Consider the following 55,300-nt stretch of genomic DNA (forward strand, 5'->3'; position numbering starts at 1 on the left):
ACCGATTCTCCTGAGCGTGCGGGATCCCACGTGCGGGGCCGTGGCGGGCGACCGGCCCCGCACGGCCCGGTCGCACAGCCGGCTCACGTGCCGCGAGCGACCACGGCGAGGCGGGCCCGGCCCCGCGGAGAGTGCGTCGGGCTCCGGGCCCCGGAGTGTCGACCAGGCCCCGGACACGCGGGATGTCCGGGCCTGGTCAACGGGCCGTGCACGGCGTCCGTCAGAGCCCGGCGCACGAGGAGCGTCCGTCGGGCCCCGACCCGTGCGGCGCGTCCGTCGGCCCTGGGCGCCCCCCTCGCCCTGGGACCGGCCCGCCGCCGGGCGGCCTCGGGTGCGGCACGTCTCCCGAAACACCGGGTCGCCGAGGCGGCCGCGGTACCGGTGTCACGTCCGTGGCGGCAACCGTCCCCGTGCTCCCGCGCCCGCCACCCCGTGCCGGTCACGCCCCGGGGACCCCCGGACCGACCCGTCGCACCCCCTCGGGCGACAATGGCCCCGTGAGCAGCACCGATGACCCCGGGACGAGTGGTGGCGGCGGTGACGCGCTCGGCGCGTTGCGGCCGCGACTGCCCTCGCCGGTGCGCGAGGTCGTGGACGGGCGGATGGAGCGGCACGGCGTCCGGCTGGTGCTGAAGCGGGACGACCTGATCCACCCGGAGCTGATCGGGAACAAGTGGCGGAAGCTGGCGCCGAATCTCACGGCGGCGGCCGGGCGGACCGTCGTGACCTTCGGCGGTGCGTACTCCAACCACCTGCGGGCCACGGCCGCCGCCGGCCGGCTGCTCGGCCTGCGCACGGTCGGTGTGGTGCGCGGTCAGGAACTCGCCGACCGGCCGCTCAACCCCTCGCTGGCCCGGTGCGTCGCCGACGGCATGCGCCTGTACTTCGTCGACCGGTCGACGTACCGCCGCAAGGCCGAGCCGGAGACCCTGGCCGCCGTTCTCCGCGCGGCGGGCGCCGAGGACGCGTACGTCGTTCCCGAGGGCGGCAGCAACGCGCTCGCCGTGCGCGGCTGCCTGATGCTCGGCGAGGAACTGGCCGACGTGGCCGATGTGGCTGCCGTGGCCTGCGGTACCGGCGGGACGCTCGCCGGGACCGCCGCGGGACTGGGATCCCGGGCGCGTGCGCTGGGCGTTCCGGTGCTCAGGGGCGGCTTCCTGGGCGAGCGGATACGGACCCTCCAGACCGAGGCGTTCGGCGGCCGGCGCGGCGACTGGAGCCTCGACGAGCGCTTCCACTTCGGCGGCTTCGCCCGTACCACCCCGGAGCTCGACGTGTTCGCCAAGGAGTTCGAGCAGCGGCACGGCCTGCCCGTGGAACGTCTGTATGTGGCCAAATTGCTGTACGCCCTCGTCACCCTCGCGGACGAGGGCGCCTTCCCCCGCGGCAGCACGGTCGCGGCCGTCGTCACCGGCCGCCCGTTCCCGTGACCGCCCGGCCCCCCTGCCTCGCTTCCCGGTTCCGTGGCTGACCTGCCCGCTCACCTGCGTCGGCTCCCGGTCCCCTACGTGATCTCCCGGTAGGCGGCCGCCTCCTCCAGGTCCAGCCGGCGCAGCAGCGTCCGCAGCATCTCGTCGTCGATGTGGCGCCCGTCGCGCAGCCGGACGAACACCTCCCGCTCGGCACTGATCATCTCCCGCGACAGCCGCCGGTAGGTGTCGTCCACGCTCTCCCCGGTGACCGGGTTGACCTGCCCCAGCCGCTCCCAGACCGCGTTGCGGCGGCGTTCCAGGACCGCGCGCAGGCGGTCGGCGAGCGGCGCCGGAAGGGCGTTGCGTTCGTCGGCCAGCAGCTCCTCCAGGCGCTGTTCGGCTGCCCGGGACGCCTGTGCCTGGGCGTTGGCCTCCGCGAGGGTCTCGGCCTGGACGTCGTGCCCGGGGAACCTCAGCAGCCGGATCAGCGGGGGCAGGGTCACGCCCTGCACGACCAGCGTTCCGATGACGGTGGTGAAGGTCAGGAACAGCAGGAGGTTGCGCTGCGGGAAGTCCTCGCCGTCCGCGGTGAGCGGGATGGAGAAGGCGATGGCCAGCGAGACGACGCCCCTCATACCGGCCCAGGAGATGACGAACGGCGTCCTCCAGTCCGTCTCCCCCTCGCGCTCGCGGACCCGTGACGACAGCAGGGGCGGCAGATAGGTCGCCGGGTACACCCACACGAACCGCGCCACGACGACGACCGCGAACACGGCGAGCGCGTACCAGGTGGCGTCGAGACCCTCGTACTCTCCGAGGCCCCTGAGCACGACCGGCAGTTGCAGCCCGATGAGCAGGAACACCGCGGACTCCAGGACGAACGCCACCATCTTCCACACCGCCCCCTCCTGGAGGCGGGTGGCGAAGTCGACCTCCCACGCGCGGTGTCCGAGGTACAGAGCGACGACCACGACGGCGATGACCCCGGATGCGTGCACCTGCTCGGCCGCGGCGTAGGCGACGAACGGGATCAGCAGGGAGAGCGTGTTCTGGAGCAGCGCCTCCTTGACATGCGTGCGCAGCCAGTGCAGCGGGGCCATCAGCACCAGGCCGACGGCGAGGCCGCCGACCGACGCGACCAGGAACTCCCCGACTCCGCCGGCCCAGCCGGCCCCCTCGCCGACCGCCGCCGCCACGGCCACCCGGAACGCGGTGATCGCGGTCGCGTCGTTCAGCAGGGACTCGCCCTGGAGGATCGTGGTGACCCGGGACGGCAGCCCGACCCGGCGGGCCACCGCGGTCGCCGCGACCGCGTCGGGCGGGGCCACCACGGCGCCGAAGACCAGCGCCGCGGTCAGCGACAGGCCCGGAACGATCAGGTGCAGCGCCCAGCCGACGGCGAACGTCGCGAACAGCACGTAGCCCACCGACAGCAGGGCCACCGGCCGCACCTGGGCCCGCAGATCGAGGTAGGAGCTCTCGACGGCCGCCGTGTGCAGCAACGGGGGAAGGATCAGCGGCAGCACGATGTGCGGGTCGAGCGTGTAGTCGGGCACCCCGGGGACATGGCTGACCGCCAGTCCCGCCGCGACCAGCACCAGCGGAGCCGGCACCGGGGAGCGCCGGGCCGCTGCGGCGATCCCGGCACTGCCCGCCACCAGCAACAGCAGCGGCATCACGTCCATGTCCGCCCACCCTCGATCTCCGCGCGACCGTCGTAATCTGGCAATCATGAAACAGTGCACGCACTCCGACGAGCTGCCGCACCCGGAACCCGTCCCGCTCAGCGAGACGTGCCCGGAGTGCCTGCGGGACGGAACGGAACCCGTGCAGCTGCGCGTGTGTCTCAGCTGCGGCCACGTCGGCTGCTGCGACTCCTCTCCGGGGCGGCACGCGACGGAGCACCACAAGCGGACCGGCCACCCCGTGATGCGCACCCGTGAACCAGGTGAGAACTGGCGCTGGTGCTTCGTCGATCACGTACTCGTGTGACCCGACGGGACGGTGGTGCCGGACGGTTCGACCGTCTGACGTCTGGGTACGTCAATGCGGCGCACGCTCTTCCCTTTTGGGCCCGCAGACCCCTAGCCACGGAGCGTATTCATAGTTTTACTATGAGTAACAGAAGGACGTCGGGGTCCCGGGGACAGGATCGCTGAGAGCGCGATAGCGTCACCGCTGAACCACGTAGCGCGTTAACCCGGGGGGCGACCCCGGCCCTGAAACGCTTGTACCACCTTGGAGGTGAGGGTGTCCCAGATCGCAGGCGAGCCCGCGACCCAGGACTTCGTGGAAGTCCGGCTGCCGGCCGCGGGGGCCTACCTGTCGGTGCTGCGTACGGCCACGGCCGGTCTCGCGGCCCGTTTGGACTTCACCCTCGACGAGATCGAGGACCTGCGCATCGCGGTCGACGAGGCGTGCGCGATCCTGCTCCAGCAGGCCGTGCCGGGATCGGTGCTCAGCTGTGTCTTCCGGCTGGTCGACGACTCGCTCGAGGTGACCGTCTCGGCGCCGACCACGGACGGTCACGCCCCCTCGCGGGACACCTTCGCCTGGACCGTGCTGTCGGCACTGGCGGGCAAGGTCTCCTCCGCGGTGGACGAGGACAAGACCGTTTCGATCAGCCTCTACAAACAGCGCGGCGCGGGACCCGGGCCGGCGTGAGGAGCGAGGACGGGCCGGTGCGGGACGAAGAACGCGGGACACGGGAGCTTCCGGCCGAGCGCGTGCCGGACGGCATCGACGGCATTCCCGAGCAGGCCCGGCCGCATCCGGAGGACGAGTCCGCGGTGACCGGCCTCCCGGGCGGCGGGCAGCGGGACGATGCCGCGCGGAGCACGCCTGCGGGAGGGCGGACCCGGGTCCTGCCGGGCCATGGGGGCGCCCCCGCCGCTCGAGCGAAGCCGACGGCGGGGGACGAGGCGAGCGCTCGGGGAAGGGCGACGGGCGGGACGATGAACGAGCACGAGCGATACGCCGGGGACGAGGCGTCGCGTACACAGGACACGCCGGAGGTACCGGCCGCACGCGCTGCGCGGCACGATCCGCAGGATCGCAGCGGCGCGCGGGCCATGTTCCTGAGACTGCGCACACTCCAGGACGGCACCCCGGAGTACGCGGAACTGCGCAACCAGCTGGTCCGCATGCACCTGCCGCTCGTCGAGCACCTCGCGCGGCGCTTCCGCAACCGCGGCGAGCCGCTGGACGATCTCACGCAGGTCGCCACCATCGGTCTGATCAAGTCGGTCGACCGCTTCGACCCGGACCGCGGCGTGGAGTTCTCGACGTACGCGACGCCGACGGTGGTCGGCGAGATCAAGCGGCACTTCCGCGACAAGGGCTGGGCGGTGCGCGTCCCGCGCCGGCTCCAGGAGCTGCGACTGGCGCTGACCACGGCGACGGCGGAGCTGTCCCAGTTGCACGGCCGGTCCCCGACGGTGCACGAACTCGCCGAGAAGCTCGCGATCTCGGAGGAGGAGGTACTGGAGGGCCTGGAGTCCGCCAACGCGTACTCCACGTTGTCACTGGACGTCCCGGACACCGACGACGAGTCCCCGGCGGTGGCGGACACCCTCGGCGCGGAGGACGAGGCGCTGGAGGGCGTGGAGTACCGGGAGTCGCTCAAGCCGCTGCTGGAGGACCTGCCTCCGCGCGAGAAGCGGATCCTGCTGCTGCGCTTCTTCGGCAACATGACCCAGTCCCAGATCGCCCAGGAGGTCGGCATCTCCCAGATGCACGTCTCGCGCCTCCTGGCCCGCACCCTGGCCCAGCTCCGGGAGAAGCTGCTCGTGGAGGAGTGAGGCGGGCGGGAGAACGCCGGCACGGCACGCCCGGGCGGACGGCCCCGGGACTCCCGCTCCCGTGCGACGACCGCGGGCTACTTCTCCGCGTTGCCGGGTCCCCGGATGCCCAGGGCCTTCGTGGTCTCCGCGTTGATCAGGAGGACGAGCGCGGTGATTGCCACGACCGCCAGCACGATGCCCGCCGGGATGGCGACGCTGTCGGCGCGCAGCAGGTTGTAGGCGACCGGGAGGGCCATGACCTGCGTGATGACGGCGGGGCCGCGGCTCCAGCTGCGGCGGCCCAGCAGGCCCCGCGCGGCGATCAGGGGCAGCAGGGCGAGCACGATCAGGGTGACGCCGCCGGTCACGGCCTGCCGGCGGTCGTCCGGCTCACCCGTGATGCCGAGGACGAGCATCCAGACCCCGCCCGCCACGAGCGCGAGCCCCTCCAGGGCGGCGAGCGCCGCGGCGTACGTCAGACGGCGCGGTCGGGGGCCGGTGGTGTCCGGGGCGGTGGGGGTCTGCTCACTGCTCACCCCTGAAGGGTAGCCCGCACCGCGCTCGCCCCCGTGTCGAGGTTCACGCCCCCTCGCGCACCTGATCCCCCCTCGGTCTGGGCCCGGTACCGCCCAGTAGGTACCCTGCAAGTCATGCGTGCACTTCTCGTGGTCAATCCGGCGGCAACCACCACAAGTGCGCGCACGCGCGACGTACTGATCCATGCGCTCGCCAGCGAGATGAAGCTGGAGGCGGTCACCACCGAGTACCGCGGTCACGCGCGGGACCTGGGCCGGCAGGCGGCCGAGAGCGACGACGTCGACCTGGTGGTGGCCCTGGGCGGCGACGGCACGGTCAACGAGGTCGTCAACGGCCTGCTGCACGCGGGCCCCGCCCCCGAGCACCTGCCGGGCCTCGCCGTGGTCCCCGGCGGTTCCACCAACGTCTTCGCCCGCGCCCTGGGCCTGCCCAACCAGCCCGTGGAGGCCACCGGCGTCCTGCTGGACGCGCTGCGCGAGGGCCGCGAGCGGACCGTCGGCCTCGGTCTCACCTCCGGCACTCCGGGCTCGGAGGACGAGGCGGTGCCGCCGCGGTGGTTCACCTTCAACGCGGGCCTCGGCTTCGACGCGGGTGTGGTCGGCCGGGTCGAGCAGCACCGGGAGCGCGGCAAGAGGTCCACGCACGCGCTGTACGTGCGCCAGGTGGTGCGTCAGCTGTTCGGTGAGCCGCACCGCCGGCACGGAGTGATAACGCTGGACCAGCCGGGCCAGGATCCGGTCGAGGATCTGGTGCTCTCCATAGTGTCGAACACCTCGCCGTGGACGTTTCTCGGCAATCGCCCGATCTACGCGTCCCCCGAAGCTTCGTTCGACGCCGGGCTTGACATCTTCGGTCTGCACCGGCTCTCCAGCGCCGCGGTTGCCCGGTATGGCACCCAGTTGCTCACTTCGTCCCCGGAGCGCGGCCCCCGCGGAAAGCACGCCCTGTCCCGCCACGATCTGACGCGCTTCACCTTGCATTCGAAGGTGCCGCTACCCCTTCAGATGGACGGTGACCACCTGGGGCTGCGCACCAGCGTGACGTTCACAGGCGTACGCCGTGCACTGCGTGTGATTGTGTGAGCAGAAAGGGCGAAAGTCCTTTCACTCGAACGTTTAGGCCAGGGTCCACCCCATGGAAGTACGGCTGTGACCTAGTCGACACCGAAGAATCAAAAAAAACTTTCCGGAAGGGGTTGTATCCGCCGCTGAGGTTTGCGAGTCTCTACATGGCGATCGGGACGGCCCGCAACACCGGCCTCCACAGATCACCGGAACCCCTCTACGAAACCAAGGACCACGCCAGGGAACCTGGCGGTCGGCCCTTCCCTTGTTGAGGGATTCGTGAAAGCGTTCACATTCACAAGCACACCCTGCAGTAATACCAAGGAGAGGTAGCAGCCATGGACTGGCGTCACAACGCCGTTTGCCGCGAGGAAGACCCCGAGCTCTTCTTCCCCATCGGCAACACCGGTCCCGCGCTGCTGCAGATCGAGGAAGCCAAGGCCGTCTGCCGCCGCTGCCCGGTGATCGAGCAGTGCCTGCAGTGGGCGCTCGAGTCCGGTCAGGACTCCGGCGTCTGGGGTGGTCTCAGCGAGGACGAGCGCCGTGCAATGAAGCGCCGCGCCGCCCGCAACCGGGCCCGTCAGGCCTCCGCCTGACATCCCACCCCTGCTGACAGCCTGAGCTTGGCGGCGCGTACGGCGCGTACGCATCTCCCGCCCCCGAGCCGCAGCGCGCAGTTCCCCGATGCTCCCCCGACCCCTCGACGCAGCTCGAGCAGGGGGTACGCGAACGAGCAGAGCCCCGGACCTCCAGGTCCGGGGCTTTCCGCTGTGCCGGGCGGCCGCTGCCGCTACTTGTGCGCCTGCACCGGGATGTCCAGGATGACCCTGGTCCCCCGCTCCGGCGCCGGGACCATGTCGAAGGTGCCGCCCAACTCGCCCTCGACCAGCGTCCGTACGATCTGGAGCCCGAGGTTGCCGGCGGTGTGCGGGTCGAAGCCCTCGGGCAGGCCCACGCCGTCGTCCTGGACGGTGACCAGCAGACGGGCCTCCTTGGTGGTGCCACCGCGGACCGCGGACACCTCCACCGTGCCGGTGTCGCCCTCGCGGAAGCCGTGCTCCAGGGCGTTCTGAAGGATCTCGGTCAGCACCATCGACAGCGGGGTGGCGACCTCGGCGTCGAGTATGCCGAAGCGACCCGAGCGCCGGCCGGCGACCTTGCCCGGGGAGATCTCGGCGACCATCGCCAGCACGCGGTCGGCGATCTCGTCGAACTCCACGCGCTCGTCCAGGTTCTGGGAGAGCGTCTCGTGCACGATGGCGATGGACCCGACGCGGCGCACCGCCTCCTCCAGCGCCTCACGGCCGCGCTCCGAGCCGATACGGCGGGCCTGGAGGCGCAGCAGGGCGGCCACCGTCTGCAGGTTGTTCTTCACCCGGTGGTGGATCTCCCGGATGGTCGCGTCCTTGGTGATCAATTCCCGTTCGCGGCGGCGAAGTTCGGTGACGTCCCGGAGCAGTACCAGGGATCCGATGCGGGTGCCCTTGGGCTTGAGGGGGATCGCGCGGAACTGGATCACCCCGTCCTTCGCCTCGATCTCGAACTCCCGCGGTGCCCAGCCGCTGGCGACCTTGGCCAACGCCTCGTCCACCGGGCCGCGCGAGGGCGCCAGTTCGGCGGTGGTCCGGCCGAGGTGGTGGCCGACCAGATCGGCGGCCAGGCCCATGCGGTGGTAGGCGGAGAGCGCGTTCGGGGAGGCGTACTGGACGATGCCGTCGGCGTCCAGGCGGATCAGCCCGTCGCCCACGCGGGGCGAGGCGTCCATGTCGACCTGCTGGTTCGCGAACGGGAAGGCACCGGCCGCGATCATCTGCGCGAGGTCGGAGGCGCTCTGAAGGTAGGTGAGCTCCAGCCGGCTGGGGGTGCGCACGGTGAGGAGGTTCGTGTTGCGCGCGATCACTCCGAGCACCCGGCCCTCGCGCCGTACGGGGATCGACTCGACGCGGACCGGGACCTCCTCGCGCCACTCCGGGTCGCCCTCGCGCACGATCCGGCCCTCGTCCAGGGCCGCGTCCAGCATGGGGCGGCGACCGCGCGGGACGAGGTGGCCGACCATGTCGTCCTGGTAGGAGGTCGGGCCGGTGTTCGGCCGCATCTGTGCGACGGAGACGTAGCGGGTGCCGTCACGGGTGGGCACCCACAGGACCAGGTCGGCGAAGGACAGGTCGGAGAGCAGTTGCCACTCCGAGACCAGCAGGTGGAGCCACTCGAGGTCGGTGTCGTCGAGGGCGGTGTGCTGGCGGACGAGTTCGTTCATGGAGGGCACGTCAGCGAGCGTACCCGGGGGCCTGTGCCGCCCCGAAAAACACCCGCGGGCCGCGGCGCCTGAGAGGGACCCTCAACCCTCCCGGCACCGCAGCCCGGAGCAATATCGGCCTGCGGGGTGTGCGGTCCCGGTCGGCCGAAGGATGAGGAGCCGGGGCAGTCAGGGCAGAGAGCTCCGGATCCTCGGTCCGCCTTCCTGTGCGGGGAAGGCAGGCTTGTGTGCCTGTGCCGCATTCTGGACTGGACCACTGTCCGTGTCCATGCGTCGGAGGCTGTAGTTCGTTGTCGATTCCGCGCTTGCGCGCACCGCACGGAGGCGTTCACCACGCAGCCTAACCCGTGGATGCTCCCTCGGGGGGCCACACGGACAGGGCGATGTCCGCCAGCGGCTCCAGTTCCTCCCGGTTCGCTCCCTCGCGGGCCCGCTGGGACATGCCCTGGAGCATCACGTCGGTGTAGCGGGCGAGCGCGGCGGCATCGGTGTGCGCCGGCAGCGCCCCGGTGGAGACGTCGGCCCTGATCCGGCTCTCGACCGCGGCGACCCCGGCCTCGCGGCGCTCCCGCAGCACCCTGCCGATCTCCGGGTCCGAGCAGCTCACGGTCGCGTGGACGACCAGGCAGCCGGGCGGATGACCTGGCTCGGTGTACCGGGCGGCGGCCTCGCGCAGGATCCGTCCGACGGCCGCGCGGGCGGTCGGCTCCTCCGCGAGGGCACGGTCGGCGAAGGCGCCGTGGCCCGCGCCGTAGACCCGGACCACCTCGTCGAAGAGGGAGCGCTTGTCGCCGAAGGCCGCGTAGAGACTGGGGACACCGATGTCCATGGCCCGGGTGAGGTCAGAGACGGACGTGGCCTCGTAGCCGTGCTCCCAGAAGGCGAGCAGTGCCTTCTCCAACGCGCTCTGCCGGTCGAAGGTGCGAGGGCGGCCCCGGGGCCGGGGCGCGGACACGGTGCTGGACATGAGGTCTCCTCTCCCGCCGCCAGGAGGCACTGTAAGTCGGTCACGCGAGGGATTTCGGCGGCCCAACGGCCCTTGAAAACCCGGCGGCCCTTCGGTCGGGACCGACGCGCCCCCGCGGCAGGACGCACCCGCGGGACCCTGGGACGCTAGGAGGACCCGCACTTCCTCCCCCGTGCGCGCGGCCGGCTCCGGCGCCGTTCACCTGGGAGGCGGGCACCCGCTCTGTTAGATTGGGATTGGTCTAAACCACATGGACCCTCCGGGGTCCCCCTCCAGTCGAGCCCTCCCCTCAGATCGGCAGGCCCAGCGTGGAAGTTGTCATCGTTCCGGACGCCGAGGCCGGCGGCGAACTCATCGCCGAGGCCATGGCGCATCTCCTGCGGCGCAAGCCCGACGCCCTGCTCGGCGTGGCCACCGGCTCGTCGCCGCTGCCCGTGTACGAGGCGCTGGCGGCCAAGGTGCGCTCCGGTGCCGTCGACACCTCGCGGGCCCGGGTCGCCCAGCTCGACGAGTACGTGGGGCTGCCCGCCGACCACCCGGAGTCCTACCGCTCGGTGCTGCGCCGCGAGGTGCTGGAACCGCTCGGCATCGGGATGGACGCCTTCCTCGGCCCCGACGGCACCGCCGCGGACGTGCAGGACGCGTGCGAGGCGTACGACCGGGCGCTGGCCGCGGCCGGCGGTGTCGACCTCCAACTGCTCGGGATCGGCACGGACGGTCACATCGGGTTCAACGAGCCGTGTTCCTCGCTCGCCTCGCGCACCCGGATCAAAACGCTGACCGAGCAGACCCGGGCGGACAACGCCCGGTTCTTCGAGGGCGACATCGACCAGGTCCCGCACCACGTGATCACCCAGGGCATCGGCACCATCCTGGAGGCCCGCCACCTGGTGCTCCTCGCCACCGGCGAGGGCAAGGCGGACGCGGTCGCCGCAACCGTGGAGGGCCCGGTGGCCGCGGTGTGCCCGGCCTCGGCGCTCCAGCTGCACCCGCACGCCACGGTCGTCGTCGACGAGGCGGCCGCGTCCAAGCTGAAGCTCGCCGACTACTTCCGGCACACCTACGCCAACAAGCCGGAGTGGCAGGGGATCTGATCCCGCCCGCGGGGGCGTGCGACGCCGGGCGCGCCCCCGCCCGCACCCATGGTGGCCTAGACCAGCCCCCGTCCCGGCGGTATACAGAGGAGATCACGGAGCGTGCGGGGCACCACCCCGCCTCGAGCCGTGCCACGATGTGAGCCGTGACCGATGGGGATGTCGGTCGTTTCGGCACTCGGAGCCGGGAAGGCAGAGCATGAGCACCGACGTCAGCAGTGCGGAGAACGAGGGTGGGACTACGGTCCGTACGGCGCGTGTGCCCAAGTACTACCGGCTGAAAAAGCACCTGCTCGACATGACGGAGACTGCGGCGCCCGGCACTCCGGTCCCGCCGGAGCGCACCCTCGCGGCGGAGTTCGACACCTCGCGCACCACCGTGCGCCAGGCGCTGCAGGAGCTGGTCGTCGAGGGACGCCTGGAGCGCATCCAGGGCAAGGGCACCTTCGTGGCCAAGCCCAAGGTCTCCCAGGCGCTCCAGCTCACCTCGTACACCGAGGACATGCGGGCCCAGGGCCTGGAGCCCACCTCGCAGCTGCTGGACGTCGGCTACATCACCGCCGACGACCGGCTCGCCGGGCTGCTCGACATCGCGCCCGGCGGACGGGTGCTGCGCATCGAGCGGCTGCGCATGGCCAACGGGGAGCCGATGGCCATCGAGACGACCCATCTGAGCGCCAAGCGCTTCCCGGCGCTGCGCCGCAGCCTGGTGAAGTACACGTCCCTCTACACCGCGCTCGCCGAGGTGTACGACGTCCACCTGGCGGAGGCCGAGGAGACCATCGAGACCTCGCTGGCCACCCCGCGCGAGGCGGGGCTGCTCGGCACCGACGTCGGCCTGCCGATGCTGATGCTCTCCCGGCACTCGCGGGACCGGGACGGCCGGCCGGTGGAGTGGGTGCGCTCGGTGTACCGGGGCGACCGCTACAAGTTCGTCGCCCGCCTCAAGCGCCCCCAGGACTGAGCCACGGCGTCACCCTCCCAGATCGCGACGTCACCCTCCCAGGTCGCGGCGTCACCCTCCCGGGTCACGGACACACCCGCCGGAAACGGACGGTTGACAGGGATTTCGTTGCTGTTGCCTCTCGGTTGAGCCGCGTTGGGGTACCGCTCGTCCGACGAGGGGTTCCGGCTGCGCCGGGAACTGACCTAGATTTCCTGCGCATTGAGCCGGTGATCAGTGAGGGGACGGAGCCGTCTTATGTCGCAAGCCCCGGAAAACAGCAGGATGCCGGTGGTGACGCCCGTGCGCGTCGTCATCGGCGTCTGTCTCGTCGCACCGTTCGTGGCCATGCTGTGGGTCGGTTCGTACGCCAAGACCGACCCGGTCGTGATCGGGATCCCGTTCTTCTACTGGTACCAGATGCTGTGGGTGCTGGTGTCGACCGCGCTGACGATGGTCGCGTACAAGCTCTGGCAGCGTGACCAGCACGGCCGCTCGGGCTCGAAGGGCGGTGCGGAGCAATGAACGAGGGAGTCAACGGCGTGGCACTCGCCGTCTTCGTCTGCTTCTTCCTGCTCGTCACGGCGATGGGCTTCCTGGCCGCCCGCTGGCGCAGGGCCGCCAACGAGCACACCCTCGACGAATGGGGCCTGGGCGGCCGGTCGTTCGGCACCTGGGTGACCTGGTTCCTGCTGGGCGGCGACCTGTACACCGCCTACACCTTCGTGGCCGTGCCGGCGGCGATCTACGCGGCGGGCGCGGCGGGGTTCTTCGCGGTGCCGTACACGATCCTGGTGTATCCGCTGATCTTCACCTTCCTGCCCCGCCTGTGGTCGGTGTCGCACCGGCACGGCTACGTGACGACGTCCGACTTCGTGCGCGGCCGGTTCGGCTCCAAGGGGCTGTCGCTGGCGGTGGCGCTCACCGGCATCCTGGCGACGATGCCGTACATCGCGCTCCAGCTGGTCGGCATCCAGGCCGTGCTGGACGTGATGGGCGTCGGCGGCGGCGAGAGCACCCACTGGTTCGTCAAGGACCTGCCGCTGCTGATCGCCTTCGGTGTGCTGGCGGCGTACACCTACTCGTCGGGTCTGCGGGCTCCCGCGCTGATCGCGTTCGTGAAGGACACGCTGATCTACGTCGTCATCGCGGTGGCGATCATTTACATCCCCATCAAGCTGGGCGGCTTCGACGACATCTTCGCCAGGGCGAGCGCCGCGTTCGCCGAGCCCAACCCGGCGACGGGCGCGCCGCGCGGGGCGCTGGTGCCGGGCGAGGCGGGCCAGTGGACGTACGCCACGCTGGCGCTGGGCTCGGCGCTCGCGCTGTTCATGTACCCGCACTCGATCACGGCGACGCTGTCCTCGCGCAGCCGTGAGGTGATCCGCCGCAACACCACGATCCTGCCGCTGTACTCGCTGATGCTGGGGCTGCTGGCGCTGCTCGGCTTCATGGCGATCGCGGCCGGGGTGAAGGTGCAGAACGGGCAGCTGGCCATTCCCCAGTTGTTCGAGAACATGTTCCCGGCCTGGTTCGCGGGCGTGGCGTTCGCGGCCATCGGCATCGGCGCGCTGGTGCCGGCGGCGATCATGTCGATCGCGGCGGCGAACCTGTTCACCCGCAACATCTACAAGGACTTCATCAAGCCGGACGCCACGCCCAAGGAGGAGACCAAGGTCTCCAAGATCGTCTCGCTGCTGGTCAAGGTGGGGGCGCTGGCCTTCGTCCTGACCATGGACAAGACGGTCGCCATCAACTTCCAGCTGCTGGGCGGCATCTGGATCCTCCAGACCTTCCCGGCGCTGGTGGGCGGCCTGTTCACCCGCTGGTTCCACCGGTGGGCACTGATCGCCGGCTGGGCGGTCGGCATGGTCTACGGCACGGTCGCCGCGTACGGGGTGGCCTCACCGACGCAGAAGCACTTCGGCGGCTCGGCGAAGGAGATCCCGGGCATCGGCGAGATCGGCTACATCGGTCTCACCGCCTTCGTGCTCAACGTCGTCGTGACGGTCGTGCTGACCTTCGTGATGCGGGCCCTGAAGGCGCCCGAGGGCATCGACCAGACGAAGCCGGAGGACTACACGGCGGACGCCGGCGACCCGGGCGTGCAGGTCGAGCTCCCGCCGGCCACGGCGGACAGCGTGCACTGACGCCCCGGTGACGCGAGGCCGCACGGGCCGCCGGAAATCCGGCGGCCCGTTGTCATTCCCGTCGGGCACACTCGCCCGAGATCCGGATGCCGGCGGTCGACCGCGCCGCACGGGGGCGCGGCGCCGGGGAGGCCCTGGTGCGCGCCTGTCTCGAGCGGGCCCGGGCCACCGAGGGCTGCGCCCGCGTCGTGCTGTCGACCCAGCGCACCACGCGCTCCGCCCACCGGGTCTACGCGCGCCTCGCTTTTTCACCCGCACCCCGAGCGTGACGGGAACCCCCTCAACCCCCTCATGCACCTGGACGACGTCACCCCGCTCACCCACACCTTGACGCTCTGACACCGCCGCGACACAACATATGGGGCTGCGGACCGCACCCGGCACAAGATGTATGCTCATGCTCGCTGTCGCCGCAGGGGAATCCGGTGTGAGTCCGGAACTGTCCCGCAACGGTGTACTCGCGTGCGTCCGCACGCCTGTCAGTCCGAGGACCTGCCGACAGTGCGCCCGGCCGTCCGGTCCGGGCGCCCGACGTCCGGGCCTCGCGGAATGGGCCGGTGGACGCGGCGCCGCGTGCGCTCGTGTGCCCCTCCCTGCCCTCGGTGAGGCCCCGTGCCGAGCGAGGGAGAGCCCCACGTGACCATCGCGCCAGCCGATCCGGCCCCAGCGATCGACGTGACCGAGGAGAGCGGCGGCCCCGGTGCCGCGCTGCTGCGCACCCTGACCGAGCTGACCGCCGACCTCCCGGACACCGACCCCGGCCGGATCGCCGCCGCCGCGCTGCGCGGCCGGTCCGCGCGGGCCGCCTCCGAGATCACGGCGGAGCTGCGGGAGCTGGCCACCGAGGCGGCGGCCGGGCTCATCTCCGAGGACCCCGCCTACTCCCGGCTGGCCGCCCGGCTGCTGACCATCGGCATTCGCGCCGAGGCCGCCTCGCAGGGCGTCACGTCGTTCACGGAGTCCGTGGCGACCGGGCACCGCGAGGGGCTGATCGCCGACCGGACCGCCGACTTCGTCCGGCGGCACGCGCAGCGCCTCGACGCGCTGATCGACCCCGCGGCCGACGACCGCTTCGGCTACTTCGGCCTGCGCACCCTGCACAGCCGTTACCTCCTGCGGCACCCGGTCACCCGCAAGGTGGTCGAGACGCCCCAGCACTTCCTGCTGCGCGTCGCCGCCGGGCTGGCCGAGGACGACACCACCCGCTCGGTGGACGAGGTCGCCGCGCTGTACGGGCTGATGAGCCGCCTGGACTACCTGCCCTCCTCCCCCACGCTGTTCAATTCCGGCACGCGCCACCCCCAGATGTCCTCCTGCTACCTCCTGGACTCCCCCAAGGACGAGCTGGACTCGATCTACGAGCGCTATCACCAGGTGGCCCGCCTCTCCAAGCACGCCGGCGGCATCGGACTGTCCTACTCCCGCGTCCGCGCCCGGGGTTCGCTGATCCGCGGCACCAACGGGCACTCCAACGGCATCGTTCCATTCCTCAAGACACTGGACGCTTCCGTCGCCGCCGTGAACCAGGGCGGGCGGCGCAAGGGCGCGGCGGCGGTCTACCTGGAGACCTGGCACGCGGACATCGAGGAGTTCCTGGAACTGCGCGACAACACCGGCGAGGAAGCCCGCCGTACGCACAACCTGAACCTCGCGCACTGGGTGCCGGACGAATTCATGCGCCGGGTCGGCGCCGACGAGAAGTGGTCGCTGTTCTCCCCGGCGGACGTACCGGAGCTGGTCGATCTGTGGGGCGAGGAGTTCGACGCCGCGTACCGGGACGCCGAGCGCAGGGGGCTCGCCCGGAAGACGCTCCCCGCGCGGGAGCTGTACGGCCGGATGATGCGCACCCTCGCGCAAACCGGCAACGGCTGGATGACCTTCAAGGACGCCGCCAACCGCACCGCCAACCAGACGGCGGTCCCGGGCCACGTCGTCCACTCCTCCAACCTCTGCACGGAGATCCTGGAGGTGACCGACGACGGCGAGACGGCGGTGTGCAACCTGGGGTCGGTCAACCTGGGCGCGTTCGTCGACCCGGCGGCCGGTGACCTCGACTGGGAGCGGCTGGACGCGACCGTGCGCACGGCCGTGACGTTCCTCGACCGGGTCGTGGACATCAACTTCTATCCGACCGAGCAGGCGGGCCGTTCCAACGCCCGCTGGCGCCCGGTGGGCCTCGGCGCGATGGGCCTCCAGGACGTCTTCTTCCAGCTGCGGCTGCCCTTCGACTCGCCCGAGGCCCGGGCCCTGTCCACCCGGATCGCCGAGCGGATCATGCTCGCCGCCTACGAGACCTCCGCCGACCTCGCCGAGCGCAACGGCCCGCTGCCGGCCTGGGAGAAGACCCGTACCGCCCGGGGTGTCCTGCACCCCGACCACTACGACGCCGAGCTCAGCCGGCCGGAGCGCTGGGCGGCGCTGCGCAAGCGGATCGCGGCCGTGGGCATGCGCAACGCGCTGCTGCTGGCGATCGCGCCCACCGCCACCATCGCGTCGATCGCGGGCGTGTACGAGTGCATCGAGCCGCAGGTGTCGAACCTGTTCAAGCGCGAGACGCTGTCCGGGGAGTTCCTCCAGGTCAACTCATACCTGGTGGACGACCTGAAGCGGCTGGGCGTGTGGGACGCGCGCACCCGGGAGGCGCTGCGCGAGGCGGGCGGCTCGGTGCAGGGCTTCGCCTGGATCCCCGAGGAGGTGCGCCGGCTGTACCGCACGGCGTGGGAGATCCCGCAGCGCGGCCTGATCGACATGGCCGCCGCCCGCACGCCGTTCCTGGACCAGTCGCAGTCCCTGAACCTGTTCCTGGAGACGCCGACCATCGGCAAGCTCTCCTCGATGTACGCCTACGCCTGGAAGTCCGGGCTGAAGACCACGTACTACCTGCGCTCGCGCCCGGCGACCCGCATCGCCCGTGCCGCACAGGCCGCCGTCCCCGTACCGCGGGCGGCCGACCCGGAGGCCGGTCCCGTACCGCGGGCGGCCGACCCGGAGGCCGTCGCCTGCTCCCTGGAAAACCCCGAGTCCTGCGAGGCCTGCCAGTGACGACCGACCACAACCTGCTCGACCCCGGCTTCGAGCTCACCCTGCGCCCCATGCGCTACCCGGACTTCTACGAGCGCTACCGGGACGCGATCAGGAACACCTGGACCGTGGAGGAGGTCGACCTCCACTCCGACGTGGCCGACCTCGCGAAGCTCAGCCCCGCCGAGCGGCACCTCATCGGCCGACTGGTGGCGTTCTTCGCCACCGGCGACTCGATCGTGGCCAACAACCTGGTGCTGACGCTCTACAAGCACATCAACTCCCCCGAGGCGCGGTTGTACCTGTCGCGGCAGCTGTTCGAGGAGGCGGTGCACGTCCAGTTCTATCTGACGCTGCTGGACACCTACCTCCCCGACCCGGACGACCGGGCGGCCGCCTTCACGGCCGTGGAGAGCATCCCGTCGATCCGCGAGAAGGCGCAGTTCTGCTTCAGGTGGATGGACTCGGTGGAGAAGCTCGAGCGGCTCGAGACGCGGGCGGACCGGCGCCGTTTCCTCCTCAACCTGATCTGCTTCGCCGCCTGCATCGAGGGCCTGTTCTTCTACGGGGCCTTCGCCTACGTGTACTGGTTCCGCAGCCGTGGCCTGCTGCACGGGCTCGCGACCGGCACGAACTGGGTGTTCCGGGACGAGACCATGCACATGTCGTTCGCCTTCGAGGTGGTCGACACCGTGCGCAAGGAGGAGCCGGACCTCTTCGACGACGAGCTCGGGCGGCAGGTCACCGACATGCTGCGGGAGGCGGTCGAGGCGGAGTTGCAGTTCGCCCGTGACCTGTGCGGGGACGGGCTGCCGGGCATGAACACCGAGTCGATGCGGCAGTACCTCGAGTGCGTCGCCGACCAGCGCCTGGTCCGGCTGGGCTTCGCTCCGGTGTACGGCTCGCAGAACCCGTTCTCCTTCATGGAGCTCCAGGGTGTCCAGGAGCTGACGAACTTCTTCGAGCGGCGCCCGTCCGCGTACCAGGTCGCCGTGGAGGGGACGGTCGACCTGGACGAGGACTTCTAGGCGGTCACCCGGGCCTTCCGGGGCCCGGGCCGCACGGCGGCGGCGTCGCGGCCGGTCCTCGGGCCGGCCTCGGCCCGCCTGAGCTGGCGGTCGATCCTCCGGTCGCGGGCGATGCCGATCACGGCGGGGAGGACCATCAGGACGAGGAGTGCGAGAACAGTCAGCATTCCGATCAGCGCTTCCGTGTGTGCCGTATCCATGGACACCAGTGTCGCGCCGAATGCTCCTTACAGGCAGTGGCAGGACTGCCGTACACCCTCGATTTACTGCCATCCGCGAGGCACACTGGGACGCATGCTCCAGAACGTGGCCGCCGTCCTCCTCGACGGTGTGAATCCCTTCGAACTCGGCGTCGTCTGCGAGGTCTTCGGCACCGACCGCAGCGACGACGGCCTGCCCGTCTACGACTTCGCCGTCGCCTCGGCCGACGGCCCCGCCCTGCGCAGCAACGCGGGGTTCTCCCTGCGGGTCGAGCACGGCCTGGAGCGCCTGGAGGCGGCGGACCTGATCGCCGTACCGGCCGGGCGGGGGTACGAGTCCCGGGACTTCCCTCCCGAGCTGCTGGACGCCCTGCGCCGGGGCGTGGACCGGGGCGCCCGGGTGCTCAGCGTCTGCTCGGGGGTGTTCGTGCTCGCCGCGGCCGGTCTGCTCGACGGCCGGCGCGCCGCCGCCCACTGGCGCCACGCCGACGCACTGACCAGGCAGTATCCCCATCTGACCGTCGAGCCGGACGTCCTCTACGTGGACGAGGACCCGGTGATCACCTCCGCGGGCACCGCCGCCGGCATCGACGCCTGTCTGCACCTGGTGCGCAAGGAGCAGGGCCCGGAGGTCGCCAACAGGATCGCCCGGCGCATGGTGGTGCCGCCGCACCGCGACGGCGGCCAGGCCCAGTACATCGAGCGGCCGCTGCCCCGGTCCGGTGGCGACACCATCGGCGAGATGCTGGTGTGGATGGAGCGGCACCTCGACGAGGAGGTCACGGTCGAGCAGCTGGCCGCCCGCGCGCACATGTCCCCGCGCACCTTCGCGCGCCGTTTCCAGCAGGAGACCGGCACCACTCCGTACCGGTGGATCCTGGGCCAGCGGGTGCTGCTGTCCCAGCACCTGCTGGAGGCCACGGACGAGACGGTGGACGCGATCGCGGCCCGCACCGGGTTCGGCAACGCGGCGGCGCTGCGCCACCACTTCGTGCGCGCCGTGGGAACGACGCCGAACGCCTACCGGCGGACGTTCCGCGGCCCCGAGGCCGCCTGAGCGCCCGCCGGCGGGCACCGCTCACCGCGGGACGGGCCGCAGCACCAGCCGGTTCGGGCGCAGGGTGATGCCCACGCGCGTGGCGTCGTCGGAGCCGGGCACCTGCTCGAAGCGGAACCGGGTGGCCATCGCCGCCGTGATCAGCGTCAGCATGGCCATGGAGAAGTGGTCGCTGGGGCATTTGCGGTTGCCCAGGCTGAAGGGGCGCATGGCGTACTTGGGAATGTCCTTCGAGCGTTCGGGCAGCCACCGGTCGGGGTCGAACTCGAGGTGCCGCTCGTACGATCTCGGGTCGCGCTGGATCGCGTACGGGCTGTAGACGATGTCCGCCCCGGCCGGAATGCGATAGCCGCCGAGTTCCGTGTCGGTCACCGCCCGGCGGGTCAGAATCCAGACGGCGGGGCGCAAACGCAACGCCTCGACGACGACATTGTTGGTGTGCGGGAGCCTGTGGACGTCCTCGAATGCCACAGGACGCCCGCCGGTGACGGACATGACCTCGTCCCGCACCTTGTCGCCGTGTTCCGGATGCACGGAGAGCACCTGAAGCAGCCACATGATCGTGGACGCGATCGTCTCGCTTCCCGGGGTGAGTATGGCGACGACCTGGTCGTGTATCTCCTGTTCCCCGATGGGGTCGCCATTGTCGTCCTTCGCCTCCAGCAATGCCGTCAGCAAATCGTCCGGCTTTTGACCGGATGCACGGCGCTCCGCGACGATCTCGTCGACGAGCAGATGCAAATCGGCCAGCGCGCGGTTGAATTCCCGGTTGGCCGGCAGCGGCAGTTTGTACAGCGGTCCTAGCGGCACCACCATCCGTTGGTACATACCGCGGAAGACGGTGGCCAGTGCCCCGCACAGCCTTTCCGCCCGCTCGTCCATGAACCTCCCGCGGAGCAGACAGCGGGCCGCCACCCGCACGGCGACGCGGAAGGACTCGGAGGTGCAGTCGATGGTTTCGCCCGACGCCCAGCGCTCGGTCAGGGCGTGTGCCTCCTCCTCCATGATCGGCCCGTAGGCGGGGATGGCGTCGAGCCGGAAGGCGGGCTGGATGGTGCGCCGCTGCCGCCGGTGCGGCGCCCCGTTCGCGGTGGCCACGCCCTGTCTTCCGAGCAGTCCCTCCAGGGACTCCCACAGCGGCCCGGAGATGATGTAGTCGGGGCTGAGGGCCAGCGCCCCGGTCAGGGCGGGCGTGGTGACGGCGTACACCGTCTTGGGGCCGAGCTTCAGACGCACCACGTCGCCGTGGTCGCGCAGCCGGGCCATGAAGGCGAGCGGGTCGCGGACCAGCTTCCAGCCGTGGCCGAGACCGGGGACCCCGCCGCCCGCCACGGGCGGCTCGCGCAGCTCGGAGACCTCGGACGCTTCCGGTTTCACCGACTCGACGGTCATTTCTCACCTGCCGCTTCGTTGCTGACGTACGGGGGCGTGGAGCGGTCGTCCCAGCTGTCGACCCTGTACCGGCCGGACTCGTGGTGGAACCAGTAGACGGAACTGAACCAATTGCGCATATTGCCGAGGCAGGCCATGACGGCGGCTCCCAGTTCCTTTCCCCGCACCGTGCCGTCGTCGAGGCCGTCGGCGAGCCGTAGGACTTCCTTTTCGATCGCGAGGAATTCCGTGACGCATTCCTCGACACGGTGCCGCACTTCCAGGACCGCCTCTTCGAGCGTCAGGTCCTCGTGGGTGATGAGACTGATGCCGAGATTGTGCACCTCGCTTCCGGCTATTTCCTTCGGGAGTGAGCACAGGTCGTTGTACCAGGCGGCGAATTCCTGGCTGAGCAGTGCCGCCTTCCGGTAGGCAGGATGTTTCCTCACCGGATCGGGGAGCTCCAGGCCCGCGCTGGGCTCCAGGAGGTCGGTCCATATCCAGTGGGCGAAGGTGAGCCGGCGCAATTCCAGATAGTCCTCGACGGTCGGGACGATCCCCTCCGTGCGGTTGCGGAACTCCCGGTCGTAGGCCTCGATCACCGCGTGGAAGTGCCGGGAGAACCGGGCGTTCCAGGTGCCGGGCAGGAACGAGTAGAGCCGTCGCACGCTGTCCGCGAGCCCGGCCACCAGGGGATCCTCGTGGCTCAGGTGGTCCGCGGGGCGGTCGAGGGCGGTGTGCAGCCGGTCCTTGAGCCGTCGCCAGGCGGCGGGCCGACGGTGCACGATGTCCCGGTCGTGCCGGTCGTCCCAGACGAAGAACCACGCGCTGTAGTCCGCTATCGCCTGGAGGACCTCGTCGGCGGCGCCGGTGTAGTAGCCCGCCATGAGGTCGGTGTAGCAGAGGCCGTCGGCGTGTTCCGCCACCTTGTCGGCGGGCATGAGCCGTTTTTCGAGCAGCCAGGTTCTCGTCTTCTCCTGCAACCTCGGCCAATAGGGATGGAGTTGCCGAGGAAACGCCGCCTCGATCAGTGGAAGGGACAGCGACGGTGGAACGGTGACGCTGGTCGGTGCCGATGTGGTGCCGTGTGTCAAAGCATGCACGAACAATCCCCTCTCAGCCGCCGGTCGGCGTGCGCCCGCCCCAAGTGCCGGGCGTACGCCGTTGCTTCCCCGCACATCCATTCAGCACCACAACTGACCGGTCTGGGAACGGATTTGCTCCATTCACTACCCCAAGATGCCGAGAACCTCCTTGCGTACCCGGTAGGGGATCAGGACCGGCTGTACAGGGTTCGAACACGTGACGGACACACGAACGGCGCCCGTTGGCGGGTGGGGAAGCCGCTCGGGCGCCGTGCGCAGGGAGAGGTGCGGGGCCCCCGGGGAAGCGGGGGCGTACGGGTCGCTCAGTCGTTGGCGACCACGGGGTAGCGCGGCTCGTTCTCGGCCATCTGCCGCAGCGCGTCCTTGCGCTCACGCTTGGAGAGCCGGTCGATGTAGAGGTAGCCGTAGAGGTGGTCCGTCTCGTGCTGCAAACACCGCGCAAAGTAGCCGGTGCCGCGTACCTTGATCGGGTTGCCCTTCTCGTCCTGTCCGGTCACCTCTGCGTAGTCGGGCCGGGCGAGCGGCGCGTAGGCGGTGGGCACCGACAGGCAGCCCTCGTTGCTGTCGTCCAGCCGGCGCCGGTCGGCGGGCAGCTCGACCAGCCGGGGGTTGCAGACCACGCCGACGTGCCGCACACCCTCGTCGTCCGGGCAGTCGTAGACGAAGACCTTCAGGTCGACGCCGATCTGGTTGGCGGCCAGGCCCACGCCCTCGGCGGTGCGCTGGCTGGCGAACATGTCCGCGACCAGCTGCTGGAGTTCCTCGCCGAAGTCGGTGACGTCCCTGCACTCCTTGTGCAGCACCGGGTTGCCGACCACGGTGATGGGCCGCGAGGTCCCGCGCTCCCGCCAGGCGGCCTCGCGCTCCTCGCAGTTCTCCGTGTCGACGACGAACCCCTCGTCGTCGACGGGGAGCACGCCCGCGTTCTGCTGATCGGTGTCCTGCTGAGCCATGACCGACGTGTGCCTTCCTGGAAAACATGGGGGTGTGATGCTGATACAGGGTACGGGGACCTGGCGCCGCGCCCGGGCGACGTGTCACAACGCCTCAGCAGACCTCTTCCAGATCCCGCCAGTCCCGCGAGTCCGGACTGTCCGCGACCCACCCGTCCAGCAAGCCCCGGACCAGCGAGGCGGGCGCGGCGATGCCGCACTCGCGCTCCGGCACCCACAGCTGCCCGTCGGTGCGGTGCCCGAGCGGGCCGGGATGACCCGGCTCGCTGTGGTCGTGCGGGTCGAGATGCTCGCCGTCGCCCTCGTCCGACGGCATCCGGGACTCCGAGCACATCCGGCACAGCAGCCGCACGGACGACGACCAGTCCTCGGCCGCGAAACCGGCGTCGGAGGCGAGCTGCTCCAGCGCGTCCCGGTCGGCCTCGGTCGCGGCCTCCAGCAGCACCACCCAGGTCGGCACGGGCGAGGGTGCCCACAACTCGATCTCGTCGAACACCGGGTAGGTGTGCCCGGCGGCCGTGCTGCGCTCGCCGTGCGGCACGCCGTCGTGCAGGACGACCTCGCCCCAGCGGCGCCCCGAGGACGGCAGCGGGATGGACAGCACCTCGATCCGGGCGGGGTCGAGGCGCCGCCCCCACACGACCTCGGCCTCCCCCTCCGGGGAGAGCCGTACGGCGGCACTGCCCAGGTCCATGCCCAGCGGCTCACCGGAGTCCGTGGCCGCCCCGGGGACCCTCAGCCCGTAGGCCTGCCAGGCCCGCCGGGCCAGCGGCCAGTCCTGGAGCGCGGTGGCGGCGATGCCGACGTTCCACCAGTCGGGCGCCCCGGCGTCCCGGTCGAGCAGGGCCACGGCCCTCAGGCCCGCGGCCCGCGCCTGCTCCCAGTCGTGCCGGAACTTGTGCAGCAGCGCGAGGTTGAACCAGGACTCCGAGAGCCAGGGCTCCAGGTCGGCGGCCCGTGTCAGCAGCGCGCCCGCGTCCTCGTACCGGCCGTCGCCGATGAGTGTGAACGCGCGGTCCGTGGCCTGCCGCCAGGAGGCGGAGGGCCGGTGCCGTCCCTTGCCGAAGATCCTCACGATTCCCGCCTGCCAGTTCCGTGCGGTGGGCTGGCCGTGCCTGTGTTCGAGCCCCCGGACACCTTCTCCCTCGCATCCAACCACGTGCGGCCGGAACGTCGCTCATTACCCATGGGTTACCCATCCTCGCCCGGTGTCAGACCGTCCCGCCCGCGGCCCTCACCACGTCCGGTCCCGTTCTCACGTCCCACCTCCGTGTTCCGGGACAGCACCCGGGCCAGTGCCTCGACGACCTCCGGGGCGTACTCCCCGGCGCCGCCCAGGCGCAGTTCCTCGAGCGCCGTCAGCGGCCCGCCGGGCCCTCCTTCCCGTGACTTCTCCTCGTAAGCGTTCACCACCCGGACGATCCGCGCGGCGAGCGGCTGCTCCCGGTGCGGGTCGGCCTGCCGCTCCACGATCCCGGCCACCCGTGGGTCCACCCCGGTCTGGCGGACGACGGCGCCGCCGAGCAGGGCGATCCGCCGCTGCTCCGTGACCGGCAGGGCGGCGGTGGCGCCCGCGGGCACCGGGTCGACGAGGCTGAGCTGACCGATGTCGTGCATCAGGGCGGCGTACTCCAGCACGGTCAGCTCGGGTTCGGTCATCCCCAGGTCCCGGCCGACCGCCTGGCTGAGCGCGGCGACCCGGTGGGCGTGCCCGGCAGGGGTGCAGCCGGCGATCTCGGTGGCCCGGGCGAGGGAGGCGATGGTCTGCCGGTAGGTGGCCCGGACGGCGGCGTACCGCCGGTAGGACAACTGTGCGAGCAGCAGCGGCACCGAGAAGACCGGCAGCGCCCACAGCCCGACCACGGCCACCGCGAGGGCCATCACCGCCCCGGTGGCGATGACGGTGGCCCCGATGCCGGGTACGGCCCGCAGTTCGTCGCGCAGCACCGGACCGAAGGGCCACCCGGTGCGGGAGTGGGCCAGCGCGGCGGCGAGCACCGCGTCGCACAGCGTGGTCAGGGACAGCAGCGCGAGCAGCAGCAGCGCGTGGGCGGGACCGCCCCAGTCCTCGAAGGCGCCCCGGTTGTACAGGGGCTGGAAGCACGCGGCGACGAACCCCGCGGTGAGCACGCGGCGCGCCAGGTGGTCCAGGGTGGGGCCGTGCCCCCGGCCCACGTGCGGCACGCTGCCGAGGAGGGAGGCGGCGAGCACCACGGTGACGACCTGAGCGGCTCCGTGGTGGGTGGGCTGCCCGGCGGCCTCGCCGAGCAACGCGTAGGACAGCGACCCGGCGGCGGCCAGCGGCGCGGCCTCCCGGATGCCCGTGCCGCTGCGGCGGGTGAGCTCGCCGACGGCGACGAGGACGCCGAAGGCCAGGGCGAGGCCGCGTTCGGCGACACCGCTCCACAGGGTCGCGCCGAGGCAGCAGGCGGCGAGGAGGGCCGCGCAGAGGTGGACGAGGGTGTGGAGCCGGCGGCTCATCGGCGCGCCCCCGGCCGGTCGGTGACCGGTGCGGCGGGGGCGGGCACGGGGGAGGCGGAGCGGACGTCGTCCGCGGTGACCGCGGGATGCCAGCCGGTCCGGTCGATCACCCGCACCAGGGCCGCGACCATCCGCGGATCGAAGTGGTCCCCCGCGCACCGCTGGAGCTCCTCCAGGGCGGCGGGCACGGGCCGGGCCCGGCTGTAGGACCGGGTGGAGGTCATGGCGTCGAAGGCGTCGGCGACCGCCACCACCCGCGCCGACTCGGGGATCTGACTGCCCGCCAGTCCGTAGGGGTAGCCGGTGCCGTCCAGCCGCTCGTGGTGGTGCAGCACCGCCGCGCGGGCCTCGCCGAGGAAGGAGATCCCGCGGACCATCTCGTGTCCGTACTCGGGGTGCAGTTCGATGATCCGGCGCTCCTCGGGGGTCAGCGGCCCGTTCTTGGTGAGCAGCCGGGTGGGCACGCCGAGCTTGCCGACGTCGTGCAGGATGCCGGCGAAGCGCAGCACCTCGACCCGCTCGTCGTCCATGCCCAGCTCGCGCGCGATCATCATGGACGCCTGTCCGACGCGCTCGCTGTGGCCGCGCGTGTACCCGTCCTTGATGTCCACGGCCTGCACCAGGGCACGGATCGTCGCCTGGTGGGCGGCCCGTTCCCGGTGATACTGCGCGAACGCCCACCACGAGACGCACATCGGCAGCAGCACGAGCAGCGCGGCCGGGGGCCCGTAGGGACTCCGCCACAGCAGGGCCATCATCAGCCCGGCGAGCCCGTGCACCGTGATCGGCGCGAGCGAGCGCAGGAACAACCGGGTCCGGGCCGGCGGGGCCGGCACCCGGCCCCGCCGGCCGAGCGGCGCTCCCGCGGTCAGCGCCGCGCCGTCCAGCAGGGTGAGCACCAGGCAGAACACCAGCACCGCGGCCCCGGCCGTCGCGAGGGCGCCCGGCATGTCGCAGGCCGCGACCGACTCCCGCCCGCCGACCGCCTCGTGCGCCCGGCTCGCGGCCCACACGGCGAGGACCAGCCTGCCGGCCCGCCAGATCCGGCGCGCGGCGAACGGCCGCTGCTCGACCGGCAGCAGCAGCGCCCCGGGCAGCGCGACCAGCGCCGCGGCGGGCGGCGGCAGCAGGAAGGCCCCGGCGAGCAGCACGGGGTAGAACGTTCCGCCAGGACTGGGGGCGCCGACGAGGCGGGAACGGGCGAGGCGCTCGCAACCGGCGTAGAGGGCGGCGAGCAGGGCGACCGCCCACCAGGGGACGCGGGCCGGTGGCAGCGGCAGCAGACAGAGCAGCGCGGCCAGGGAGACACCGCCGAGATGTACGCGGGCCCGTGCCGGTAACGCCTCCATGAGCCCCTCCCCGACCGTGCGTGCCGCGCTCGACCTGCCGCCTGTCAGGTTCCGGAGCCTAGGACGGTGAGGGGTGCCTCCGCGGGCCGATAACCCGCGGATTAGCACGTACGAGTGACGACGGTCCCCTTACGGGGGACGGCCGGGCGCAGAAGCGTCAGGACTCCTGCGGGCTGATCCGGGGTGCGGGTGCGGGTGCGGCCGTGACGTCCTGATCGGGGACGGCCTGTCCGGAGCGGATCAGATCGATCCGGCCCATCACCTTCGAACGCAGGTCACCCGGCACGTCGTCGTGCCCGCAGCACCGCTTGACCAGCTTCTTCACGGCCTGCTCCAGGCCGTACTTCTCCAGGCACGGCGAGCACTCCTCGAAGTGGTGCTCGAACTTCACGCAGTCCGAGTCCGGCATCTCACGGTCGAGGAACTCGTAGAGATGATCGAGGATTTCGCTGCAATCCGTCTCGTGCGGCTCTCCGCAGCTCATGACCCCGAGCCTTTCGCTTCGTTCGACTCTCCGGCGCCGGCCGGGACCAGACCGCGTTCGCGGGCGTAGTCCTCGAGCATGCCGCGCAGTTGACGGCGGCCCCGGTGCAGCCGGGACATCACCGTACCGATGGGCGTCCCCATGATGTCGGCGATCTCCTTGTAGGCAAAGCCCTCGACGTCCGCGAGATACACCGCGATGCGGAACTCCTCGGGAATCGCCTGGAGCGCTTCCTTCACGTCCGAGTCGGGCAGGTGGTCCAGTGCCTGCGACTCGGCCGAGCGCAGCCCCGTCGACATGTGCGACTCGGCACGCGCGAGCTGCCAGTCCTCGATCTCCTCGGCCGCACTGCGCTGGGGTTCGCGCTGCTTCTTGCGGTAGGAGTTGATGAAGGTGTTGGTGAGGATCCGGTACAGCCACGCCTTCAGGTTGGTGCCCTCGCGGAACTGGTGGAAGGACGCGTACGCCTTGGCGTAGGTCTCCTGCACGAGGTCCTCGGCGTCGGCCGGGTTGCGCGTCATGCGCAGCGCGGCCGAGTACATCTGGTCGAGGAACTCGAGCGCGTCCCGCTCGAAGCGCGCGCTGCGCTCCGCGGTCGACTCCGCGCCCGCGCCGCCCCGGCCCTCGGGCTGCTCCTGGCCGTGCTCGGTCCCTGCGTCGGTACCGGTGACCGGACCCACCTCCTCCAGTGTCGTCGGGCGACCGTGTCCGGTCTCGTCCGAATCGGAGAATAGACGACGATCCGGTCCGCCCGCCGCCCGAACAGGGGCGGTCTTCGCCGCGTGCAGCACGGTCCACTCCAGGTCGGGACGGCTGCTGCTGCGGGTCGGGCAGAAAGTGGAACCCATGCGGGGGGACTTCCTCTCCTACGACGGCGGTGCCGCTGACCGGCACGTACGTCCGGTTCAAACAGTGGGGGCCGGCCGGGCATTCCCGGCACCTCACCCGAGGGAGCCGGCCCACCGCGTCACCGCGTCCGTGACGATCCCCAGCGCCTCCTCCTGTGTGATGCCGGCCCGCTTCGGCACGGTGAGGCCGTGATCGCCGTGGGGAACCTCGACCAGTTCGTAGGCCCCCTCGGGGAACTCCTCCGGCCTGCCGAACGGGTCGTTGCCGCCCTGGACGACGAGGGCGGGCACCCCGGCGCCGAGCAGTTCGTCGGCGCGGGACCTCTCGGGTCTGCCGGGCGGGTGCAGCGGGAAGCTCAGGGCGAGGACGGCGCGGGCGCCCAGCTCACGGGCGGTGCGGCAGGCGACGCGGGCACCGGCGCTGCGCCCGCCGGAGATCACCGGCAGGCCCGGCGCGGTCAGCGCGGGCCAGACGCCCCGCCAGCCGGTGTCGAGGGTCTTCGGCGCGGGAGCGACCTTCTTGCCGGCCACCCGCCAGGGCTGCTCGACGAGGGCCACGGTGATGCCGTGGGCGGGCAGCTCCTCGGCCAGGGCCCTGAGGTCCCGGGCCTCGATGCCGCCGCCGGCGCCGTGGCTCGCGGCCAGCACCAGCCGGGCCCTCCTCGCCGGGTGCCAGCTGATGCGGGCGTCCCCCGCATCGGTACCGATCGTCTCGGTGGTCACATCGGACTGGGTCGTCACGTCAGAAGAGTGTGCCCTCTTCCGGCCCGTCCAGCTCCTTGAGCAGCTCCGGGCCGTTGTTGCGGACGTTGCTGACCGCTGTGCTGACCGGGTAGGCGCGCATCAGGCCCCCGGGCGGCGGGGCGAGGAGCGCCCGCAGGTCCTCGACGTCGGTGCGGGCGGGGTCCAGCCAGGCGTCCCAGCGGTCCGGCGTCAGCATCAGCGGCATCCGGGGGTGGATGTCGGCGAGGCGGCGCGGGCCGTCGGCCGGGGCCACCGCGAGCGGGCTGGTCTCCGCCTCGGTCGTGATCACGGAGCAGGTCGCCCACCAGGCCTGCGGGTGGTCGTCGGGCAGCGTCCGGTCCCGCCAGAACTCGTACAGCCCGGCCATGGCGAACACCGTGCCGTCCGCGGGCGTCACGAAGTACGGCTGCTTGCGGGGCCGCTTCTTCCTGCCCTCGACCTCCAGCTCCCGCTCCTGCGTGCCGGTGACCCACTCGAAGTAGCCGTCGGCGGGCAGGATGCAGCGCCGGGCGGCGAAGGCGCGGCGGTAGGACGGCTTCTCGTGGACCGTCTCCGCCCGGGCGTTGATCATCCGCGCGCCGCCTTCGGGCGTCTTGGACCAGGAGGGCACCAGACCCCACTTCAGCCTGCGCAGCTGCCGGACCGGGCCCGGGTCCGCCGCCTCCTTCAGGGGGCGGTCGAGAACGGCGTAGACCTCCTTGGTGGGAGCCACGTTGTAGTCGGGCTCCAGGGTCTCCTCCGGCTCCCACTTCTCGATCTCGAAGATGCCTGCCAGGTCCTCGGGCCTGCGACTCGCTGCATACCGTCCGCACATACGTGCAACACTGCCAGACTCCGCACGCGCGCAGGGAGCAATCGGGAACACATGGAACGCATGGTCAGCACCGCATCCGCCGCGCTCGCCTCCCTCTGGGACGAGGTCTCCGGCACCCAGCCCGACCCGGACACGTGGGTGGTGGCCGCCACGCTGGCCGCCGCGCTCGCCGTCGTGGTCCCGCACCGGCCGTGGCGGCTTTCCCGCAACGCCATCACCATCGCCCACGAGGGCGGTCACGGGCTCGTGGCGCTGCTCACCGGCCGCACCCTGACGGGGATACGCCTGCACTCGGACACCAGCGGCCTGACCGTCAGCCGGGGCAAGCCGCACGGCATCGGCATGATCCTCACCGCGGCCGCCGGCTACACCGCTCCCCCGCTCCTCGGTTTGGGGGGCGCGGCGCTGCTGGGCGCCGGGCGCATCACGCTGCTGCTGTGGCTGGCGACGGCGCTGCTGGTCGCCATGCTGGTGATGATCCGCAACGCCTACGGGGCGCTGAGCGTGCTGGTCACCGGGGGCGTCTTCGTGCTGGTGTCCTGGCTGACCGGACCCCAGGTGCAGGCGGCGTTCGCCTACGCGGTGGTGTGGTTCCTGCTGCTGGGCGGGGTGCGCCCGGCCTTCGAGCTCCAGGCCAAGCGGGCCCGGGGCGGGGCGGGCGACTCGGACGCCGACCAGCTGTCCCGGCTGACGCACGTGCCGGCGGGCCTGTGGTTCTTCCTGTTCCACGCGGTGTCGCTGTGCTCGCTGCTGGGCGGGGGCCGCTGGCTGCTCGGGTGGTGAGCGGTCAACCCGAGTGGCGGGCGCGTCGGCGGCTCCACCCCGTGGGCGCCACCAGCCACAACGCCCCGGCGGCCGGACGACGGCGCCGTACCCGCGCGACCGCCGCCCACTAAAGTGGGCCCCATGGCCCCGAACGATGCCCACACCGCCCTCTGGCCCGCCCCGCACGCGAGCGGAGCCGTCGACGCGACGGTCCACGTGCCCGGGTCCAAGTCGGTCACCAACCGTGCCCTGGTGCTCGCCGCCCTCGCCTCCGAGCCGGGCTGGCTGCGCCGGCCGCTGCGCTCCCGCGACACGCTGCTGATGGCGGGCGCGCTGCGTGCCATGGGCGTCGAGATCGAGGAGGGCGTCGGCCCCGACGGCACCGGCGAGGCCTGGCGGGTGCTGCCCACCGATCTGCGCGGCCCGGCCACCGTCGACGTGGGCAACGCCGGCACCGTGATGCGGTTCCTCCCCCCGGTCGCCGCGCTCGCCGACGGGCCCGTCCGCTTCGACGGCGATCCCCGCTCCTACGAACGCCCCCTGAATGGCGTGATCGACGCACTGCGGGTGCTCGGCGCCCGGATCGACGACGACGGCCGCGGCGCGCTGCCGATGACCGTGCACGGAAGCGGGGCCCTGGACGGCGGCACCGTGTCGGTCGACGCGTCGTCGTCCTCGCAGTTCGTCAGCGCCCTGCTGCTGTCCGCGCCCCGCTTCAACCAGGGCGTGGAGGTGCGGCACACCGGCGCGGTCCTGCCGTCGATGCCGCACATCCGCATGACGGTCGACATGCTGCGCTCGGTCGGCGCCCAGGTCGACACGCCCGAGTCGGGCGGCGAGCCCAATGTCTGGCGGGTCACCCCGGGTGCCCTGTTGGGCCGGGACCTGGTCGTCGAGCCGGACCTGTCGAACGCGCAGCCCTTCCTCGCGGCGGCGCTGGTGACCGGCGGCCGGGTCGTCGTCCCGGACTGGCCGGAGCGCACCACCCAGCCCGGTGACCGGCTGCGGGAGATCTTCACCGAGATGGGTGGCTCCTGCGAACTGACCGACTACGGCCTGGTGTTCACCGGCTCCGGGTCCGTCCACGGCATCGATGTCGACCTGGGCGAGGTCGGCGAGCTGACCCCCGGCATCGCCGCGGTCGCCGCCCTCGCGGACTCGCCGTCGACGCTGCGGGGCGTGGCCCACCTCCGGCTGCACGAGACGGACCGCCTGGCCGCGCTGACCAAGGAGATCAACGAGCTCGGCGGCGACGTCACCGAGACCGCCGACGGTCTGCACATCCGCCCGCGCCGGCTGCACGGCGGGATCTTCCACACCTACGAGGACCACCGCATGGCCACCGCCGGCGCGATCATCGGCCTGGCGGTCGAGGGCGTGCAGATCGAGAACGTGGCGACCACGGCGAAGACCCTGCCGGACTTCCCCGACCTGTGGACCGGGATGCTCGGGGCGTAGGGGTTCACCATGCGCCGCTACGGCAAGCACACCGACGAGGACGACATCCGTTCGCGCCCCAACCGCAAGGGCAACCGGCCGCGCACACACATCCGGCCCAAGCACGAGGACGCCGCCGAGGGGATGGTCCTCACCGTCGACCGCGGCCGGTTGACCTGCCTGGTGGAGGACCGGGTGGTGATGGCGATGAAGGCGCGCGAGCTGGGGCGCAAGGCAGCGGTGGTCGGTGACCGGGTGGCGCTCGTGGGCGATCTGTCCGGCCGGAAGGACACGCTCGCGCGGATCGTGCGCATCGGCGAGCGGACCTCGGTGCTGCGCCGCACCGCGGACGACGACGACCCCTACGAGCGGGTCGTCGTCGCCAACGCGGACCAGCTGGCCATCGTCACCGCCCTCGCCGATCCAGAACCCCGCCCGCGCCTCATCGACCGCTGCCTGGTCGCGGCGTACGACGGCGGGCTGACGCCACTCCTCGTGCTGACCAAGTCGGACCTCGCGCCGCCGGACAAACTCCTGGAGCTCTACGGCGACCTGGACATCCCGTACGTGGTCACCAGCCGGGACGAACTGGACGGCGGCGGGGCGGCGGACCGGGTGCGCGAGCATCTGGACGACCGGATCACGGCGTTCGTGGGGCACTCCGGAGTCGGCAAGACCACGCTGGTCAACGCGCTGGTGCCGCAGGAGCGGCGGCGTACGACCGGTCACGTCAACGCGGTGACCGGCCGGGGGCGGCACACCACGACGTCGGCGCTGGCGCTGCCGCTGGCCGGGGCGCGGGGCTGGGTCGTGGACACGCCGGGCGTGCGGTCGTTCGGGCTGGCGCACATCGATCCGTCCCGGGTCATCCACGCGTTTCCCGACCTGCAGCCGGGGACCGAGGGCTGTCCCCGCGCGTGCAGTCACGACGAGCCGGACTGCGCGCTGGACGCATGGGTGGCGGACGGCCACGCGGATCCGGCGCGGCTGTACTCGCTGCGGCGGCTGCTGGCCACGCGGGAGCGGGCCGAGGGGGACTGACCCGGAGCGCGGTGGGCTTCGCGTTGTTTGGCGTCGGCTGCGGACGGTAAGTGCATAATCGCACCTGGCGCATACGGGAGGACGACACATGGCGTGGCTGCTGGTCGTAGTGGCCGGGTTGCTGGAGACCGGTTTCGCCGTGAGCCTAAAGCTGTCCCACGGCTTCACCCGGCTGTGGCCGACGATCGCCTTCTGCGTGTTCGCGCTCGGCAGCTTCGGGCTGCTGACCCTGTCGCTGAAGAAACTGGACGTGGGCCCGGCGTACGCCGTGTGGACCGGCATCGGGGCGGCGGGGACGGCGATCTACGGGATGGTGTTCCTCGACGACCTGGTGTCCACCCTGAAGATCGTCTCGATCACGCTGGTGATCGTCGGGGTGATCGGCCTGCAGCTGTCCGGCTCGGCGCACTGAGTCCTCCCGGCCCTCAGGGGACCGGCTGTCGGTGCAGGGCGCCGCGGACCAGGTCGGCGATGCCGTCGGGGGGCGGGGCGGTGACGCAGGACAGGGCGAGCCGGACGACCAGTTCGCAGCAGCGGGTGAGGTCGGCGGTGTCGGCCCGGGGGACCCCAGGGCCCGCCAGGGCGGTGACGGCGCGGTCGCGGACCAGGGCGACGAAGTCACCGGGTGAGGGCAGGGGGCCGTCGGCGCGGCGCTGCGCGGGCACGGCGGAGGTGGACGGCACGCGCGCGAGGGTCGGTGCGGGCAGGCGCTCGTTCCAGCATCCGGTCAGCATGGCGCGGACCAGGGCGTTGTCACGGGCGGTCGCGGCGGTCCACTCGGCGGTCGCGGTGAGCCGTTCGCGGGGATCGGTGGAGCCGGTGAGGGCGCGGTCGACGCCGGCCAGGTATCCGTCGGCCTCTCTGCGGACGAGCGCCCGGGCGAGGCCGTCCTTGCTGCCGAACTCGTTGTACAGCGTCTGCCGGGACACTCCGGCCGCCGCGGCCACGTCCACCATCCGCACCGCGGACCACGGCCGAAGCGCCAGCGCCCTGTGGGCGGCGTCCAGGAGAGACTCCCGGGCTGCGGGCATCATCGCCTCCCTCGGGGATGAGCGAGCGACTCTGCGGTTCAGATTTGACGGGGTGCCGGGCACTGTCAAGGGGTCGCGTGGGGCGTGCGGGAGTGCGGATGGGTACTCGTGCCCCACTCCCCGCCCCGGTCCTCCCGCCGCACCCGGTCGCGGTGGCGCGGGGGCCCCGTCCCCCGGTGGCCCCGCACCGACCCCGGCGGATACCGTTCGTTGCATGCCCGACTACCTCGATGACCTGCGTCTCGCCCACGTCCTCGCGGACGCCGCCGACGCCGCGACGATGGACCGGTTCAAGGCCCTCGACCTCAAGGTGGAGACCAAACCGGACATGACGCCGGTGAGTGAGGCCGACAAGGCCGCGGAGGAGCTCATCCGCGGCCACCTCCAGCGCGCAAGGCCCAGGGACGCGGTGCTCGGCGAGGAGTACGGGGTGGAGGGCACCGGGCCCCGGCGGTGGGTGGTCGACCCGATCGACGGCACGAAGAACTACGTGCGGGGCGTGCCCGTGTGGGCCACGCTCATCGCGCTGATGGAAGCCGGCGAGGGGGGCTTCCAGCCCGTCGTCGGTGTCGTCTCCGCCCCCGCCCTCGGCCGCCGCTGGTGGGCCGCGAAGGGGCACGGGGCCTACAGCGGGCGCAGCCTGTCCTCGGCGTCCCGACTCCAGGTGTCCCGCGTCTCGAAGCTCTCCGACGCCTCCTTCGCTTACTCCTCGCTCAGCGGCTGGGAGGAGCAGGGGCGGCTGGACGGCTTCCTCGACCTGACCCGCGAGGTGTGGCGGACCCGGGCGTACGGTGACTTCTGGCCGTACATGATGGTCGCCGAGGGCTCGGTCGACATGTGCGCGGAGCCGGAGCTCTCGCTGTGGGACATGGCGGCCAACGCGATCGTCGTCACGGAGGCCGGCGGCACCTTCACGGGCCTGGATGGCCGCCCCGGTCCCCACAGCGGCAACGCCGCCGCGTCGAACGGCCTGCTGCACGACGAGTTGCTGGGGTATCTCAACCAGCGGTACTGAGCGGTACACCAGCGGTACGAGCCAGGACGAGGCCCGCGTGCGCGCCCCCGGTCGGCCGCACGCGCCCTCTTGTTGACCCCCGCTTTACCTGCCACCCTGAGAGTCGCCCACACTTGTGAATTTGTGAAACCGTGAACTAGCGGATCCCGTGTCCGCAGCAGCGCACTGTTTCCGGTAGGAGGTGGCTCCATCCCATGCTCGTCCGTGACGCCATGAGCACGGTGGTCCTCACCATCGGCCCCGACCACACCCTCCGCCAGGCCGCCGCCCTGATGTCCGCACGCAGTGTGGGCGCGGCCGTGGTGCTCGACCCCGACGGCACCGGCATCGGCATCCTCACCGAGCGGGACGTCCTCAACTCCGTGGGCCGGGGCCAGGACCCCGACTCCGAGCGCGCCCATGCCCACACCACCACCGACGTCGTCTTCGCCGCGCCGTCCTGGACCCTGGAGGAGGCCGCCGGCGCCATGGCCCACGGCGGGTTCCGGCACCTGATCGTCCTCGACCGGGGCGAGCCCGCCGGGATCGTCTCGGTGCGCGACATCATCCGCTGCTGGGCGCCCGTACGGCAGGCTGCCGCACAGCCGGCCCCGGCCTGACCGGTACACGCGAAACGGGCCGGGCTCCCGTGTCGGAGCCCGGCCCGCCCGCTGCGGCAAGCGGTCCAGCGCCGGAATCAGCCGCGCAGGGCCTGGACCGCGACCTCCAGCCGCTTGCCGAAGTCCTCGTCGGCCTGGCGGAAGTTGTTGATCGCGCGGTCGGCGATGTCGTCGCGCGTGACGCCCGAGAGGGCGTTGGCCAGGTTCTTCACCAGGCGTTCCTGCTCGTCCTCCGTCATCAGCCGGTAGAGGTTGCCCGCCTGCACGAAGTCGTTGTCCTCGGCGTGGACGGACGTGACCGTCTCGCCGGTGACACCGGCCACCGGGACGGGCTGCCACAGCGGGCGGTCCGTCTGGAACGGGCCGCCGAAGCTGTTCGGCTCGTAGTTCTTCGCGCCCTTGTGGCGGCCGTCGTACAGGTGGCCGTCACGGGAGTGGGTGCGCGCCTCGGTGGCGTGCGGACGGTTCACCGGCAGGTGGTCGGCGTTGATGCCGACGCGGTAGCGGTGGGCGTCGCCGTACGCGAAGAGGCGGCCCTGGAGCATCTTGTCCGGCGAGGGACCGATGCCCGGCACGAAGTGCGCGGGGCTGAAGACGGACTGCTCGACCTCCGCGAAGATGTTCTCCGGGTTGCGGTTGAGCTCCAACCTGCCGAACTCGATCAGCGGATAGTCCGCGTGCGGCCAGACCTTGGTCAGGTCGAACGGGTTGAAGCGGTACGTCGCCGCGTCGGCCGCCGGCATGATCTGCACGTAGGCGGTCCAGGACGGGTACTCGCCTCGCTCGATGGCCTCGCGCAGGTCCCGCTGGTGGGAGTCGGGGTCCCTGCCCGCGAGGATCTCCGCCTCCTCGGCGGTCAGGTTCCTGATGCCCTGATCCGTCTTGAAGTGGTACTTGACCCAGAAGGCCTCGCCGGCCTCGTTGTTCCACTGGAAGGTGTGCGAGCCGAAGCCGTCCATGTGGCGGTAGGACGCCGGGATGCCCCGGTCGCCGAACAGCCATGTCACCTGGTGCGTGGACTCCGGCGACAGACCCCAGAAGTCGAAGACGTTGTCCGCCTCCTGCGAGCCGGTGTACGGGTCGCGCTTCTGGGTGTGGATGAAATCGGGGAACTTGATGGCGTCCCGGATGAAGAACACCGGGGTGTTGTTGCCGACGAGGTCGTAGTTGCCCTCCTCGGTGTAGAACTTCACCGCGAAACCGCGCGGGTCGCGCACGGCGTCCGCGGCCCCCAGGTTCCCGGCCACGGTCGAGAAGCGCAGGAAGACCTCGGTCTGCTTGCCCACCTCGGAGAGGAACGCGGCACGCGTGTACGGCGTCACGTCGGCGGTGACCGTGAAGGTGCCGTAGGCGCCGGCACCGCGGGCGTGCACCACGCGCTCCGGGATGCGCTCACGGTTGAAGTGGGCCAGCTTCTCGAGAAGGAGCTGATCCTGAACGAGCACGGGGCCGCCGACGCCCGCGGTCTCGCTGTTCTGGTTGTCCGCTACCGGAGCACCGGCCTCCGTAGTGAGCGGTCCCTGCGTCACGTGCGCCTCCTGCGTCATTACTGACCAAACCTGTCCCTTGGCTAAAGCCGTTCCCGATCCTACAATGGACAATGTCTAAGTCAAGTGAAGATCCAAAGTCACACCCGTTCGGGACCTGGTTCCCCCTGCTGTTAGGCTGGTCTGTATGAGCGACCTTCTGGAACGACTGCGCGGACGTGGATGGCGGATGACCGCGCAGCGCCGCGTCGTGGCCGAGGTCCTCGACGGCGAACACGTCCACCTGACGGCCGACGAGGTGCACGCCAGGGCAGTGGCCAAGCTGCCCGAGATCTCACGGGCGACCGTCTACAACACCCTGGGCGAGCTGGTCTCCCTCGGCGAGGTGCTGGAGGTGGCCACCGACAAGCGGGCCAAGCGGTACGACCCGAACGCCCACCGGCCGCACCACCACTTGGTGTGCGCCCAGTGCGGCGCGATCCGCGACGTCCACCCGACGGGCAACCCGCTGGCCGACCTCCCCGACTCGGAGCGCTTCGGCTTCGCCGTCTCGGACGTCGAGGTGACCTACCGCGGCGTGTGCCCGAACTGCGCGGCGGCGTAACCCACCCACGCACGACGAAGCCCTCGGCACCCACGGTGCCGAGGGTTCTCTCGTGGTGGGCAGGACACGCGTGGTGAGCTGAGACAAAGACACGCGTGGTGAGCTGAGACACGGAGGACAGACGCACCGAGGGCCGGAACCCTTTCGGATTCCGGCCCTCGGCCTTCAGTAGCGGGGACAGGATTTGAACCTGCGACCTCTGGGTTATGAGCCCAGCGAGCTACCGAGCTGCTCCACCCCGCGTCGGTGAACACCAGTGTACGCCATCCACGGCACCCCCGGCACACCCGTTGATCACGGCCCCACCAGATGCCTGTTCGGCGCCTTGGCCCGCTCTTCGTACTCGGGCAGGAGCACAACGGTCGCACCCCCACCGACCAGCACCCCGGTCCCGTCGGCACCGGCCACGAACGTGTCCGGCTCGCGCCAGGCGGTCACCACCCGTCGCACTCCGGCCTCCAGGATCAGCCGGGCGCACGGCGCGGGCCGGGACGCGCGGCGTGCGCAGGGCTCCAGGCTGCTGTACACCGTGGCGGTGGCGAGCCGGGGGTCCGTGGGGTCGACCTTGGCGAGCGCGGCCTCCTCGGCGTGCGCCACGGCGTCCCCGCCCTCGCGGGAGTACCCGCGGGCCAGCTCCGTGCCGTCGGCCGCGACCACCACCGCCCCGACGCTGAACGCCGTCCGCGAGGGCGGGCACTCGGCCGCCAGCTCGCAGGCGAGGGCCAACCAGTGGTGGTCCGCGGCCGAGGCGGCTGCGCCGGTGCCGGGCGCGGTGGGCCGGTACCGCATCAGGACGACGTCGCCGATCTGACGGGTCTCCAGCAGCCGCAGCCGGCCGCCCTGGTAGCTGCCGGGGCCGAAGAGGCGGGGGGCGTCCGGGTCGCCGACGAAGAGCGGGGCGAGGACCAGCTGGAGTTCGTCGGCGAGGCCCTGGGTGAGCAGCTGGGTGTGGATGACCCCGCCGCCCTCGACCATGAGTCGCCGGACGCCCCGCTCGTCGTGCAGGTGCGCGAGGAGCCGCCGCCAGTCGAGCTCGGGGCCGAGCGGGACGATGCCGGCGCCGAGACCGAGCGCGCGGGCGCGGTCGGCTCCCTTGTCGGTCGTGTAAAGCACCTTCTCGCCGCCCGTGTGCCAGAACACGGCCGCCGGGTCGAGTGCGCCGGACCCGCTGACGGTGACCTTGAGCGGGTACTCGGCCCGTCCCTCGGCCACCCGGGCGGCCCGTCGCTCGGGCGAGTTGACCAGAAGCCGGGGGTTGTCGGCGCGGATGGTGCCGGCGCCGACCAGGATCGCGTCGACGGACGCCCGCACCTCGTCGACCCGGTCGAAGTCGGCCGCGCTGGAGAGCAGCAGCCGCTCGGGGCCGGTGTCGTCCAGATACCCGTCCAGGGAGACGGCGGCGGACAGCAGGACGTACGGACGGGGCATCGACGCACTCCAAGCGGGACGGCGGACGAGAACGGGGCCCGGGGGCCACGCGGTTCAAGTCTGCGTCACGGCCGGGCCCGGCGGGGCGGGATGGATCGACCGTCGCGAGCTGCCGCGGGACGTGCGCCGTTCACCGGCCCGTCGGCTCGTCCGCCCTTCGGCGGCTTCGCCCGTCGGCTCGTCCGCCCTTCGGCCCGGCTCACCGGTGATGAAAACGGAGGTGAAGACCAAGGTGAGGAAGACGAAGAAGACGCGCGACGGTCGGCTCCCGGTGCGGCGGAGCCGGTGACGGCCCACCGACCGGGAGTGCTCGGGCGGGCCGTCGTGTCCCGGCCCGGACGCCGCGCAACCCGTATGCCATCCGTCCAGGCCCCCATCCCGCCGTCGCTGGGACCGGACGCGACGACGTCCCGTAGGGACCGGAACCAGGGACGAATGGGGGCCGGCCCCGATGGCGCGGACAGGACGTGGACGACGCTGAACGCGCACCCACGTCCCCGGTGGACGCACCGCCGCGGCGCCTGCCCGGTAGCGGGCACCCGGTACGGGTGGCGGCACCTCTGCCCGGGCAAGCTCCTTGGTACGCACCCGAGTTTGAGTGCCCGGATCCGTCGGCCGTACTCGACCGGCCGAACCCGCCCCGTTATCCCAGGAGTTGCGGGCCCGGTGCGCGCGAGGGTGTCACCGGCCCGTCACCGGCCGGGAAGGAGGAGCCGTGCCCCAGTCCGACGACGAGCGACTCGTCGATCCCGCCGCCCGGTCGGAGCGCCGGGACGACGGCTCCGCCCGCTCCCCGGCACCCGGCCGCCCCGCCCGCCCCCGGGAGTCCCGGCGCACGGGCGCCCGGTGGGCTCTGGCGACCGGCGTGGCCCTGATCATCGCGGGCGTCGTCCTGGCCGACGGGCTGCTCATGGCGACGGGTCTGGTCCTCAGTGGAATCGCCCTCCAGCTCTGCGACCCGGACCCCCCGGGAGCGCCGCGCGAGCCCCGACGACCACGCACCTGACGGACAGGGCCGGTCCCTGCCCCTCTCCCCTCTCCCCGCTTCCGCCGATCCGGACCGCGGGTGGCTCATTTGACCGTTCCTGCGCATCCCCCTTGCTGCCACCCTGGCGAGCACCCGGCGAGGCGGCCCGCGCACCACGCACCGGAGCGGCCCGCGATGCCATGCCGACGGCAGTGGAAAAATCCGCTCTGGACGGAAGGGAGCGTGCGCATGATCGAGTGGGTGACCCTGGGCACCGGATCGAGGCCGGTCCCCCAGCCTCTCACCACCCCGCTGGTGTGGTCCGGCGCCTTCGGCGGCGCGCTGGCGCTGGTGGCGCTTCTGAACGCGCTCGTCGGCACGGACCGGCCGGGCCTCGCCCTGACCGCCCTGTCCCTGCTGGCGGCCCTGCTGGGCGTGCGCTCCCGGTTCGCCGCGGCCCCCGGCACGGCCGTCCTGTGCTGGCTGTTCCTCAACGGCTTCGCCATCCCGCCCGCGGGCGTCCTGAGCTGGGCCGCCCCCCGGGACACCTTCTGGCTCGCCTGCCTGCTCGGTGCGACTCTCCTCGGCACGACCCTCTCCCGGCTGGCCCACGCCCGCGCGGCCTACCACCGCCTCACGACGGGTGGGACGCCGCAGCCGCCTGACGAACCCACCAGGACGTGAGCGGCGATCGGCCGACCCGGAAAACGACGCAGCGCCCGACCCGACCGAGGTCGCGTCAGGCGCTGCTCGGCGGATCGCAGGCCGAAGCCCCACCCGCCACCGGTAGGCCCTGTGGGACTCGAACCCACAACCAATGGATTAAAAGTCCACTGCTCTGCCAATTGAGCTAAGGGCCCCTGGCGATGTTGCCTCCACGAGCATAGCCGGACGTGGCCCTGTCTCCGATCGGGTATCGGCAGAGGCGGCCCCCGACGTGTCCCGGACCGCACGCGGAAGGGCCCGCGCGACGGGTGTCGTGCGGGCCCTTCCGGTCGGGTCGGTCAGGAGACCTCAGCCGTTGCGCTTCCAGCGCGGCTTGTCCTCGCGGCGGCCGAACGAGCCACCGCCGCGGTGGTCGTCACGACGACCGTACGGGCGGTCGTGGGCGCCGGTACGGAAACCGGGGCGGTCGCCCTGGCGGTCACGGTTGAAGGGGCGGTCGCTGCCCCGGTGGCCACCGCGCTCGTCCCGGCGGAAGCCGCCGCGCTCGCCGCGGTCGCGGTCGCGGTTGAACCCGCCACGGTCGTCACGGCGTTCGAAGCCGCGGTCGCGGTCGAAGGAACGCCCGCCGCGGTCGTCACGGCGCTCACCCCGGTCGTCACGGCGGAACCCGCCGCGCTCGCCACGGTCGTCACGGCGCTCGAAGGAACGGCCGCCGCGGTCGTCACGGCGGAACCCGCCACGGTCGTCACGGCGTTCGAAGCCGCGGTCGCGGTCGAAGGAACGCCCGCCGCGGTCGTCACGGCGCTCACCCCGGTCGTCACGGCGGAACCCGCCGCGCTCGCCACGGTCACGGTCGCGGTTGAACCCGCCACGGTCGTCACGGCGCTCGAAGGAACGACCACCGCGCTCCCCCCGGTCGTCACGGCGGAAGCCGCCACGGTCACCCCGGTCGTCACGGCGCTCGCGCCGCTCGTACGGCGCCGAAGCCTCCGTGCGCTCCGGGCGCTCGAACCGCTCGGACCGCTCAACGTCCCGCGCCGTCGGCTGACCCGGCAGCGACACCTCGGCCTCGGCCGGCGCGTCGACCGGCGCCTCGACGGTCTCCGCCGCCTCCGCGAGCACCGCCTCGGGGTCCTCACCGCGCTCGCGCGCGACCCGGGCGAGCAGCCGGTCGGCCTCCTCCCGCAGCTCGGCCGCGCGGCGCTGGGCGCGCTCCAGCTCCTTGGTGAGCTGGGCGACCTCGCGCTCGGCCTGCTGCGCGGCATTGCCCGCTGACTCGGCCTGCACCTCGGTCATCGACCGGGCGCCCGTGATCTCGGCGACCTCCGGCTCGAAGGCGGCGCCGCCCTGGATGATGTGGCGCGTGGCGTCGACACCCGCATCCTCCATCAGGCGGAAGATCTGGCGCCGCTGGTGCGGCAGGGACAGGGAGACGACGGTGCCCGTACGACCGGCACGCGCGGTACGACCGGCGCGGTGCAGGTAGTCCTTGTGGTCGCCGGCCGGGTCCACGTTCAGGACCAGGTCGATGCCGTCGACGTGGATGCCGCGCGCGGCGACGTCGGTGGCGACGAGGACATTGACGTACCCGTCCTTGAAGTCGGCCAGCGTCCGGGTGCGGGCGCCCTGCGTCATCCCGCCGTGCAGCGCGTCGGCCTTCACCCCGGCGTCACGCAGCTGCTCGGCGACGCGGTCGGCGCCCAGCTGGGTGCGGACGAAGATGATCGTGCGGCCCTTGCGGGAGGCGATGGCGGCGGTGACCGGGGCCTTGTCCTTGGGCTTCACGACGAGGATGTGGTGCGACATGGTCGTCACCGCGCCCTGCGCCGCGTCGACCTCGTGGCTGACCGGGTCGTCGAGGTACCGGTCGACGAGGGTCTTGATCTCGTTCTCCATCGTCGCGGAGAACAGCATGCGCTGACCGCCCGCCGGGACCTGGTCGAGCAGCTCGGTGACCTCGGGCAGGAAGCCCAGGTCGGACATCTGGTCGGCCTCGTCGAGGACCGCGATCTGCACGTTCTCCAGGGAGCACGCGCCGCGGTTGATGATGTCGCGCAGACGGCCCGGCGTGGCGACGAGGATGTCGACGCCCCGCTCCAGGGCGTAGATCTGGTTGCCCATGGAGGTACCGCCGCAGACGACCTTCATCTTCAGGCCCAGGACGTCGCCGTACGGCTGGAGCGCGTCGGCGACCTGCATGGCCAGCTCACGCGTCGGCGTGAGGATGACGGCCCGCGGCTTGTGCTTGTCGGTGCGGCCCCCGGCCAGCGTGGCCAGGGTCGGCAGACCGAAGGAGAGGGTCTTGCCGGAGCCGGTGCGACCCCGGCCCAGGATGTCCTTGCCGACCAGGGCGTCCGGGATGGTCGCGGCCTGGATCGGGAAGGGGGTGGTCACACCGTTCTGCGCCAGCTTGCGCACGACACCCTCGGGCAGCCCGAGGTCGGCGAAGGTGACCTCGGGGGTGGTGTCGGTGTCCTCGGTGTTCTCGGGCACGACGACGTGATCAGTACTGGTGATGGACATGCGAATGCGAAACCTTCCGGAGTCTCGAGTCGGCACGCGCCCGTCAACTCCGTGATTCGCGATTCGCAATACGACCGCCTCGATGCGGTCCACCACGGCAAGGGAGAGTACGCGCCACACGGCGCGCTCTGCGATGGCGCCGGGCAAATAGGATCAAACGATCTGCCACCATACGCACCCTGGGGCCTCAAAAGCAAACCGAGTCTCCCGACCCGACCCCGTCGACCGCAGGACGCAAGCCCGCCTCCGGGACGAAACCGAAGGTCAGCGGCGGATCCGATCAGACCGGCGCCCCCGCCTGCGGGGCCGGCTCCAGTTGCGCCAACTGGGTCCCCGGCGGCTCGTGTGCCGAGGACGACGGCTCCGCCTGGGTCGGCTGGGGTGGCGAGGACGGCTCCGGTGGCGTCGGCGTCGGCTCCGGCTCGGACGGACGGCCGGGCGCCGACGGCACGGGACGGTCGTCGGGGGGCGGCCCACCGGGCCCCCGCGACCCGTCGTCGGGCCGCCCCGACCGGCTCCTCCCCGGCGCCTGGGGCTCCCCGGCCGACGGCGCCTCCCGCGCCGCACCTCGCCCCTCGCCCCGGTGCTTTCCCTCGCCCTTGCCGTCCTTGCCGTCCTTGCCGTGCGGGGCGTGGTCCCCGCGCTCACCACCGGCCGCCGCGGGTCCGTACCCCGGCCCGCCGCCGCCCACCGCCGAACTTCCGTCCGGCGCGTCACCGCCCGACCGGCCCGTGGAGTGCGACGGCCCGCCGCTCCCGTCGGCGCCGTCCTCACCGACGCTCATGCAGCCGGCGGCAGCGGTGACGGCCACGACCGTGGCGGCCAGGCGGACAGGTACGTACAAGCGGCGCACGGGGCCACCTCCGGGTGGAGTACAGGGTCGACCTGCCCAACTCCCGCCGCCCGGCAGAAGACACGCGAACGGCCTATCCGTAGCCGAGGGCGTGCAGCCGGGCGTCGTCGATCCCGAAGTGGTGTGCGATCTCGTGCACCACGGTGATCTCCGTCTCGGCGACGACGTCCTCCCGCGATTCACAGATCCTCAGCGTGGGTCCCCGGTAGATCGTGATCCGGTCCGGCAGCACCCCCGCATACCACTCGCCCCGTTCGGTCAGCGGCGTTCCCTCGTAGAGCCCGAGCAGCTCGGGGTCGTCCGCCGGGGGCTCGTCCTCGACGAACACCGCCACGTTGTCCATGAGCCGCGTCAGCTCCGGCGGGATCCGGTCGAGCGCCTCGGCGACCAGCTCCTCGAACTCCTCGCGCGTCATCTCCAGCACAGAGCCATTGTCGGGCACGACCCGTCCGTACGAGTCCGGCGGCCACCTCGCATATCCGGCTCCCGACTTGGGCATACGGGATCAATGGCCCGCGTCCCCGCCGCCACCCCGAACATCCTCGTGAAGATCCGACACCGCGTCCGCAGGGCACCGCTCGCCCTCGCCGACACCTACCGCACCCGCCGGCCCGCCCCCGCCCCCGTCGCGCTCACCACTCAGCCGCACCCCTGGACCCGCGCCCTCGGCCTGGTCACCGTGGTGCTCCTGGGCGCCTGGCTCGGCCTCCTGGTCGTGGGCAACGTGCGGGTCCCGGTCGGGCCCATGAACACCACCATGACCCTGCGCCCGTCCCTCACCGGCGGCACGAAGATCAACATCTCGCCCCTGGGCGCCCTCCAGCTGGACAGCCACATCGCCCCGGTCCGCCTCGACGTGAACGTCGACCAGCTCGACCCCGACCGCTCCCAGGCCCTCGTCGACCACCCGGAGCGCCTCTCCGGCCTCCAGGACGAAGTCACCCGGGACGTCGAACACGGCACCGCCGACCTGGCCGTGCGCTCCTGCGTCGCCGTCGTCACCGGCGCCACCGCCCTCGGCCTCGCCGTCTACCGCCGCCCCCGCCGCGCCCTGGCCGCCGGCGGACTCGCGCTCGGCCTCCTGGCCGCCTCGGGCGGCACCGCGTACGCCACCTGGAACCCCGAGTCGGTCCTGGAACCCCGGTTCTCGGGGCTGCTCTCCTCCGCGCCCTCCCTGGTCGGCAACGCCCGCAGCATCGTCACCGAGTTCGACGTCTACCAGAAGGAGCTGGCCCGCCTGGTGACCAACGTGACGAAGCTGTACGACGCCACCACCACACTCCCCGCGTACCAGCCGGACCCGAGCACGATCCGGGTGCTGCACGTGTCCGACATCCACCTCAACCCGGCCAGCTGGAAGATCATCGCCTCCCTGGTGGAGCAGTACCAGGTGGACGTGATCGTCGACTCCGGCGACACCATGGACCACGGCACGGCGGCCGAGAACGGCTTCCTCGACCCGATCGAGGACCTCGGCGCCCCCTACGTCTGGGTCCGCGGCAACCACGACTCCCTGGTCACCCAGCGCTATCTGCAGCGCATGAAGAACGTCCACGTCCTCGACGACGGGCGCGCCAGGACCGTCGCCGGCCTGCGCTTCGCCGGCATCGGCGATCCGCAGTTCACCCCGGACCGCTCGAAGGCACCGGGGAGCGAACCGTCCCAGGAGCTGGCGGGCGCCCGCCTCGCCTCCGCCCTGCGCGACCAGCGGGCCACCGGAACACCCGTCGACGTGGCCGTCGCGCACGAACCCTCGGCCGCCCGCGAGGTCGACGGCACAGTTCCCCTGGTTCTGGCCGGCCACATCCACCACGAGGAGACGGAGGTCATGAAGTACGGCACCCGGCTCCGCGTGGAGGGTTCCACCGGCGGCAGCGGTCTGCGCGCGGTGGAGGGCAAGTACCCCGACCCCATCGAGGCGTCGATCCTCTACTTCGACCGCGACACCCGCAGTCTCCAGGCCTGGGACTCGATCGAGCTGGGCGGTCTGGGCCTGACGACGGCGGAGGTCAGCCGCCACCTGGCGGAGGAGAACGAACCGGGCGCGGCCACACCGTCCCCCAGTCCCTCGCAGAGCCCCTCCTCGGCCCCCTCGCCCACCGCGCCGTAAACCGTTTTGGCGAACCCTCCCCCCATCCCATATGCTTCTCACGTCCCCGACGCGCTGAGAAGCGCCCAGGCGGGCCGATAGCCCTCATCGTCTAGCGGCCTAGGACGCCGCCCTTTCAAGGCGGTAGCACGGGTTCGAATCCCGTTGGGGGCACGCACCACCCTGTGCGACACTGTCGTACGAAGCTTGGTCCTGTGGAGCAGTTTGGAGTGCTCGCCACCCTGTCAAGGTGGAGGCCGCGGGTTCAAATCCCGTCAGGACCGCTGAGGTTTCACGTGAAACCTCGTGGCTGGGTAGCTCAGTTGGTACGAGCGTCCGCCTGAAAAGCGGAAGGTCGCCGGTTCGACCCCGGCCCCAGCCACCACTGCCCGATCAGGGCAAACACCCCCTCCGGGACCATCCGGAGGGGGTGTCCTTGTGTCGACTACGCCAACGCGTCCGCCAACGGAGACGTCCGACCCTGCGATCTTCGCCGACCGACTCGGACCGTGCCCATCCTTCAGGACGTAACGCACGCCGCGAGACAGTCACGCGGCCGGCTCCAAGCTGGGCTCAAGACTGAAGCCATGTGAAGGTGACCCTTCTGCCGGCGGTGAGATTTTCTAGGTGCAATATGTCCAACACCCAGGTACTCAGCCCGAACTGTTTCGGTTTGTACAGTGATAGCGCTTGACCGTTGTTCACTTGATGTGCCCATAGGCCATTGTGCGCTTCCATCACTCCCCCAGACGGGTCGATAGTGATATTCCAACTACCTCCTTCCCCGTCTCGAAGGACTAGCGTTTTCCACCACATGTCTGCTCTTTGCGCTGTCAATTTGAACTCGACCGCATCCGACCCAACGGCATTGGGTTGAATGTCGTAGGACAGCAGATCAGACGAGTCTTCGGTCCGGAACTTCCCACTGCTCCTCTTCGCCCAATCAGGAGGGAGTCCGATCTTTTCGAGAGGGCGTGACGTGGGAACGAAGATACCTGGCGCCCAATAGGGCGTTGTCAAGTAGACACCGTTCCCGTTGTCGAGGCTGGAGATCAGGGCCGCCTCTGCAGTGAGGTAAGCAGTCACTCCCCCTGCAATCGCTGTACCCAGGCCAGGAAGTGCCGCGGCTATGAAGGCTGAAAGGCTTGCACCTTCTTTAGCCAGAGTCACCACCGTGTCGACGTCCTCGTGCTCCAGGATGATGACGACACCCCAGAAGTTATTTGCGACTTGCGCCATTCCGCCCCCTCACTTCTGCTGCCCGTACACGACACGGTCGTCATCCGGCTCCGACAGAGCGCACATGGCGGGAGCCACAAGCTCTGGTGATCTCGGCGTTGAGTACGGACCGCCTTCGCCTCCAGCCCCTTCGGAAGATCGCCGAGAAAGCAGAGGCGGCAATACCAGAATCAGGGTGTCGTCCTTATACTCCTCGACGATCAACTTCAGCCCGCCGACCTCAATACCCATTTCAGCAAGAGCGGTCTGCGGATCACTCAAGAGCCTGGCCCTGAAGTCGCCGTCAACAGCGGAACGTTGCGCTGCCAAGTTCCATCGCGGGTCATTTGTTGCTGTTCGTTCTGCCACGAAGCCCCCTAATAAGCTCGGCGACAAAATTCTGTTGCCGGACACCGAGGCAGTCAATAAGGAACGCCCCATCCCCCGTTCGGAGGGCATTGGCCTCAAGGCTACTTTGAGTCATTAAGACACATGCAGTTACACAATGAGCAGGACGTTAAATATGAGCTCAGAGTGATCACATGAAACTGCAGATACCTCGGATGCGATGGATGATCGTTTCACCTCGACAGGGTGGGCCGGTACGTCAAGCGTCTGGCGCTCCAGCCGATCACGGTTGACTTACCGCGGCGTCATCCGTGCATACAGACCTCAGTACAGATAGTCGCTCAGCTTCCTCAGGGCCTTACGTTGCTTCCTCCATAGACGCTGGCGTAGATTTTCATCATCACACCGATATCGCTGTGACCGACGATCTGTCGCACGATGTGTGGTGGCGCTCCGAGGTCGAGTAGTAGCGAGAAAGCCGACTGGCGCCGATCATGGAAGCGGAGATTGATTCCGATGCGCTGCCGCAGCGGATACCAGCTCCAGCGGCGTAGGTTGTCCGGTTCCAGTGGGCTCCCGATGCGGGACGTGAAGACGAGCCCGTGTTCCTTCCAAGCCGTGCCAGCCGCTGCTTGCTCCTGTGCTTGACGCTCACGATGCTCTGTGAGCGCCTTCACGACATCCGGCGGAAGCGGAACGGTGCGGACCGAGGCGAGCGTCTTGGGTTTGACCAACTGCGGTGTCAGCCGAGTCTCCTCGGTCGCGGCTTCCGCCCGCAGCCAGGCGCGGGCCACGGCCGCCTCGTCGCGGGCCTCCTGCTGAATTCCCCGGATCGCGTCCAGCGCGACGGGGTGAGCGCGGTGCGCTCCCACATCGCGTGCACGAGCCACGGGGCCTTGACGGCGAGCGGGAGCCAGGCGACGGCCGGCACCATGGACACGGCCGTCATCGCGACGGCTGGCAGAGCGGTCTTGGCCCTCATGCCGCACCCCCGGCACGCTCGCGCCGGCGCCCTGGTTGAGCAGGGCGAGGCGGCGGCGAGCGCGCGGCGGCGGGCCCGCCACACTGCACTTCGGGCGGAAGAGACGACAACTGTGGTGCAGCACACGTTTCTCGACCGTTGGGCTGCCAGTGCCCATCAATTGGTCTCAGCGCCACCGACGGCGCTACCGCCGGCCCACGGCCGCAGCCTGCCCTGGGCAAGGCTGAGGCCCCCTGCTACCAACAAGAGGGCCGCCGGACATTGTCGCGACACCAGAGGTCATACCCGTGTGGCACTGCAGTGACGACCGCCCGCCCCCTGCCGAGTGAGACGGATGTCACTCCCGGTAGGCGCAATTGGTTGGTCGCTTCGGGCGTCACGCTTGTCGGCGTGACTTCGAGTGTCAGTATTTTCGCTGGAGCTGTGCAGCCCGACCGGGCGGCAGCCATGGCGACGATCGCCGGCACGACTGCAACCGGCGTCGTCCTCCTCACCGTCGGTCGGCAGGCGACCGCGCTCAGAGCTCCACTATCTGTCCCTCGCTCGCTACCACCCCTCCGGGATCCCGGAGGGGGTGTTTTCGTACGTCGGCAAAACCGTTAGCCACGAATTTCCCGAGGATGAGATCCTGGATCCCGTATGTCCACGCACCCCGCCCCCACCCCCGCCGTCGGCGCCCTGGCCCCCCGTCTGACCGAGCTGTCGTTGCGTGACGCGCACCGGCTCGGGCGCAGGCTGGAAGGCGCACGCAAGATTCGCAAGCCGGAGGCCCGGGCCACCGTTCTCGCCGAGATCGAGGCGGAGGTCGTCAGGGCCGAGGAGCGGATGACCGGCCGACGGGCTCGCGTGCCCGAGGTCCGGTACCCGGAGCAGCTGCCCGTCAGCCAGAAGAAGGACGCGATCGCCGACGCCATCCGCGACCACCAGGTCGTGATCGTCGCCGGTGAGACCGGGTCCGGGAAGACCACGCAGATCCCCAAGATCTGCCTCGAGCTGGGACGCGGTGTGCGCGGCATGATCGGGCACACCCAGCCCCGCCGCATCGCCGCCCGCACCGTGGCCGAGCGTGTGGCGGAGGAACTGGACACGCCGCTGGGGGAGGCCGTCGGCTGGAAGGTGCGCTTCACCGACCAGGTGAACCCGGACGCCACCTTCATCAAGCTGATGACCGACGGCATCCTGCTCGCCGAGATCCAGACCGACCGCGAGCTGCGCGCCTACGACACGATCATCATCGACGAGGCCCACGAGCGGTCCCTCAACATCGACTTCCTGCTGGGTTACCTGGCCCAGCTCCTGCCCAGGCGTCCCGACCTCAAGGTCGTCATCACCTCCGCGACGATCGACCCGGAGCGCTTCTCCCGGCACTTCGGCGACGCCCCGGTCATCGAGGTCAGCGGTCGCACCTATCCCGTCGAGGTCCGCTACCGCCCGCTGCTGGAGGAGGACTCCGACGACACCGACCGCGACCAGATCACCGCGATCACGGACGCCGTCGAGGAGCTGGTGGCGGAGGGGCCGGGGGACATCCTGGTCTTCCTCTCCGGCGAGCGGGAGATCCGCGACACGGCGGACGCGCTCACCAGGAAGCAGTACCGGTCCACCGAGATCCTGCCGCTGTACGCCCGCCTGTCGCACGCCGAGCAGCACCGCGTCTTCCAGCAGCACAGCGGACGGCGGATCGTCCTGGCGACCAACGTCGCCGAGACGTCCCTCACCGTCCCGGGCATCAAGTACGTCATCGACCCCGGCTTCGCCCGCATCTCCCGCTACAGCCACCGCACCAAGGTGCAGCGCCTGCCCATCGAGCCGGTCTCGCAGGCCAGTGCCAACCAGCGCAAGGGCCGCTGTGGTCGTACGTCGGACGGCATCTGCATCCGCCTGTACAGCGAGGAGGACTTCGAGGCCCGCCCGGAGTTCACGGACGCGGAGATCCTGCGCACCAACCTCGCTTCGGTCATCCTCCAGATGACCGCGGCCGGCCTGGGGGACATCGAGAAGTTCCCGTTCATCGACCCGCCGGACCATCGCAACATCCGCGACGGTGTGCAGTTGCTCCAGGAGCTCGGCGCGCTCGACCCGGCCCAGAAGGACCCGCGCAAGCGGCTCACCGAGACCGGCCGCAAGCTGGCCCAGCTGCCCGTCGACCCGCGTCTGGCCCGCATGGTGCTGGAGGCGGACCGCAACGGCTGTGTGCGCGAGGTGATGGTGATCGCCGCGGCGCTGTCCATCCAGGACCCGCGTGAGCGTCCGGCGGACAAGCAGACCCAGGCCGACCAGCAGCACGCCCGCTTCAAGGACGAGACGAGCGATTTCCTCGCCTATCTCCGTCTCTGGCGGTACATCCGCGAGCAGCAGAAGGAGCGCGGGTCGTCCTCCTTCCGCCGGATGTGCAAGCAGGAGTATTTGAACTTCCTGCGCATCCGCGAGTGGCAGGACATCTACACGCAGTTGCGCACGGTGGCCAAGCAGATGGGCATCCACCTCAGCGACCAGGACGCCCCCGCCGACCGCGTGCACGTCTCCCTCCTGGCCGGTCTGCTCTCGCACATCGGCATGAAGGACGTCAAGGACGGCAACAAGAACGAGTACCTCGGTGCTCGTAACGCGAAGTTCGCGATCTTTCCCGGTTCGGCGCTGTTCAAGAAGCAGCCGCGGTTCGTGATGTCGGCCGAGCTGGTGGAGACCAGTCGTCTCTGGGCCCGGGTCAACGCGAAGATCGAGCCGGAGTGGGTCGAGCCCCTCGCCGGGCACCTGCTCAAGCGCACGTACAGCGAGCCGCACTGGGAGAAGGACCAGGCGGCGGTGATGGCCTACGAGAAGGTCACGCTGTACGGCGTGCCGATCGTGGCACAGCGCAAGGTGAACTACGGCCGGATCGACCCCGAGGTCAGCCGTGAGCTGTTCATCCGCCACGCGCTCGTCGAGGGTGACTGGCGCACGCACCACAAGTTCTTCGCCGACAACCGCAGACTCCTCAGTGAGGTGGAGGAGTTGGAGCACCGGGCGCGCCGCCGGGACATCGTGGTGGACGACGAGACGCTGTTCGACTTCTACGACCGGCGGGTCCCGGACCACGTGGTGTCGGGTGCCCACTTCGACTCCTGGTGGAAGCGCAAGCGGCACGAGCAGCCCGACTTCCTCGACTTCGAGCGCGAGATGCTCATCCGTGAGTCGGCGGAGGAGGTCACCAAGGCGGACTATCCGGACTCCTGGCGCCAGGGGCCGCTCACGTTCCGGGTGACGTACCAGTTCGAGCCGGGAGCGGACGCGGACGGCGTGACCGTGCACATCCCGCTCCAGGTGCTCAACCAGGTCACCGACGAGGGCTTCGACTGGCAGATCCCGGGTCTTCGCGAGGAGGTCGTGACGGAGCTGATCCGCAGTCTCCCCAAGCCGATCCGGCGCAACTACGTGCCCGCGCCGAACTACGCGAAGGCGTTCCTGGAACGGGCGGTACCGCTCCAGGAGCCGCTGACGACCACCATGGCGCGGGAGCTGAAGCGCATGGTCGGGGTGCCGTTCGACGCGGACGACTTCGACTGGTCGAAGGTCCCCGACCATCTGAGGATCACCTTCAGGATCGTCGACGAGCGGCGTCGCAAGCTGGCCGAGGACAAGGATCTGGAGTCACTGAAGCTCAGGCTGCGCCCGAAGGCCCGCAAGGCGCTGTCGCAGGCGGCCGCGGCCACGGCGGAGCGCCGGGGCGGTGAGGCGCTGGAGCGCACGGGTCTGACCGACTGGTCGATCGGGACGCTGACCCGGGTCTTCGAGACCCGCCGCGCCGGCCAGCCGGTCAAGGCGTATCCGGCGCTGGTCGACGACGGTGACACGGTCTCGGTCCGCCTCTTCGACACGGAGGCCGAGCAGGCGGAGGCGATGTGGAAGGGCACGCGTCGGCTGATCCTGCGCAACATCCCGGTCAATCCGGCGAAGTTCGCGAGCGATCGCCTGACGAACGCTCAGAAACTGGCGTTGTCCGCGAATCCCCACGGCTCGGTCCAGGCGTTGTTCGACGACTGCGCCATGGCCGCCGCGGACCGGTTGATCGCGGACTTCGGCGGACCGGTGTGGGACGAGGAGTCGTACCGGAAGCTGTACGACAAGGTCCGCGCGGAGATCGTCGACACGACGGTCCGCGCGGTGGGCCAGGTGCAGCAGGTGCTGGCCGCCTGGCAGGCCTGTGAGCGCCGTCTGAAGGCCGTACGCAGTCCCGCGCTGCTGCCGAACCTCCAGGACGTGCGCGAGCAGCTGGACGGGCTGGTACGGCCCGGCTTCGTGACGGAGGCGGGGCTGCGCCGGCTGCCGGACCTGATGCGCTATCTGGTGGCCGCGGACCGGCGTCTCCAGCAGATGCCGACCGGTGTCCAGCGGGACACGACCCGCATGGAGAAGGTCCGGGAGATGCGGGACGAGTACGCGTGGCTGCTCGAGCAGATGCCGCAGGGCCGGCCGGTGCCGCGGCAGGTGCTGGAGATCCGCTGGATGATCGAGGAGCTGCGGGTGAGCTACTTCGCGCACGCGCTGGGCACGGCGTATCCGGTCTCGGACAAGCGGATCGTGAAGGCGATCGACGCGGCGGTGCCGTGACGGTACGCATGACGGGTTACGCGTGACGGGTTACGCGTGACGGGATCGAGCGTGACGGGTCCGGTACGCAGGGTGAGTTCGACCCGGGGCCCACCCTCCTGTACAGTCTCTTCTCGCAGCGCAACGCACCAATCGCACTGCGAAACCTGGTCCTGTGGAGCAGTTTGGAGTGCTCGCCACCCTGTCAAGGTGGAGGCCGCGGGTTCAAATCCCGTCAGGACCGCGTACCGGAAGAGCCCGGGTCTTCGGACCCGGGCTCTTCCGCGTCCGAAGCCGGGAGCAGGGGTCGTGCTCCGAGTGCGAGTCGCGTCCGAGGCGTGGGTCCGCGCCCGGGGCCGGAGTGCGTGCCAGGACGCGCGGGTTCGAGCCCGGAGGCGTGCGGGCGCGCTCCGGCGGGGAAAGGGCGGAGAGGTCTCCGCGGGCGGCCGGGACGCTTCCCGGCGGGCGTCCGGGCGTCTTGACGGGGGCGGTGTCCCTCGGTACCCCAGAAGGCAGGGCCGCTGCCCGTGCGGTCTCCCGGAGGTGAGCCATGGCGGCATCGGCGAGGCACGAGACGCGGGCCCTGCTCCGCGCGCACCTGGCGGCCGCGTCGTCGTACCGGCATCTCACCCGCCACTGCCCGATCTGCCACCACCTGCTGCGCCTGGCGATGGACTCGGCGCCGCGCCCCTCGGACTCCGGGGAGGACCCGCAGCCCCCCGAGCGGCCCGCCGAGCCCTTCGAGGACCAGAGTCCCGCCACCGCGTGACCTGGCCGACCCACTTCCCAACCCCCGGTTTCTTTAGCGCACATACGCCAGAGGCAACAAGCCGCGTGGTATGTGACGGGTGTCACCGCATGAGTTTTGGGAAGTGAGGTACTTACGCCTCTCCTACAACAGGTCAATTTAATATGTGCAATTGCACTGCCCCGAGAGGTCGGCGCGGGGGACCCCGGAAGGCCGCGCAGCACCCCCCGCACAAGTCCCCGCACAAGTCCCCGCAGTGACGGCCCGGCCCGCCCCACCGGCGCACAAAAAAGATCGCGCTGGACCCGGCGGAGTCCAGCGCGATCGACGACGCACCCTTGTTCAGTTGCCCGGGTTCGGTGCCCGGTGACGCTCTGATCGGCTTGGGTGAGGGGCCTGTTGGGGCAGTCCCCGCGTCGCTTGGAGCTGTGGATTCCGGGCGCCGCGGCGGGTTGGGGGACCCACCGATTCGCCCGGTTATTCAGTTGTTCAGGCCTCGCTGCGCTGCTGCGGAATGCCCGCGAGCAGTGCGCGGACCTCTGCCTCGCGGTAGCGGCGGTGCCCGCCGAGCGTGCGGATCGACGTGAGCTTGCCGGCCTTCGCCCAGCGCGTGACCGTCTTCGGGTCGACGCGGAACATGGTGGCGACCTCAGCCGGGGTCAGCAGCGGCTCGGCATCAGGGGTGCGAGCGGTCATGAGCGGCCTCCTCGGGAGAACCGAACCTTCTCGGTTCTTTCCTCTAAATTCTGCACCTTGACCCGCGTTGCCCGAAATGGCGGACGCGAGTCGAGTCGGTTATAGGACGAACGGCTTGTCCTCGGCACTACAACTACACCATCTGTCCAGCCGCGTCGGCCAAACCGATGGAATTGCCCTCCCAGGTGTTCATCAGCGACGGAAGCCGATGGACCATGCCATAGCGGACAGTCACGCCGCTGTGACGATCAGTCACAGCGGCGATCAGGAGTCATCAGACCCCCCAAAGCGTGCAATGCTGAGATTCCGCCCATAGTGGAGCACAGCAGGACGGAGGAGTCCTCCCCGGACTCCTTGTCCTATTTTGGCATGAGGGGGGGCAAGGGGCGCAAGGGCCGTGTAAGTGCGGTCCGTCACGCTTGGCACGCTTGGGACATACGCCCGGAACGGCGCCTACGTCCGTTGTCGGTCCCGTATTGACGGAACCTCAGGGCGAAGACGAAACCCCAAGAAGGGCGTTTGGTCAAACGTCAGTTCGCCGACCGCAGGTCCCGGACCGAGCGCCACCGCTC

52 protein-coding genes, 6 tRNA genes, 1 pseudogene and 1 riboswitch (1 of these 60 running past the window's edge) are annotated in these 55,300 nt (G+C 70.9%); of the genes and pseudogenes, 30 read left to right on the forward strand and 29 right to left on the reverse strand.

Annotated elements, in window-relative coordinates:
* Nucleotides 1-497 precede the first annotated feature (497 nt).
* Nucleotides 498-1,430, forward strand: a complete 933-nt coding sequence (locus tag ACFYOV_RS04675; protein WP_389082816.1) for a 1-aminocyclopropane-1-carboxylate deaminase/D-cysteine desulfhydrase — start codon at nt 498-500, stop codon at nt 1,428-1,430.
* A gap of 74 nt (nt 1,431-1,504) precedes the next feature.
* Here the strand turns inward: ACFYOV_RS04675 and ACFYOV_RS04680 are convergent, their stop codons facing one another.
* The gene (locus tag ACFYOV_RS04680; RefSeq protein ID WP_389082818.1) at nt 1,505-3,097 is read right to left on the reverse strand and encodes a Na+/H+ antiporter; all 1,593 of its coding nucleotides are present in this window, start codon (nt 3,095-3,097) and stop codon (nt 1,505-1,507) included.
* Nucleotides 3,098-3,143: 46 nt separating this feature from the next.
* Between ACFYOV_RS04680 and ACFYOV_RS04685 the strand changes: the two genes are divergently transcribed.
* The 3 genes from ACFYOV_RS04685 to ACFYOV_RS04695 all read left to right on the forward strand — a co-directional run bounded on the left by ACFYOV_RS04685 (nt 3,144) and on the right by ACFYOV_RS04695 (nt 5,212).
* Nucleotides 3,144-3,404: a UBP-type zinc finger domain-containing protein gene (locus ACFYOV_RS04685; RefSeq protein WP_389082821.1), complete on the forward strand. Its 261-nt coding sequence runs from the start codon at nt 3,144-3,146 to the stop codon at nt 3,402-3,404.
* Nucleotides 3,405-3,662: 258 nt separating this feature from the next.
* On the forward strand, nt 3,663-4,076 hold the full coding sequence (locus ACFYOV_RS04690; RefSeq protein ID WP_004925829.1) for an anti-sigma regulatory factor: 414 nt from the start codon (nt 3,663-3,665) through the stop codon (nt 4,074-4,076).
* Nucleotides 4,077-4,093: 17 nt separating this feature from the next.
* Nucleotides 4,094-5,212 (forward strand): RNA polymerase sigma factor SigF, encoded by a 1,119-nt coding sequence (locus tag ACFYOV_RS04695; protein ID WP_389082823.1) that lies wholly within the window; start codon nt 4,094-4,096, stop codon nt 5,210-5,212.
* 77 nt (nt 5,213-5,289) lie between these two features.
* Here ACFYOV_RS04695 and ACFYOV_RS04700 read toward each other — a convergent pair whose 3' ends face one another.
* Nucleotides 5,290-5,730, reverse strand: coding sequence for a hypothetical protein (locus tag ACFYOV_RS04700; protein WP_389082826.1), 441 nt, complete (start codon nt 5,728-5,730; stop codon nt 5,290-5,292).
* Between the two features lie 114 nt (nt 5,731-5,844).
* On the opposite strand from ACFYOV_RS04700, the gene ACFYOV_RS04705 reads away from it, so the two are divergent.
* Both ACFYOV_RS04705 and ACFYOV_RS04710 read left to right on the forward strand, forming a co-directional pair.
* Complete coding sequence (locus ACFYOV_RS04705) at nt 5,845-6,813, forward strand: diacylglycerol/lipid kinase family protein (RefSeq protein ID WP_389082828.1); 969 nt, start codon at nt 5,845-5,847, stop codon at nt 6,811-6,813.
* 320 nt (nt 6,814-7,133) lie between these two features.
* Nucleotides 7,134-7,391, forward strand: a complete 258-nt coding sequence (locus ACFYOV_RS04710; protein WP_003992873.1) for a WhiB family transcriptional regulator — start codon at nt 7,134-7,136, stop codon at nt 7,389-7,391.
* 194 nt (nt 7,392-7,585) lie between these two features.
* On the opposite strand, the gene ACFYOV_RS04715 is transcribed toward ACFYOV_RS04710, so the two are convergent.
* Both ACFYOV_RS04715 and ACFYOV_RS04720 read right to left on the reverse strand, forming a co-directional pair.
* Nucleotides 7,586-9,052, reverse strand: coding sequence for a sensor histidine kinase (locus ACFYOV_RS04715; RefSeq protein ID WP_389084041.1), 1,467 nt, complete (start codon nt 9,050-9,052; stop codon nt 7,586-7,588).
* A 340-nt stretch (nt 9,053-9,392) separates the two neighbouring features.
* Nucleotides 9,393-10,019, reverse strand: a complete 627-nt coding sequence (locus ACFYOV_RS04720) for a TetR/AcrR family transcriptional regulator (protein WP_389082831.1) — start codon at nt 10,017-10,019, stop codon at nt 9,393-9,395.
* 308 nt (nt 10,020-10,327) lie between these two features.
* On the opposite strand from ACFYOV_RS04720, the gene nagB reads away from it, so the two are divergent.
* The 7 genes from nagB to ACFYOV_RS04755 all read left to right on the forward strand — a co-directional run bounded on the left by nagB (nt 10,328) and on the right by ACFYOV_RS04755 (nt 18,255).
* Nucleotides 10,328-11,113 carry a glucosamine-6-phosphate deaminase gene (gene nagB, locus ACFYOV_RS04725; RefSeq protein ID WP_389082833.1) on the forward strand — a complete coding sequence of 262 codons (786 nt, stop codon included), beginning with the start codon at nt 10,328-10,330 and terminating at the stop codon, nt 11,111-11,113.
* A 199-nt stretch (nt 11,114-11,312) separates the two neighbouring features.
* Nucleotides 11,313-12,077, forward strand: coding sequence for a GntR family transcriptional regulator (locus tag ACFYOV_RS04730; RefSeq protein ID WP_389082834.1), 765 nt, complete (start codon nt 11,313-11,315; stop codon nt 12,075-12,077).
* 237 nt (nt 12,078-12,314) lie between these two features.
* Complete coding sequence (locus ACFYOV_RS04735; protein WP_389082835.1) at nt 12,315-12,581, forward strand: DUF3311 domain-containing protein; 267 nt, start codon at nt 12,315-12,317, stop codon at nt 12,579-12,581.
* A complete protein-coding gene (gene mctP / locus ACFYOV_RS04740) occupies nt 12,578-14,206 on the forward strand; it encodes a monocarboxylate uptake permease MctP (protein WP_389082837.1) in 1,629 nt (542 codons plus the stop codon). Before ACFYOV_RS04735 ends, mctP begins: the two co-directional genes overlap by 4 nt.
* A gap of 86 nt (nt 14,207-14,292) precedes the next feature.
* Complete coding sequence (locus tag ACFYOV_RS04745) at nt 14,293-14,475, forward strand: GNAT family N-acetyltransferase (protein WP_389082839.1); 183 nt, start codon at nt 14,293-14,295, stop codon at nt 14,473-14,475.
* Nucleotides 14,476-14,622: 147 nt separating this feature from the next.
* Nucleotides 14,623-14,699: riboswitch (cobalamin riboswitch) on the forward strand.
* A 143-nt stretch (nt 14,700-14,842) separates the two neighbouring features.
* Complete coding sequence (locus ACFYOV_RS04750; RefSeq protein ID WP_389082841.1) at nt 14,843-17,248, forward strand: ribonucleoside-diphosphate reductase subunit alpha; 2,406 nt, start codon at nt 14,843-14,845, stop codon at nt 17,246-17,248.
* 50 nt (nt 17,249-17,298) lie between these two features.
* Nucleotides 17,299-18,255 (forward strand): ribonucleotide-diphosphate reductase subunit beta, encoded by a 957-nt coding sequence (locus ACFYOV_RS04755; protein ID WP_389084044.1) that lies wholly within the window; start codon nt 17,299-17,301, stop codon nt 18,253-18,255.
* Here the strand turns inward: ACFYOV_RS04755 and ACFYOV_RS04760 are convergent.
* Complete coding sequence (locus ACFYOV_RS04760) at nt 18,252-18,455, reverse strand: hypothetical protein (protein ID WP_389082844.1); 204 nt, start codon at nt 18,453-18,455, stop codon at nt 18,252-18,254. The genes ACFYOV_RS04755 and ACFYOV_RS04760 overlap by 4 nt on opposite strands.
* 94 nt (nt 18,456-18,549) lie before the next feature.
* Here ACFYOV_RS04760 and ACFYOV_RS04765 point away from each other — a divergent pair, with 94 nt between their 5' ends.
* Nucleotides 18,550-19,512 carry a helix-turn-helix domain-containing protein gene (locus ACFYOV_RS04765; protein WP_389082846.1) on the forward strand — a complete coding sequence of 321 codons (963 nt, stop codon included), beginning with the start codon at nt 18,550-18,552 and terminating at the stop codon, nt 19,510-19,512.
* A 21-nt stretch (nt 19,513-19,533) separates the two neighbouring features.
* On the opposite strand, the gene ACFYOV_RS04770 is transcribed toward ACFYOV_RS04765, so the two are convergent.
* The 10 genes from ACFYOV_RS04770 to ACFYOV_RS04815 all read right to left on the reverse strand — a co-directional run bounded on the left by ACFYOV_RS04770 (nt 19,534) and on the right by ACFYOV_RS04815 (nt 29,662).
* Complete coding sequence (locus tag ACFYOV_RS04770; protein ID WP_389082848.1) at nt 19,534-20,904, reverse strand: cytochrome P450; 1,371 nt, start codon at nt 20,902-20,904, stop codon at nt 19,534-19,536.
* Complete coding sequence (gene cyc1 / locus ACFYOV_RS04775) at nt 20,901-21,986, reverse strand: epi-isozizaene synthase (RefSeq protein WP_389082851.1); 1,086 nt, start codon at nt 21,984-21,986, stop codon at nt 20,901-20,903. The genes ACFYOV_RS04770 and cyc1 overlap by 4 nt, the downstream gene beginning before the upstream one ends.
* 305 nt (nt 21,987-22,291) lie before the next feature.
* Nucleotides 22,292-22,942 (reverse strand): peptide deformylase, encoded by a 651-nt coding sequence (gene def / locus ACFYOV_RS04780; RefSeq protein ID WP_389082854.1) that lies wholly within the window; start codon nt 22,940-22,942, stop codon nt 22,292-22,294.
* Nucleotides 22,943-23,036: 94 nt separating this feature from the next.
* Nucleotides 23,037-24,017 (reverse strand): tetratricopeptide repeat protein, encoded by a 981-nt coding sequence (locus tag ACFYOV_RS04785; protein ID WP_389082856.1) that lies wholly within the window; start codon nt 24,015-24,017, stop codon nt 23,037-23,039.
* Between the two features lie 116 nt (nt 24,018-24,133).
* On the reverse strand, nt 24,134-25,423 hold the full coding sequence (locus ACFYOV_RS04790; protein ID WP_389082858.1) for an HD-GYP domain-containing protein: 1,290 nt from the start codon (nt 25,421-25,423) through the stop codon (nt 24,134-24,136).
* Nucleotides 25,420-26,772 (reverse strand): HD-GYP domain-containing protein, encoded by a 1,353-nt coding sequence (locus ACFYOV_RS04795; RefSeq protein WP_389082860.1) that lies wholly within the window; start codon nt 26,770-26,772, stop codon nt 25,420-25,422. The genes ACFYOV_RS04790 and ACFYOV_RS04795 overlap by 4 nt, the downstream gene beginning before the upstream one ends.
* Before the next feature lie 157 nt (nt 26,773-26,929).
* Nucleotides 26,930-27,256, reverse strand: coding sequence for a mycothiol system anti-sigma-R factor (rsrA, locus tag ACFYOV_RS04800; RefSeq protein WP_389082863.1), 327 nt, complete (start codon nt 27,254-27,256; stop codon nt 26,930-26,932).
* Nucleotides 27,253-27,936, reverse strand: a complete 684-nt coding sequence (sigR, locus tag ACFYOV_RS04805; protein ID WP_389084046.1) for an RNA polymerase sigma factor SigR — start codon at nt 27,934-27,936, stop codon at nt 27,253-27,255. The genes rsrA and sigR overlap by 4 nt, the downstream gene beginning before the upstream one ends.
* A 261-nt stretch (nt 27,937-28,197) precedes the next feature.
* Nucleotides 28,198-28,845, reverse strand: coding sequence for an alpha/beta family hydrolase (locus ACFYOV_RS04810; protein WP_389082865.1), 648 nt, complete (start codon nt 28,843-28,845; stop codon nt 28,198-28,200).
* A 1-nt stretch (nt 28,846) separates the two neighbouring features.
* Entirely contained in the window at nt 28,847-29,662 is an 816-nt protein-coding gene (locus ACFYOV_RS04815) for an SOS response-associated peptidase (protein ID WP_389082867.1), read from the reverse strand.
* A gap of 60 nt (nt 29,663-29,722) precedes the next feature.
* On the opposite strand from ACFYOV_RS04815, the gene ACFYOV_RS04820 reads away from it, so the two are divergent.
* The 4 genes from ACFYOV_RS04820 to ACFYOV_RS04835 all read left to right on the forward strand — a co-directional run bounded on the left by ACFYOV_RS04820 (nt 29,723) and on the right by ACFYOV_RS04835 (nt 33,317).
* Nucleotides 29,723-30,445 (forward strand): M50 family metallopeptidase, encoded by a 723-nt coding sequence (locus ACFYOV_RS04820; protein ID WP_389082869.1) that lies wholly within the window; start codon nt 29,723-29,725, stop codon nt 30,443-30,445.
* Nucleotides 30,446-30,568: 123 nt separating this feature from the next.
* Nucleotides 30,569-31,885, forward strand: a complete 1,317-nt coding sequence (aroA, locus tag ACFYOV_RS04825; RefSeq protein ID WP_389082871.1) for a 3-phosphoshikimate 1-carboxyvinyltransferase — start codon at nt 30,569-30,571, stop codon at nt 31,883-31,885.
* Nucleotides 31,886-31,894: 9 nt separating this feature from the next.
* Nucleotides 31,895-32,905, forward strand: a complete 1,011-nt coding sequence (rsgA, locus tag ACFYOV_RS04830) for a ribosome small subunit-dependent GTPase A (RefSeq protein WP_389082873.1) — start codon at nt 31,895-31,897, stop codon at nt 32,903-32,905.
* Between the two features lie 88 nt (nt 32,906-32,993).
* On the forward strand, nt 32,994-33,317 hold the full coding sequence (locus ACFYOV_RS04835) for a DMT family transporter (RefSeq protein ID WP_389082876.1): 324 nt from the start codon (nt 32,994-32,996) through the stop codon (nt 33,315-33,317).
* A 13-nt stretch (nt 33,318-33,330) separates the two neighbouring features.
* Here ACFYOV_RS04835 and ACFYOV_RS04840 read toward each other — a convergent pair whose 3' ends face one another.
* Nucleotides 33,331-33,939 (reverse strand): TetR/AcrR family transcriptional regulator, encoded by a 609-nt coding sequence (locus ACFYOV_RS04840; RefSeq protein WP_389082878.1) that lies wholly within the window; start codon nt 33,937-33,939, stop codon nt 33,331-33,333.
* A gap of 211 nt (nt 33,940-34,150) precedes the next feature.
* On the opposite strand from ACFYOV_RS04840, the gene hisN reads away from it, so the two are divergent.
* Both hisN and ACFYOV_RS04850 read left to right on the forward strand, forming a co-directional pair.
* Nucleotides 34,151-34,951 (forward strand): histidinol-phosphatase, encoded by an 801-nt coding sequence (gene hisN, locus ACFYOV_RS04845; protein ID WP_389082880.1) that lies wholly within the window; start codon nt 34,151-34,153, stop codon nt 34,949-34,951.
* A gap of 194 nt (nt 34,952-35,145) precedes the next feature.
* A complete protein-coding gene (locus tag ACFYOV_RS04850; protein ID WP_389082882.1) occupies nt 35,146-35,550 on the forward strand; it encodes a cyclic nucleotide-binding/CBS domain-containing protein in 405 nt (134 codons plus the stop codon).
* A 77-nt stretch (nt 35,551-35,627) separates the two neighbouring features.
* On the opposite strand, the gene ACFYOV_RS04855 is transcribed toward ACFYOV_RS04850, so the two are convergent.
* Nucleotides 35,628-37,079 carry a catalase gene (locus ACFYOV_RS04855; protein ID WP_389082885.1) on the reverse strand — a complete coding sequence of 484 codons (1,452 nt, stop codon included), beginning with the start codon at nt 37,077-37,079 and terminating at the stop codon, nt 35,628-35,630.
* A 145-nt stretch (nt 37,080-37,224) separates the two neighbouring features.
* Here ACFYOV_RS04855 and ACFYOV_RS04860 point away from each other — a divergent pair, with 145 nt between their 5' ends.
* Entirely contained in the window at nt 37,225-37,641 is a 417-nt protein-coding gene (locus tag ACFYOV_RS04860) for a Fur family transcriptional regulator (RefSeq protein ID WP_389082888.1), read from the forward strand.
* 169 nt (nt 37,642-37,810) lie between these two features.
* Here ACFYOV_RS04860 and ACFYOV_RS04865 read toward each other — a convergent pair.
* Nucleotides 37,811-37,884 (reverse strand) — tRNA-Met (locus tag ACFYOV_RS04865).
* A gap of 51 nt (nt 37,885-37,935) precedes the next feature.
* A complete protein-coding gene (locus tag ACFYOV_RS04870) occupies nt 37,936-39,069 on the reverse strand; it encodes a dihydrofolate reductase family protein (protein WP_389082889.1) in 1,134 nt (377 codons plus the stop codon).
* Between the two features lie 715 nt (nt 39,070-39,784).
* Between ACFYOV_RS04870 and ACFYOV_RS04875 the strand changes: the two genes are divergently transcribed.
* Both ACFYOV_RS04875 and ACFYOV_RS04880 read left to right on the forward strand, forming a co-directional pair.
* The gene (locus ACFYOV_RS04875; RefSeq protein WP_389082891.1) at nt 39,785-40,075 is read left to right on the forward strand and encodes a hypothetical protein; all 291 of its coding nucleotides are present in this window, start codon (nt 39,785-39,787) and stop codon (nt 40,073-40,075) included.
* A 210-nt stretch (nt 40,076-40,285) separates the two neighbouring features.
* A complete protein-coding gene (locus ACFYOV_RS04880) occupies nt 40,286-40,720 on the forward strand; it encodes a hypothetical protein (protein WP_389082893.1) in 435 nt (144 codons plus the stop codon).
* 103 nt (nt 40,721-40,823) lie between these two features.
* On the opposite strand, the gene ACFYOV_RS04885 is transcribed toward ACFYOV_RS04880, so the two are convergent.
* From ACFYOV_RS04885 to ACFYOV_RS04900, 4 genes are all read right to left on the reverse strand, one after another.
* Nucleotides 40,824-40,896 (reverse strand) — tRNA-Lys (locus ACFYOV_RS04885).
* 154 nt (nt 40,897-41,050) lie between these two features.
* Nucleotides 41,051-43,225 carry a DEAD/DEAH box helicase gene (locus tag ACFYOV_RS04890; protein WP_389082896.1) on the reverse strand — a complete coding sequence of 725 codons (2,175 nt, stop codon included), beginning with the start codon at nt 43,223-43,225 and terminating at the stop codon, nt 41,051-41,053.
* Nucleotides 43,226-43,505: 280 nt separating this feature from the next.
* The gene (locus ACFYOV_RS04895; RefSeq protein ID WP_389082898.1) at nt 43,506-44,078 is read right to left on the reverse strand and encodes a hypothetical protein; all 573 of its coding nucleotides are present in this window, start codon (nt 44,076-44,078) and stop codon (nt 43,506-43,508) included.
* Between the two features lie 73 nt (nt 44,079-44,151).
* Nucleotides 44,152-44,502 carry a metallopeptidase family protein gene (locus ACFYOV_RS04900; RefSeq protein WP_189696131.1) on the reverse strand — a complete coding sequence of 117 codons (351 nt, stop codon included), beginning with the start codon at nt 44,500-44,502 and terminating at the stop codon, nt 44,152-44,154.
* An 84-nt stretch (nt 44,503-44,586) separates the two neighbouring features.
* Between ACFYOV_RS04900 and ACFYOV_RS04905 the strand changes: the two genes are divergently transcribed.
* The 4 genes from ACFYOV_RS04905 to ACFYOV_RS04920 all read left to right on the forward strand — a co-directional run bounded on the left by ACFYOV_RS04905 (nt 44,587) and on the right by ACFYOV_RS04920 (nt 46,552).
* On the forward strand, nt 44,587-46,188 hold the full coding sequence (locus tag ACFYOV_RS04905) for a metallophosphoesterase (protein ID WP_389082901.1): 1,602 nt from the start codon (nt 44,587-44,589) through the stop codon (nt 46,186-46,188).
* Nucleotides 46,189-46,268: 80 nt separating this feature from the next.
* Nucleotides 46,269-46,341, forward strand: a tRNA-Glu gene (locus ACFYOV_RS04910).
* A gap of 35 nt (nt 46,342-46,376) precedes the next feature.
* Nucleotides 46,377-46,451 (forward strand) — tRNA-Asp (locus ACFYOV_RS04915).
* 24 nt (nt 46,452-46,475) lie between these two features.
* Nucleotides 46,476-46,552 (forward strand) — tRNA-Phe (locus ACFYOV_RS04920).
* 188 nt (nt 46,553-46,740) lie between these two features.
* On the opposite strand, the gene ACFYOV_RS04925 is transcribed toward ACFYOV_RS04920, so the two are convergent.
* The 4 genes and pseudogenes from ACFYOV_RS04925 to ACFYOV_RS04940 all read right to left on the reverse strand — a co-directional run.
* Nucleotides 46,741-47,406, reverse strand: coding sequence for a hypothetical protein (locus ACFYOV_RS04925; RefSeq protein WP_389082903.1), 666 nt, complete (start codon nt 47,404-47,406; stop codon nt 46,741-46,743).
* A gap of 9 nt (nt 47,407-47,415) precedes the next feature.
* Nucleotides 47,416-47,799, reverse strand: coding sequence for a hypothetical protein (locus ACFYOV_RS04930; RefSeq protein WP_389082906.1), 384 nt, complete (start codon nt 47,797-47,799; stop codon nt 47,416-47,418).
* Between the two features lie 284 nt (nt 47,800-48,083).
* The gene (locus ACFYOV_RS04935) at nt 48,084-48,410 is read right to left on the reverse strand and encodes a tyrosine-type recombinase/integrase (protein ID WP_389084049.1); all 327 of its coding nucleotides are present in this window, start codon (nt 48,408-48,410) and stop codon (nt 48,084-48,086) included.
* Nucleotides 48,411-48,473: 63 nt separating this feature from the next.
* Nucleotides 48,474-48,790: pseudogene (locus tag ACFYOV_RS04940) on the reverse strand (protein spdB); the annotation flags it as partial.
* Between the two features lie 564 nt (nt 48,791-49,354).
* Here ACFYOV_RS04940 and hrpA point away from each other — a divergent pair.
* From hrpA to ACFYOV_RS04955, 3 genes are all read left to right on the forward strand, one after another.
* Nucleotides 49,355-53,305 (forward strand): ATP-dependent RNA helicase HrpA, encoded by a 3,951-nt coding sequence (hrpA, locus tag ACFYOV_RS04945; RefSeq protein ID WP_389082908.1) that lies wholly within the window; start codon nt 49,355-49,357, stop codon nt 53,303-53,305.
* Between the two features lie 148 nt (nt 53,306-53,453).
* A tRNA-Asp gene (locus tag ACFYOV_RS04950) sits at nt 53,454-53,528 on the forward strand.
* Between the two features lie 306 nt (nt 53,529-53,834).
* The gene (locus ACFYOV_RS04955; RefSeq protein ID WP_389082911.1) at nt 53,835-54,053 is read left to right on the forward strand and encodes a DUF6274 family protein; all 219 of its coding nucleotides are present in this window, start codon (nt 53,835-53,837) and stop codon (nt 54,051-54,053) included.
* Between the two features lie 468 nt (nt 54,054-54,521).
* Here ACFYOV_RS04955 and bldC read toward each other — a convergent pair whose 3' ends face one another.
* A complete protein-coding gene (bldC, locus tag ACFYOV_RS04960) occupies nt 54,522-54,728 on the reverse strand; it encodes a developmental transcriptional regulator BldC (protein ID WP_003949541.1) in 207 nt (68 codons plus the stop codon).
* A 530-nt stretch (nt 54,729-55,258) separates the two neighbouring features.
* Nucleotides 55,259-55,300: the end of a hypothetical protein gene (locus ACFYOV_RS04965; RefSeq protein ID WP_389082913.1), read on the reverse strand. The gene runs 801 nt beyond the window's last position; the window shows 42 of its 843 coding nt (coding positions 802-843); its start codon lies off the right edge, out of view — the gene reads right to left on this strand; it ends in the stop codon at nt 55,259-55,261.

The sequence above is a fragment of the Streptomyces sp. NPDC005931 genome (assembly GCF_042871235.1).
Taxonomy (GTDB): Bacteria; Actinomycetota; Actinomycetes; order Streptomycetales; family Streptomycetaceae; genus Streptomyces.

What these genes read in the sequence shown, in the direction of transcription:
- ACFYOV_RS04680 (WP_389082818.1), bottom strand. Translation starts at nt 3,097, where the DNA reads ATGGACGTGATGCCGCTGCTGTTGCTGGTGGCGGGCAGTGCCGGGATC.
- ACFYOV_RS04685 (WP_389082821.1), top strand. Translation starts at nt 3,144, where the DNA reads ATGAAACAGTGCACGCACTCCGACGAGCTGCCGCACCCGGAACCCGTC.
- ACFYOV_RS04705 (WP_389082828.1), top strand. Translation starts at nt 5,845, where the DNA reads ATGCGTGCACTTCTCGTGGTCAATCCGGCGGCAACCACCACAAGTGCG.
- ACFYOV_RS04710 (WP_003992873.1), top strand. Translation starts at nt 7,134, where the DNA reads ATGGACTGGCGTCACAACGCCGTTTGCCGCGAGGAAGACCCCGAGCTC.
- ACFYOV_RS04715 (WP_389084041.1), bottom strand. Translation starts at nt 9,052, where the DNA reads ATGAACGAACTCGTCCGCCAGCACACCGCCCTCGACGACACCGACCTC.
- ACFYOV_RS04720 (WP_389082831.1), bottom strand. Translation starts at nt 10,019, where the DNA reads ATGTCCAGCACCGTGTCCGCGCCCCGGCCCCGGGGCCGCCCTCGCACC.
- ACFYOV_RS04730 (WP_389082834.1), top strand. Translation starts at nt 11,313, where the DNA reads ATGAGCACCGACGTCAGCAGTGCGGAGAACGAGGGTGGGACTACGGTC.
- ACFYOV_RS04735 (WP_389082835.1), top strand. Translation starts at nt 12,315, where the DNA reads ATGTCGCAAGCCCCGGAAAACAGCAGGATGCCGGTGGTGACGCCCGTG.
- mctP (WP_389082837.1), top strand. Translation starts at nt 12,578, where the DNA reads ATGAACGAGGGAGTCAACGGCGTGGCACTCGCCGTCTTCGTCTGCTTC.
- ACFYOV_RS04745 (WP_389082839.1), top strand. Translation starts at nt 14,293, where the DNA reads ATGCCGGCGGTCGACCGCGCCGCACGGGGGCGCGGCGCCGGGGAGGCC.
- ACFYOV_RS04755 (WP_389084044.1), top strand. Translation starts at nt 17,299, where the DNA reads ATGCGCTACCCGGACTTCTACGAGCGCTACCGGGACGCGATCAGGAAC.
- ACFYOV_RS04760 (WP_389082844.1), bottom strand. Translation starts at nt 18,455, where the DNA reads ATGGATACGGCACACACGGAAGCGCTGATCGGAATGCTGACTGTTCTC.
- ACFYOV_RS04765 (WP_389082846.1), top strand. Translation starts at nt 18,550, where the DNA reads ATGCTCCAGAACGTGGCCGCCGTCCTCCTCGACGGTGTGAATCCCTTC.
- ACFYOV_RS04770 (WP_389082848.1), bottom strand. Translation starts at nt 20,904, where the DNA reads ATGACCGTCGAGTCGGTGAAACCGGAAGCGTCCGAGGTCTCCGAGCTG.
- def (WP_389082854.1), bottom strand. Translation starts at nt 22,942, where the DNA reads ATGGCTCAGCAGGACACCGATCAGCAGAACGCGGGCGTGCTCCCCGTC.
- ACFYOV_RS04790 (WP_389082858.1), bottom strand. Translation starts at nt 25,423, where the DNA reads ATGAGCCGCCGGCTCCACACCCTCGTCCACCTCTGCGCGGCCCTCCTC.
- ACFYOV_RS04795 (WP_389082860.1), bottom strand. Translation starts at nt 26,772, where the DNA reads ATGGAGGCGTTACCGGCACGGGCCCGCGTACATCTCGGCGGTGTCTCC.
- rsrA (WP_389082863.1), bottom strand. Translation starts at nt 27,256, where the DNA reads ATGAGCTGCGGAGAGCCGCACGAGACGGATTGCAGCGAAATCCTCGAT.
- ACFYOV_RS04815 (WP_389082867.1), bottom strand. Translation starts at nt 29,662, where the DNA reads ATGTGCGGACGGTATGCAGCGAGTCGCAGGCCCGAGGACCTGGCAGGC.
- ACFYOV_RS04820 (WP_389082869.1), top strand. Translation starts at nt 29,723, where the DNA reads ATGGTCAGCACCGCATCCGCCGCGCTCGCCTCCCTCTGGGACGAGGTC.
- aroA (WP_389082871.1), top strand. Translation starts at nt 30,569, where the DNA reads ATGGCCCCGAACGATGCCCACACCGCCCTCTGGCCCGCCCCGCACGCG.
- rsgA (WP_389082873.1), top strand. Translation starts at nt 31,895, where the DNA reads ATGCGCCGCTACGGCAAGCACACCGACGAGGACGACATCCGTTCGCGC.
- ACFYOV_RS04835 (WP_389082876.1), top strand. Translation starts at nt 32,994, where the DNA reads ATGGCGTGGCTGCTGGTCGTAGTGGCCGGGTTGCTGGAGACCGGTTTC.
- ACFYOV_RS04840 (WP_389082878.1), bottom strand. Translation starts at nt 33,939, where the DNA reads ATGATGCCCGCAGCCCGGGAGTCTCTCCTGGACGCCGCCCACAGGGCG.
- hisN (WP_389082880.1), top strand. Translation starts at nt 34,151, where the DNA reads ATGCCCGACTACCTCGATGACCTGCGTCTCGCCCACGTCCTCGCGGAC.
- ACFYOV_RS04850 (WP_389082882.1), top strand. Translation starts at nt 35,146, where the DNA reads ATGCTCGTCCGTGACGCCATGAGCACGGTGGTCCTCACCATCGGCCCC.
- ACFYOV_RS04860 (WP_389082888.1), top strand. Translation starts at nt 37,225, where the DNA reads ATGAGCGACCTTCTGGAACGACTGCGCGGACGTGGATGGCGGATGACC.
- ACFYOV_RS04870 (WP_389082889.1), bottom strand. Translation starts at nt 39,069, where the DNA reads ATGCCCCGTCCGTACGTCCTGCTGTCCGCCGCCGTCTCCCTGGACGGG.
- ACFYOV_RS04880 (WP_389082893.1), top strand. Translation starts at nt 40,286, where the DNA reads ATGATCGAGTGGGTGACCCTGGGCACCGGATCGAGGCCGGTCCCCCAG.
- ACFYOV_RS04890 (WP_389082896.1), bottom strand. Translation starts at nt 43,225, where the DNA reads ATGTCCATCACCAGTACTGATCACGTCGTCGTGCCCGAGAACACCGAG.
- ACFYOV_RS04905 (WP_389082901.1), top strand. Translation starts at nt 44,587, where the DNA reads ATGGCCCGCGTCCCCGCCGCCACCCCGAACATCCTCGTGAAGATCCGA.
- ACFYOV_RS04925 (WP_389082903.1), bottom strand. Translation starts at nt 47,406, where the DNA reads ATGGCGCAAGTCGCAAATAACTTCTGGGGTGTCGTCATCATCCTGGAG.
- hrpA (WP_389082908.1), top strand. Translation starts at nt 49,355, where the DNA reads ATGTCCACGCACCCCGCCCCCACCCCCGCCGTCGGCGCCCTGGCCCCC.
- ACFYOV_RS04955 (WP_389082911.1), top strand. Translation starts at nt 53,835, where the DNA reads ATGGCGGCATCGGCGAGGCACGAGACGCGGGCCCTGCTCCGCGCGCAC.
- bldC (WP_003949541.1), bottom strand. Translation starts at nt 54,728, where the DNA reads ATGACCGCTCGCACCCCTGATGCCGAGCCGCTGCTGACCCCGGCTGAG.